Origin of the sequence: Clostridium frigidicarnis, from assembly GCF_900111985.1 — a bacterium.
Classification (GTDB): Bacteria; Bacillota; Clostridia; order Clostridiales; family Clostridiaceae; genus Clostridium_Z; species Clostridium_Z frigidicarnis.
This window is the reverse complement of the sequence record NZ_FOKI01000018.1, coordinates 1-57,671: the sequence shown is the minus strand read 5'-3', so window position 1 is coordinate 57,671 and position 57,671 is coordinate 1. Positions and strand designations below refer to the sequence as shown.

The following is a 57,671-nucleotide window of genomic DNA, read 5'->3' as shown; positions in this document are numbered from 1 at the left end:
AATCATCCCTTTTTGATAATATTTGTTGTACAACTCATCTTTTATAGTGCTAGACGTATTCTTTATTTTATCTTTGTTTCCATCAGTTACCGCTTTAAATAAATCATTATAAAAATCCTTATATATACCCTCTAAGTGCATTCTTAAATTATCAGTTAATGGATTTAAATCAAGCTTTATCACACCTGAATCCCCTATAGTCTTTTCATCGCTTTTTACAATCCCCCACGGGAATTGTCTCTCTACATAAACATTACAACTACCATCAGATGGTATAGGCCCTATTTCTTTAAACTCATCCACTGTCTTTCCGCTATTATCTCCATTTATAAAAACATTGCTATCTCTATAGTTGCTATCAATAGTAAGTTTTACCCCTTTAAGTTTTACATCAATATTATTTTCGTATAATAGAACAGATATATTTCTTGATTCACTGATCTGCCCATACTCATTCTTATAAATACTCTTCAAATTATAGGTTCCAGGAAATATTGGTCCCACTTTAAAATATGAATCTTCTTCCTTTGTATCATAAACTTCTTTTTCATTTAAATATATTTTTGTATTTTCTAAATTAACATTAATATTTAAATTAACTGAAGATAATTCTATGTAATATTTTAATCCTAGAAACCCTTCCTCACTTTTTAACTTTAGTAAATCCTTAGATGAATCTTCATATCTTAATATATTCACAAATTCTCTTTTTCTATCCGGATTTTCATTTAAGTAATCCACAAAAGGTTTTATTGTTTCTTCATTAACTTCTAATTGTGGATCACCAGATTTCATATATTTGTATATTCTATATGGATTTTTACTATTTAAAGTTTTTTCAAATCCACTAATTACTCTACTTTTAGAACTTTTTGCTATTACATATGAAAAACTACCAAAGCCAACTAATAAAACAATTCCTACAATTATAATTATCTTTTGTTTGTTTGTAAGTTTTTTTAATTTTTCATTTACAAACCACTTTAACCATTTTGATATTTTATCTTTTAAGCCATAAAAATATTCTTTATTCATACGTTAAACAGAAATGATCATAGTCATTCCTATATTTGCTCCTCTCATCTCTGATTTTATTCCCTTTCTACTTTCTATCAATACTTAAATTTTTTAACTATTATTCTACCCATTATTAAATGCCTTAATAAAATAACGTCATTCTAATTAATAAACTTCATTTCAAATTATACTTTTTCATTACTTTTTAAATATACATAATATATATTTTAATATATATTATACCTAAGTATACACATTATATTACATATTATTATTATAACTATTTAATGATTATCCTAATAATTTTACTTATGTTTTAAATAACCACCACATATATCACTTATCAAAACTTATTTCACTTTCCAATCACTAACTTTCAATTTATAATTTATAGCTCATGATTAATCCAGTATTTGTAGTTTTAAAAATAAATTCTTCTTCTAATTATTAACACTAAAAATGTGTATGTTAAATTAAAAAGGATAAGCATAAATATCAATGCTTATCCTTTCTATATTATATAAAATAATGAGTAACGATACTTTATATACAATTTCATATTTTCTATAATTAGACTGCCTTAAAGAATACTTTATCTTACTCCAACTTCATACAAAACATATGAGTAAGCTATTATAATAATACATATTTCGAAACAATATATAAAAATTCTATATCCTTGAGAAACGGTATCCTTTCCTTTTGAAAGCTTTTCTCTTAAAGATGTCTTTTCAACGTCACTTTCTTCTCCATTTTTTCTTAAAGTCTTTCTAGGACTTAAGAATGCTATCAATCCTACTATTATATATAGAGCCATAGAATAAAATAATCCATTTGCTATATTAATTAAACCAAATTTAAATATAAACCCCAATATAGCAAAGATGATACAATATATGTTTCCAATTATAAAGGCTTTAAATATATTGTTTTTCATTTAGATACCCCCACCCTTAAACTTTTTTAATTATATCTTAAAACCAATTTAGTATTTTGTCAAAATATTCATTATTATTTGTTTCTTTGGATTTCAAAGAATTTATAGGTTATATTACCTTCACATCCACTCTTCTCTGAAATAACATTCCAGTCTTTAAAATCTATATTAGGGAAAAACGTATCACCTATAAAGTCTTCATAAATTCTTGTTAAATAAATTTTTTTTGTGTATGGAAGCAATAACGAATATATTTCTCCTCCACCTATAACAAATACCTCTTCATCACTTTCTACAAGGCTATGTAATTTATCTATAGAGTTTACAACTTTAACTCTCTCATCTAAAACTCTATAATCTCTATCTCTGGTTAAAATCACATGAAATCTATTTGGTAATATTTTAGGTAAAGATTCAAATGTCTTTCTTCCCATTATTATTACATTACCTTCTGTTATTTCCTTAAATCTTTTAAGGTCTCCTGGCAAATGCCACAATAATTTATTATTGCCTCCTATAACATTATTGTTACCAACAGCAACTATTGCACTTAACATAAGTACACCCCCTAAAATAATCTTATTGTGTTAATAAATTAAGGTTGTTCAACTTTTTTGTGGATGATGTGGACAAGTTGTGGATAACTTTCTGTGAAAAAAGTAGAATTATGTCGCACCATTGAATTTCTTAGATTTTACGGGGTTAGACAAATTATTTTCAACTTATTAAAATCTAATTTTTATATAAGTTTTCCACATTATTGAAAAGTTATGCACATTTCCTGTGGACAAGTTGTGATTAAGTCACCTTTTTTTGTGGTTATCTTGTTGATTATTAGCCTTAATCTGTTGAAAACCTCTTAATTTAACTATATCTTATCCACCAATAAATTTAAAGTATATTTTTTTACAATTTATATTGCTCTAAAATTCATCATAAATTATAAATTTTATCAAAATCTTACAAAATATACTATACCTTATATCCTTTAGTCTTAATATAGTTTTTCTTTAAAAGTCTATATATTTTTAAGTTCATTGATTTAATATCATATATGACATTAGCTGTGAATATATTTAATTAAAATTGATTAGGAGGCTTTATATGTTAACTTTTAATAATAAAACATTAAAAATTTGGTTTTTTATAGGAATATTATTTATTTTTACTATGGGTAGTTTACTTCACTTTACCTATACCTTATCTGGTAACAATAAAATTGTAGCTTTATTTAGTGCCACAAATGAAAGTGTTTGGGAGCATTTAAAATTAGCTTTATTTGGGACTATATTTTTTTCATTTATAGAATATTGGATGATTCTCGGAAATGTAAGAAATTATTTTTTTGGTAGGCTTATTGGCATTTTATCTATGATGTTTTTTATAACTATTATGTTTTATACTTATACAGGAATACTTGGTCATTCTATACTCCCAATAGATATATCACTCTTTTTAATTGGAGCTATAATTAACCAATTTGTATCTTACAAATTAATGATGAATGAAAATCTTAAAAATTATAATCTATACTCCTTTTGGGGACTACTCGGATTAATTTTCTTATTTTTTATATTTACATTTTATCCTCCAAATTTGCCATTATTCATGCCTTCTAATGAATAACAAGTTATGAGTGGCAAGTGACAAGTTAATGTTAAAAGTCACAGATTTTCTTAAAAATATTTTTACTTGCAACTTATCACTAATTAAAAACATCTTTAATCCTAGGTTTTATCAGTATTTTAGGATGAAAATTTTTTATACTTTCCTGACATTAAAAGAGGAGCCCATACATGGGCTCCTAATTTTTTTATTTAACTACAGTTAGTACTATTTCATTAACATTTTTAAGTTGATCTTCTACTTTTAATGTGATTTTATCTCCATTTTTTACGTTATCATATTTTAATTCAAACTCATATGTGTTAACACTTGGATCAGCAGGTCCATTAAATGTATTATCCTTTATAAGAGTTCCATTAGAATAGAACATATATCCAGATATATTGTCTGAAATTTTACCCTTTAATACAATTGTAGATTGTCCATAAGCATAAATCTTTCCATCTTCTATTTTAGGACTTTCTATTTGTATTTCTGGTTTAGTTGCATCACAATTTACCTTTGTTCCTTGATTAATAATTACAGTTCCATCTAAATCAACAGCTTTAATATTTACTGTATTCACACCCTCTTCTAAGTCTAAATAGCTTACAAATGATACATTTCCATTAACATCAGGTGCTCCAAATTCTGCTTCTTTACCATTTATCTCTAATGATTTAATTCTTCTTGATACCTTGCCTGTTACAGTTAAATTTTTGCTATTTATTTCTTTTGATCCTTTTTCAAAATCTTTGTCATCAAATGCTATAACCGCAGGATCTACTTCACCTAATTTTATAACTGTTGTACTACCACCTAAATTCATTGCATTATCAAATGCTGCTATAGTAATTTCATTTAAGCAATTATCTTTTAATCCTTTTACAACCTTATAATAAGATTTCTTTTGCTCATCATATTTAGGTACTTCATTTGTTGCATCTAAATTTATTTCTCCATTTATTAAAACTGGAAATTTTCCATTTGGATCTATTCCTGAAAGTTCATCTTTAGCATTAAAATAAACTTTATATTCGTCATCTCCAATCTTCTCATAACTTGATATTTTAACTTCTGGAGCCTTTAAATCAATCTTAACAGGTATTTCTATAGTTTGGGCTTTAGCATCATCGTAATCAACATACATACTTACCTTATAAGTGTATTGTCCTTCTGGTACAACTTCAGTTTTCCCAGTAGAACTGTTGTATATTGTTCCATCCCAAGCTAAATCTTTAAGCACATCTACCATCTTACCTGATCCACTAGATGCATTAAATATTTTCTTGTTATAATCCTTTACTTCTCCTAAGTTTCTTATAATCTCTCCTTTTTCATTTAAGATTTCGCCCTGAACCTTTTTAACGTTTCTCATTAGATATATCCCTGGCATTAAATTATCACATGAATTATCCTCATTAGGGCTTATGGCTATTGTGTTAGGATCTAATTCTACTCTTCCATTTTCTTCTTTACCTTGACCTATTATAGTTTGTTTATTTTTATTAACACTTACAGCTAAATTTTGTAATGTTGTAATATCTTCACCTTTATTTTTTAGAACCTCTAGGAATGGATGTAATTCCTTATCCCATATTGAATTAGTTGTAACACTTTCTTTAGCCCAATCTCCGTAGAATCCCATAAATGGAACAACTAAAGATGGTATATTTTTATCATCTGACTTAAGATTTACATAACCTTCTAAGAATCTATCTTTTGAAAGTTTTGAACCTACATTAAGTGTTACATTAACACTCTCAGTTCCATTAGGTGCTATAGTAACTGTGTTTTTATCAAATCCTATTGATGCTTCATCTTTACTAAGCTTAACATCAGTTATCATGTTTTTCGGAGTATTTTTGCTATCTTGTGATAGAACACCGCCTATATTTTCTAATGTATATTTAACTTCTTTATCTCCAAAATTCTTAAGATCTAATTTAAATGTTACTGTATTATCAAATTGTTTAAGTGCTACAGACGCTTCTCCATTATAAGTTGCAGTAACCCTATTTTTAACAGCATCTTCTATTTGTATTAATCCCGAACCTTGTCTTCTTGGTGATACTGGTACTCCCTCATTATTCTTATCTTCTTTTACTGAAGATGTATTCATAAATATATTTCTTGCAAGCTCTACTTTATCTCTTCCTTTTACCTCTGGTGCAAATTTATTTAATCCCTCTAATAATAACGCACTAGCTCCAGAAGCATGAGGTGCTGCCATAGATGTTCCACTCATATCTCCATACTCATTGTTATTTAATGTTGAATATATATGTCCACCAGGAGCTGCAATTTGAGGTTTGAATTCTAATCCTGGCCCCGGTCCCCATGATGTAAAATCTGAGTAATCACTTGTGTTAGCATTTTCTATACTGTCTGATGAAAAATCACCATTTAATAGTACTTTATTGCCTTTATCTATACTATCCTTTATAACTATACCTGAACTATTTGGAATAAAGATTGCTGGTATAGTTATATTTGGATCTGTTGCCATATTCATAATGGTTTCATCACCATCTTTATTGTATACAATAACACCTAAAGCCCCTGCTTCTTGAGCATTCATTATTTTTTCTATAAATGTATTGTTTCCTCTTTTTATTAATGCAATTTTATCCTTTAAATCTTTTCCTTCAAAATCTGATTTTTGGCCAACTCCACATTCTACTATTTCATAATCTTTATTCATTAAATTATCTATCTCAACTTGATGAGCAGCATATTGGGAATTTATAATTTTATTTCCATTTGAATCTCTTAATTCAATTTTGTTTATCATTGAATTTGTATTTTCAAAACTACTTATCATGAATGCATCTTTTCCCATTGCAGGACTACCTACTGTAGCTATATCATTTAATTCTGCAACTGGTTCCGGTGCTGTTGAGAAAGAACTGTTTCCTGCTGAAACAACAACCATAACTCCAGCATCTGCCGCTCTTTTTATTGCCACTTGCTCTGGATCATCGCTTCTTTGAAAACCTGCTGAAGATCCTAAACTCATGTTTATAACATCTGCTCCTAATGCAACGGAATCGTCTATTGCCGCTATAATAGAGTCTGCAAAAGCTCCTCCACCACTAGGTCCATTTGAAAAGACCTTCATAGCTAAAAGTTGTGCCTCAGGTGCAACTCCTTTTATAGACTTATTTTCTTTAACCTCATTTTCATCTCCATCTGCTGCGACTATACCTGCAACGTGACATCCATGAGGTGATTTACTATCTCTTTTATCTACAATTTCAGTATTGTTATCTGCATAGTTAAATCCAAAAGGTACTTTTTCTGAAAAATAAGTTTCAGCATCTTTATTTGCACGTAGCGCACCTTTAGACTTTATTTCATTAACTGAGTCTTTATTTAATTTTAATTTAGATTTATCTTCAGGTGCCTTAAAGGCTTTATTATTAAAATCTACACCTGTATCTATAATTGAAACAACTTGACCTTCACCTTTTAAGCTATAGTCCTTCCATACATCCTCAGCTTGAGTAAGTTTTTTAGCTGTATTCATATTTTCTGTATATTTTTTTGCCTCAACAACCTTAACAACTCCAGTCATTGATTCTATTTTAGGTATCTCTCCCCTTTTAATATCTACGCTAAATCCATTCATTACATTTGTATAAGAATGTAGTATTTTAGCCTCATCTAATCCCCTAACATTTTCTTTAATTGGCTGTTGAGATTCTTCTACTTCCCTTATCTCTTCTTCACCTGGAGCTACTCCCTTTGCAACCATCTGAGTTGCACATTGTCCATCCACCTCAACAATTGCCCTAACAACTTCATTTTGATCCTTAGTGTCATCAACCTTAAGTTTCGACTCATTAATCATTGGTAATATTTGATTTAATATTTGTTCTTTTGCTTGAACTGATAATGGAGCATTTAACAAATCATTGAGATTTTCTTCTGCATACACACTCTTTGGACTAAACCCTAATGCCATAGTTGATAGCATTGTCAATGAAACAACCTTTGCTAGCCCTGTCTTAAAACCTTTTTTCATGCCTTTTCCCCCTCATAATAGATCATAATTAATGCAATCCTTTAGGCACATGAAAGAAAATACCAAGTCAAAGATGCCATGTATATTTTGTGTCAGACAAGGAAGTGATATTAGTTCATAGCATAGACTATGGGCTAATATCGCTGACGCAGTATAGCACAAAATAAACTAGCATACTGACTTGTTATTTTTTTGAATGAGCCTTATATAAAAAGCCTATGCTTTTTATTTCTACTTATATTCTTTTACATTACTTTGTTGATAAGTAAGAAGAACTTCCCCATCTAATGGAGATTGTAAGCTATCTTTTAATGCAACTATTTTGCTACTAGTATTATCTCCTGTTTTAACTATTTTTTCGTAAGTTTCAGTTTTATCTTCTTTAAATTTTTTTTCATTATCTACATTAAAATAAGTTATTTTTATACTTTCTTCATCAAAATCCAACTTCATTAAACTTGAGACTTTAAGTATCTTACCTTTTTTCATATACTCTATAATAGATAAATTATCTTTATTTTTTTTGCTTACATTTTTTATGAAATCTTCAATTTGACTTAAATTAACAACTTCACTTTCATACCCTTCAGTTGTTTTAACAACAAATTTTTCATTAACAACTTTTGAGTACTCATATTCAGGTGGAACACAGCCTCTATTTTTGCTATACATCATATAGCCTCCACCCCCTAATATAATTAAAATAACTACTGTTATTAATATTATTTTATTTTTCTTATCCAATATTATTCCCCCTTAACTAGTCAAAAAATCATATAATATTTTTGTTAATTTTTTAATACAAAATGTCATTTTTTAGAATATTCCATCTTTTGTTCATGTGATTGTTTTTCTTTATTAAATAGAACGAATCTTAATTTAGTGGTATTCTTTTCACCATTTAAATGTTAAATGAATTTATTTATTTCACTTTAAACTGTGATTTAAGTAATTCATAACTATGAACTTTATTAATTAGAATTTATATATTAACTATATTCTTATTACTTTTAAATTATTTGTCAAAATAACCCGTATATTATTAAACATATATAAACCTCAATAAGGTATTGATATATGAACACGTAAAAATTCAATAATTCTGTAAATATAGTAATTCTATATATAATATCTATTTCCTTCCACAATTTAAAAGTTTTATAATATTTAAGATTGATTTAATATAAATTATATATTATTTATATAGAATTATTAACAAATACATACTTCAATTTACAATACAAAAATAAGGCATACTCATAATAATATATGAATATGCCCCTATAGATTATTATTATTTTAAAATCAGTAATCTATTTAACAACAGTTAAATTAACTTCAGTTTTATTTTCTACATCATCTATAACCTTTAAGTTTATATTTTGTCCATTTTTAACATTATCATATCTTAATTCAAAATTATATCTATTTATTTCTGTATTATTATAGCCACCTATAATTTCTTTCTTTATAAGTTCCCCATCTGCGTAAAATTCATAGTTATTTAAATTATCATAAACTATTCCTTTTAATATGATTTGAGATTTTCCATTTGTATATATTTTACCACCTTTTACTTCAGGATTAGTTATTGATATTGTTGGGTTAATTGTATCACAAATAAATTTTCCACCATAATCAATTATAACCTTTCCATCGAAATCTTCTGCCCTAATATTAACTGTATTAAACCCCTGTTTTAATTTTAAATCATAGCTAAATTTTACAATTCCATTTTCATCTGATTTTGAAAACTCTACTTCATTTCCACCTATTTTAAGTGATTTTATTTTTCTTGATACTTTTCCTGTTACAGCTATCTCATTTTTATCTACAATCATAGGTTCAACTTCAGTTGATATTTCTAACCCATCAACTTCAACCTTGGCTGGAGCTACATCTCCAATTTTAATAGCTATTGATGATGCTCCAAAATTTTTAGCATTATCAAATGCACCTACTGTTATTTCATTAAATGTATTGTCTTCTAGTCCTTTAAGAATTTTATAAAAAGCTCCTTTATCTTTATCATATACAGCTTCTTGTTTTGTAGCTTCTTCATTTAACTCTCCATTTATTAAAATAGGTATTGTATTCTTATTATCAAATTTTGACATGTTATCATTTACATTAAAATAAATTTTAAATTCATTATCCCCTAGTTTTTCATATTTTAAAATATTAACTTCTGGTGCCGTAATATCTATTTTTATTGGTACTTCCAATGTTTGCTCCTTAGCACCTTCAAAACCAATTGTAATTGTTAATTTATACGTATATTGTCCTTCTTTTGCTATTTCAAGTTGTTTAGTTTCTTCATTATATACTTGTCCATCCCATCTTATCTCTCTCATAGCTGATATCTGTTTTTTAATAGCTTCTATAGTTCCTATTTTTCTAACTACTTCACCCTTATCATTCAAAATTTCAGCTTTTATTTCTTTAGCATTTCTCATTAAATATATTGCTGGAATTAAAGAACCTCCAAACTTATCACTAAAATAATTTTCTGTGTTTTTATCAATATGCATTATTCCACTTTGTTTTATCTTTTCAAGTAATTGCTTATTTAATCTTTCCTTACTTTTATTCTCTTGATTCATAAAACCTTTGTGATCATATCCTACCCCTGAATCTATTATAGCTGCAGCCGTTCCTTCTCCTTTAAGACTATAATTTTCCCAAGCTTCCTCAACTTTAATTTCTTTTCTTTTATTATTCATTTCTGGATTATATTCTGTAGCCTCTATAACTCTAAAAACCTCATCAATAGACTCTATTTTATTTATTTTAGATTTTTTTATATCAAGACTTAACTCATTTATAACATTTTTATAAGAATGCCTTATATCTTTATTTTCTAAAGCTTCAATGCTTTCTTTAATAGTTTTGTGACTTTTCTCTACTGTATTTATCTCTTCTTGACCTGGTTTTTCTCCCTTATCCATTAATTTTATTCCTAATTTACCTTCAAGCTCATCTATGACTCTAAGAATTTCATCAGGATCTTTATTTTCATTAAGTTTATTTTCAATTCCAATTATGTTAGGTGATATCTTATTTAAAACTTGCTCCTTTGCCTCAATTGACAAAGGAACATTTACAACACCTTTTATTTCTTCTGCTCCTACATTTTGTGGTATAAATCCAAATGACATTGCAGATAACATTGTTAACGCCATTATTTTTAATAACCCTGTTTTAAAACTTTTATACATTAAATATCCTCCATAAAGATTGTTGTCAATAAATAAAAAATGTTCAAATATTTTTTACCCTCTTAAGGCTCTAATTTATATATATTACATTTTACTTAAAATTGGTATTGTTTCCCTAATCTTTAAGGTTGATTTAATAATATTAAGATTAATTTAAGGATACTACTCTATAGACAATACAGCAATTTTAATATTAGGCACATGAAAGAAAATAACAATTCAAATATACTAGAATACTAACTTGTTATTTTTTTGAATGTGCCTTATCCTAAATAATTTTATTATCATAATAATTTTGATAGCTTTGCTAAAAATAAAAGCTATGAAATATAGGGTATATCTTAAAACACCCTATATTCATAGCTTTGTAAATTTATATTTAGTTAATTTTTAAAACTTGTTTATATACTACTTAAGTTCAAAACTCATGTTATCAAACTCATTAGCTATTATGTCACTATTAGGTCTTTCTATATAATTAATCTTAACTTTATCTCCTTCTTTTGTTAATGGAACTTTCTTAGAAACACTTGTTGGAACAAGAATCAATTCCTTTGGATTTTCAGATAAAGTTATATAACATGTGCTTTCATCATTGTTTATTGACATTCCTATTCTTTGCACTGTACCTTCTATTGTTTTTGAGATACCAGTATTATCAACATCTCCTGAAACACTTGAGTTTTGTAATGATTTTATATACCCAGCCACAGCCTCTTCTGGAGTTTCTCCCGTTGAAACTATATTATAATGCTCAACATTTACTATGGCATACATCTTAGCCAATCCACCTTTATCTTTCAAAGTCATAAAATATGAAGGCTGTCCTTGTATATTAACCAAAACTGGAAAAGTTGCAGTATATCCTAAATTTTGAACCTTACCTTCTGCTGATGACATTGCTGCCTTTTCAGTAGAACCTGCCACATTATATATTGTAGCTTCATTTGTTTTTGAATTCATTAAAGCAAACCCAACTAAAGATTCATCCTTGCCAACAGAAGTTATACCTGTATAGTAATAACATTCATCACCGTAATAAACAGTTTTTACTCCATCTGTAGTTTTTAATTTATCTCTATTTGAAAAATTAAAGAATCCATGAACATATTTACCCCAATAATTAAAATTATTAACTGATATATCTATAGGTTGTATTCTATCTACCCATTTTGGTGTATCCTCTATAGAATATCTTGTTGTACCACCTGTTTGAGCATCTACAATATAAACTCCTTTAGCCTTCTCCCCTGAGAAACCAATTGCCCTACTATATTCTGTTACAACCCAATATGGATTTCCCTCATCATCTAATTCAAACGAATAATCTGTATATAATCCTGTTGGATTTTTAAAATACAAGTGTCTCTTCAAATTATCATTTAAATATGAGCTATTTAAATATTTTAAATTAAGATCTTTTCCATTAACTTTTGTAACTAGTTGTACATCGTTAGTTTTTGTTGCATTTACCATTATATATCCTTGAGTTCCTTGTTTATTCCTAGACCATTGAAAAAATCCTGAATGTTCTAATGGAGCAACATAATATAATTCTCCTTTTACTGATTGAATAGTCATATTTCCTATTACAACCTCACTACCTAAAGCTGGAATCTCGCCTAGCTTTTTATCTGCTAAAAGTTTAGCTAATTCATCATCTATAATAGGTACCTTTTTTAAATCAATAGGTGATACACTAGAATTAAACTCCTTGTATTCTACATTATTTATTAAACTTCTATAAGCTTTACTTCTAAATACAGGAAGTGATGATATTATAGTTATAATAAAAATCGTTATAACTAACATCAACAATTTAGATGCTAAACTTTGTATTTTTTTATTTTTAGATAATCTTAATATAACATTTATAACTGCTAACCCAATTATTATATATATCCATAATGATGGATTTTGGATATTAAGTGGGAACAATATTATATAATTTGCAGCAATCAAAATTAGTAATAATACCATAATAGTTATAATAACTGACTTCTTCCCCATTTTTACTTTTGGAATATTACGATTCATAAAATATCTCTCCTCTTATATTATTATGCCTCACGAAAACAAAGTATATTGTAATATATTATATAGTATTATATACCGTATATCAAGTTATTTTTTCTTAACTTTATGTATAAAGTTCAAGATTTATATAATATTGTACTATTTCTGTAAATTTTTTAACTTTTTAAATTTATACTAAGGTACATGAAAGAAAATATCAAGTCAAAGATGCCATATATACTTTGTGTCAGACAAGGAGGTGGTATTAGTTCATAGTATAGGCTATGAGTTAATATTGCTGATGCAGTATGGCACAAAATAGACTAGCATACTAAATTGTCATTTTTTTGAATGTGCCTAAAGGTTAAGTATTACATTTCAAGTGCAATTTTTACAATTAATATTTATATTTTCTTCCATTTTATATACAATGTAAGTGACTACATAGTAGTAATACATGATAGTAATACAAACTTGGTCCTTAAGAATTATAGAAAGGTACTTGAAATAAAGTACATAATGATCACTCTTCCTAATCCTCTACTTAAATGTAGAGGTATTTTTTTTACATACATAACTTTTCTCTCTATCCCACATACTACAAAATTCAAGCTTTTTAATTGTTACTAATATATTTAATTTATACTAAAAATAATTTATTTTTATTCTATTTATTTTAGTTATCAAAAAAATTACACATATGCTTATTACAACCATTGTATAAAAACTTTTTACACATCTATAAATATTATTTAATCATACCGTTGAAAAGTACACTTTTTTGGTGTAGAATCTAATTAATAAATTACTTATGAAAAGGTGATGAGAATGAAAATTTATACTAAAACTGGGGATAAAGGAACTACTGGAAATTTATTAGGTGAAAGAATAAGCAAAGATAGCACTTTTATAAATCTTCAAGGTGATATAGATGAGCTTAATTCTTCACTAGGATATTTAAATGCATTATTAAAGATTAACTCTACATTTAAATATACAGACAAAAAAGAACTTATGGATTTTATTGTCCATATTGAAAATGCCCTTTATAATATGGGTGTTGAAATTTCTCTAGGATTTTCTGAAATAAAAATAAAATCATGTCATGTTACTGAGCTAGAAGAAATGATTGATATTATTTATTCTAAAACGCCTCCACAAAAACACTTCATATTATATAGTGGTAGTGAAGAAGCTACATACTGTCAAGTTTGTAGATCTATAGCAAGAAGATGTGAGAGAGTTTTTGTAAAATATTTAAATGAGATAAATGCCGAAACTTACCCTGAAAGCTACATGTATATAAATAGACTTTCTGATTATTTATTTGCTGTATCTCGTTTTATAAATTATAGTCTTAATGAAGACGAAACCATAATGAAACCTTGGATTTAATGAGTTACAAATTGATTTTAAGTTATACATATTCTTAAATTAATAGTACCAAGAAACGGTAGGTAAACTTGTTTTAGAACAAATTTACCTACTATTTTTTATTAAGGCACATGAAAGAAAATAGACTAGCATACTGACTTGTTATTTTTTTGAATGTGCCTAAATATATAATTTTATTCCTTATAGTACACGGTTCATTTTTCATAGATACATATACCAATAAAATACATCTATGAATTTAAGATTATATCTTTCACTAATTTAATAGAGTTTTCTACATCAGTCATGCTAACCATTTCTTCATTTGTATTCATATATTTACAAGGTATCGTAACTACTCCAACCTTTGCTCCTAATCCATTAAGTTGAATAGATCCTCCATCACTTTGAGTTTTTGATGTTATTCCTTTTAATTTGATATTATTTCTTTTTGCTGCATCTTCTACCATATCTCTTATTTCATCATGTATTATTAGGCTTTTATCCATTATCTTAAGTCCTATTTCTTCTCCAAGCTTTAATCCTTCCTCAACATCTATAACCAATGCCTTTTGAGGATTTACTGAGTGAGTAGTTGCTCTAGCTCCTCTTGAATTTAAATTATGTTGAGCTGTAAACACTACATAAATATTATTTTCTAATTTGTTTAGTCTTTCTTTTACTTCATTATCTTCGGCTATCTCCTTAAGAGTTTTCAATAATACATAACACCCAACTCTATTATTAAGATTTGGTGATAGCAATAATGTATCTTGACTTAATGTTTCTCCTTTAAAGAAAGCTACATCACCTTCTTTAATTGACTTAAGTACTTCTTCTCTATTATCTGCCCCTATATCAATAAACATATCTTCTATTTTTTCACCATCTTTATCTATTGAAGTTCTTCCTAATATGCCCTTTTCAAAAACAACTATAGTATTACACATTTCTTTTACATGAAAGTCTCCTATTGATCCAATTCTTATCTTTCCGTTTTCTTCTATATAAGTAGAAATAACTCCTATTGTATCCATATGTGCTGAAATCATAAAATTGTTTTTATTTTTATCTTCTTTATTTATTCTTACTATTAAATTTCCCATTTTATCTTCTAATATATCATAGCCCAAATCTTTTATTTCATTAGACAAAAATCTTCTTATCTTTCCCTCTCTACCACTAACCCCATAAACATCTATTATATCCTTAAATAGTTTTTCCACTTTTACTTCCCCCTAATTTAAAGTTTTTATATACTCTATTAATAATTTTTTTGTATTTTCTATATCCTCTAAAGATGCTACTGATATGGCTGAATGTATATATCTACATGGAACAGATATAGTTGCAACTTTAGCTCCTTCTCCTGACATTATTATGGCTCCAGCATCATTTCCTCCAGCAATAGCTCGTCTTCTTTGATACATTATTCTATTTTTATTGGCAATATCAATTATTTCCTGAGCAATATCGTCATTAAATATGCTTGTTTTGTCCATTATTGATACAGCTGGTCCTTTTCCTATTTCTGTTGCACTTAAATGTTTTGGCACAGATGGCATGTCTGCACATATTGTTCCCTCTAAAGCTATACCTATGTCTGGCATAATATTGTATGCTGAAACATATGCTCCCCTGTCTCCTATTTCTTCTTGTACTGTAAATACCCCATATAAATCACAATTATAATTTTCTTTTAAGGCTTCTATTAATACATAGCAACCCATCCTATCATCAAATGCCTTACCACTTATAAGTCCTTGTCCAAATTCTTCAAATTTCGTATCAAATACAACATATTCACCTAGTTCAATTAAACTCTCTGATTCTTTTCTATTATTTGCCCCTATATCTATAAAACAATCCTTATACCCAAGTCCTTTTTTCCTTTCTTCTTTACTTTGAAGATGTATTGGCTTTACCCCAATTACCCCATTTATTTTTTTATCCCCTATTAAAACTACTTTCGATGGTATTATCTTTGAATTCACTCCACCTAATGGTGAAAATCTTAAGGTTCCATCCTGGTTAAACCCTGTAATTATAAAACCTACTTCATCCATATGTGCATCTATAAGCACTTTTTTTCCTTTACCCTTTTTATGCACAATTATATTCCCCATAACATCAACTTTTATATCATCAGCATAGTTTTCTATTTCTTTTAATATTAAACTCCTAACTTCACCTTCAAATCCTGATGGTCCAGAAGCTTCACAAAGTCTTTTTAAAAGCATAATAATTCCTCCAATTCACTATCCTTGAGCTTTTCTATAAATTTTGCAATAAGTCTACCAGTATTTTTAATATCATCTATATTTATAAGTTCAACTGATGTATGCATATGCTTAATAGGAATAGATATTAATAAGGTAGGAACCCCCTCTTTTACTGTTTGAATATTCCATGCATCTGTTCCTGTATGTCCTGGTTCAACCTCTAATTGAAAAGGTATGTTATATTCCTTAGCTATTGACATAATTTTTTTTCTAACCTTTGGATGTATATTAGGACCAATACATATAACTGGTCCTTGTCCTATTTTATTTTCTCTACCTTGGTCTCCAAGTAAACCAGAATCAAAAGTTGTATCTATAGCAATTCCTATATCGGGCATAACATTTGCAGTAGCAACTCTTGCTCCTCTTATTCCAGTCTCCTCTTGGCAAGATGCAACAAAACAAACATCTAATTCATGGTTTATATTTTTTATTTCATCTAAACAACACTTCATGGCAACAATTCCAGCTCTATCATCAGCACATTTGCAAGCCACATTATTATTTAGTAACTCTACCATTTCTCTTTTTATTGTTATATAATCTCCAACTCTAACTATCTTTTCTAATTCTTCCTTAGAATATCCTGTATCAACTAATATTTCATCTATTGTAATAGCTTTTTCTCTTTCATCACTATTCATTAAATGAGGTGGTTTAATGCCTATTATTCCTTCAATTTTTTTATACCCATGAATTAAAACTTTTTGTGATACTAAAGTTTTCGGATCTATCCCAGTACCTTTAACTTTCAGATATCCTTTATCAATGATTTCTGAAACCATCAAAAATACTTCATCACAATGAGCCATAATCATAATCTTACCTTTGCCCGTTCCTTCCTTTGTTAAATATAGATTATTTACATTATCCTTTTTTATGTTACAACAATCTTGAAAAGCCTTTTCAATTAACGGATGTACCCATTTTTCTTTACCACTTGGTCCATGTGCTTCACTTAACTGCTTTAAAAATATCTTCTCATCCATATTATTCATAAGCTTAATGCTTATTTCACCATCCCTCTTTATTTTTTAAACATTCTTACAATTAATTATACCAATGTCATTTTTACCTTTCAAATAAGTGTCCATTCTTTTTTCAAAATTATCTGTATATTACAAGCTCATATCTTAAAAATAATTAGTTTTTCCCAATTACAAATCATTATTTTTGTATGAATATAAAACCTAATCTTTTGATAAACTAACAATTAGTTTTATTTTTTTTTAAATAAAGATTATTTTTGTAGTCTAGACTACTGAAATTTAATATTATTATCATTATAATTTACATTAATGAAATAATATGAATAGTATTAAATTTTCTAAAAAATAATTAAAGAGGGGTGCAATTATTCATGATTAAATTAATCGGTGTGCTAATTGTAGTTTTAGGATTTGCTTTAAAACTAGATATTATAGCAGTTGTTTTAGTTTCTGGACTTGCAACTGGTCTTGTATCTGGACTAAGTTTTACTGAAATCCTAAACATTCTTGGTACTTCATTCGTTGATACTAGATATATGACATTATTCGTACTTACACTTCCAGTTATAGGTATATGTGAAAGGTATGGTTTACGTGAAATGGCTACTGAACTTATATCTAGAGCTAAAAATGTAACTACTGGTAAATTATTAAGTTTTTATACTTTTATAAGAGAAGTTGCTGCTGCAATGTCATTAAGACTTGGCGGTCATCCTCAATTTATAAGACCCTTAATAAATCCAATGGCTCAGGGAGCTGCAATTAGCAAATATGGACCTTTAGATGAAGATGATGAAGAAAGCATAAAGGCTCATGCTGCAGCTGTTGAAAACTATGGTAACTTCTTTGCTCAAAACATATTCATAGCTAACAGTGGAGTTCTTCTTATAGTTTCAACTCTAGAAAAACTTAACTATAATGTTGACCCATCTGATGTTGCCAAGGCCTCTGTGCCAATAGCAATATGTACATTTGTTGTAGTTTTCATATTCAATTACTTATTGGATAGAAAACTTGCTAGAAAATATGCAAAGAGAAATAAGTAAGGAGGTATATCATGGACATAAAAGCTATAAGTAATATTCTTTTAGAAGGTTTTTACATATTAACTGGTATCTTAATGTTAGTTACTGCAGGATTTGTTCTAAAGGATGATAAACATACATCAAAAATAGGAACGGCTCTATTTTGGTTTATATTAGGATTAATATTTATATTCGGAAAATACATACCTGCTACATTTATAGGTGGATTACTTTTAGTACTTGGAGTTTTAACTGTTACAAAGCAAGTTAAGATTGGTACTATCGTTAACCCTGAAGAAGGTTTTAGAAAACAACAAGCTAAAAAGATAGGTGGAAAAATATTTGTTCCATCAATTATACTGGCTGCTTTAGCATTCGGAATAGCCCAATATACTAAATTAGGTGGTCAGGTTGCCATAGGTATATCTGTAATTGGTGGTTTAATATTGACATTTATAATAACTAAAGCACCTACTAAATATGTAGCTGTTGATAGTAATAGAATGATTCAACAAGTTGGTCCATCAAGTATACTACCGCAATTACTAGGAGCACTTGGAACTGTATTTACAGCAGCTGGAGTTGGTGATGTAATATCTTTAGGTATATCATCAGTAATTCCTGAAGGAAATATACTACTTGGAGTTATTGCATACTGTGTTGGTATGGCTATATTTACTATGATAATGGGAAATGCATATGCTGCTTTTGCTGTAATAACAGCTGGTATAGGTATACCTTTTGTTTTCAGTCAAGGTGCTAACCCAGCTCTTACAGGAGCATTAGCATTAACAGCTGGATATTGTGGAACATTGCTTACTCCTATGGCGGCAAACTTTAACGTTGTTCCATCAGCATTACTTGAAATGAAAGATAAAAATGGAGTTATAAAAGCACAAGCTCCAGTTGCAATAACATTATTAATAATTCACATAATCATAATGTACTTCTTTGCATTTTAAGTAAAATAAACCAATATTAAAATAGCATAAATCAATTAAAAATGTTTAAAATATTAAGGGTAGCTAAAAGCTATCCTTCTAATTGAAGTAGGGGGTAATTTATAATGAAAAAAGTTTTAATTACAGGTTTTGATCCATTTGGTGGAGAAAAAATAAATCCAGCTTTAGAGGCTGTAAAAAAAATAAACTCCAATATAGCTGGTGCTGAAGTTATAAAAGTAGAAATACCTACAGTTTTCAGAAAATCCTTAGAAAAATTAGAAGAGGCTATTGTTACTCATAAACCTGATATTGTTATATGTATCGGACAGGCTGGTGGAAGATTTGATATAACACCTGAAAGAGTGGCTATAAACGTAGATGATGCTAGGATAAAAGATAATGATGGTAACCAACCACTTGATATATCAATATTTGAAGATGGAGAAAATGCTTATTTCTCTAATCTTCCAATAAAAGCCATGGTTGAGGAAATGCGTTCAAATGGAATACCATCTTCAGTTTCTAATACCGCAGGTACATTTGTATGTAATCACGTTATGTACGGACTACTTTACATGTTAGACAAAAAATTTGATAACATAAAGGGTGGTTTTATACATGTTCCATTTATACCATCTCAGGCTGTTACAAAAGGAAATGTTCCATCCATGTCCTTAGAACATATAACAAAAGGCCTAGAATGCGCAATTAAGGCTGCAGTAGAAAATAACGCTGATATAAAAGCAATTGGAGGGACTATTTGCTAATGAAAAATTATTTATTTGTTTACGGAAGCTTAAGAGATGGCTTTTTCAACTTTGATAAATATCTTGCTGGAAAAGTAATTTCAAGAGAACTTGGAAAAGTATCAGAAGGAAAACTATATCATATGCCTAATAAAGGCTATCCTGCATTACTTAAAGGTGATACTGATATAGTTGGGGAAGTTATTGAAGTTAAAAATTTCGATGCTTTAATTAAAGACCTTGACCAAATGGAAGGCTTTATTTCAGAAGGTGATCCTAACAATGAGTATAACAGAGAATTATTAGAGGTTACTTTGGTAGATTCAAATAAAAAGGTTAATGCTTATACTTATGTTTATAATATGAATGATAAACATGAATTTGATAAACATGCAGTTCATGTTCACCATGGTGATTGGAAAAAATTCATGCTACATGATAAAAAATAACTAAAAATTACTTTTAATATAAAAGTTCATCTAAAAATGAAAATAGAATGATAAGCACCATAAACAAGCAGATTTCACCTAGTATTCTAAAATGAAAAAAGCATTACTTCCTAAAATTCAATAACTCACTACGTTCAAACAATTGAAATTTTTTAACGGAAGCAACACTTTTTTCACTAAGAATACTAACGGTTTATCTGATAGTTTATTAACGCTTATCATTCTATTTTCATTTGATAATTTTATTGTTATAGATCCACACTTCAAAATAGTCATTCATGTAAAGTAATGTCTAAATAGCTCAAACTAGCTGGCTACACATATCATTCTAATCTATAAAAAAGTATTGATTAATGTTCGCCAGATAGTTTGCTAATACTTATTCACACACACTTTTAAAGTATATCTATTTAAAAAATCAAAATCATAGTTATCAATTCATCTAAATAATGTAAAAAGCTTCACATGGCTAAATCCCACTAACTCACGGAGTTCAAACAATCGGATTTCTTAACGCCATATAAAGTTTTTTATACCAACAATACTAACTGTTCATCAGATAGTTTGTTAATGCTTAGACCTCACTTTTCTTTAGAAAATTTTATTTAGTTTGTAGTTTTTTCTGAACAACGTGAAAAAAACATCATTAACTTATCACTTGTCACTAATCCAATTTGTCACTTAGATAAATTAGTTTATTAACGCTTATCATTCTATTTTCATTTGATAATTTTATTGTTATAGATTCACACTTCAAACTAGTCATTCATGTAAAGTAATGTCTACGTAACTCAAACTAGCTGGCTGCACATATCATTTTATCTATGTAGTTTTTATTTTATAATTTATACGTTTTAACAAGTAGCTAGATACAAATCCCCCTCCAATAGATAGCATTACACCGATTGTCCTAGGATACTTAACTGTAGTCATAAGGTTTAATAACAAACCAACACCAAACATACATATTCCTAAAACAAAGACTATAATGTTTTGTTTATAATAAAGTTCTATTTCATTTTTATTCACATCTGAAATTCCTATAATTATTAGTGATGCTAAGACCGTGTATGAATTTTGTATATTTTTATCCATTAACGATATTATTATACCCCAAATTAATAAACTACTGTATTTTTTCATAATACACCTCCATTGGATGATCCTTTAGCTTTATCTATATATTTTTTAATTTTTTTGCACCCTTTGCTTAAGTTCCTTACGTTAACAATACTAAATTTACCATTTTCAAATTTAGTATATACACCTTGTGCTACTATTGAATTTTGCATCTTGTTTTCTCAATCACTAGCCTGCAAAACATTTAAAGTTGTATTTGTATTTGTCATATCATTAACTAAAACTATAGAAATAATTTTTAAATTTTTATTGGATTTACTCACTTTTTTAATATATACTATATAATCATTTATTATATAACTTATAATTTTTTCTAATTTCACTTAATGATCTCTACTTAAAAACTAGATTTCTATACAAAATATTGTTGATCAAATAGTTTGATACTTCTTATCCTTAATCAGCTTCACCACCTTTTAATTAATATATATGTATAACAAGTTTTTGTGATATACTTTTATTTAAATAAAAATAATAACGAATATAATTAAAAATGAAAGATGGTAATCACATGAAATCTCCAACAATAATAGGCCATTTAATATTAATCATAAAGAGGTATTTTTATGTATGAAAAATTATTTAATAAAAAACGACAAGAGGATATGAGAAGTTTTTTTCTTAATGAATTAGCTCCATTAGGATTAATAAGAAATTGTTGTAAAAATGAAGTTATAGATATTGATTCTAGTAATTATATATGTATTGTAACGGAAGGTAAATTTAAACAAATACTTTGTGATGCTAGTGGAAATGAAAAAGTTATGTTTTTTTTAATACCAGGAGAGATTTTTGGTGAAACATGCTATTTCGTAAATGGAGATATGCCTGTGTTATTAAAAAGCTGTTGTGTATCTAAAGTCTCTTTATTGGAAAGATCTATATTAGATGATTTTATATCAAAAAATCCTGGGGCATATGAATTTTTTATACATAGTTTAGTTAGAAAGTATAGAATTTCAGTAACACAAATGCATGATATGTTATTTACATCAGCCAAACAAAAGATTGCTAATACGCTTTATAGACTCTCTATTCAATCTGGAATTGAAATGAGTGGATATATAGTTATAGATATTAAACTTACTCATCAAGAATTGGCAAATTTAATAGGTTCATCAAGAATAACTGTTACCCGAATTTTAAAAGAATTAAAAGAAGATAATATAGTAGATGCCACCCCGGATAAAAAATTTATAATTAAAAATATAGGTAGATTAAAAGAATTTATACAAATTTAATACGCTTCATACCATCTATAACACATTCACTTTTTAAAAACTCTAATCGAAGCTACCAATCACTTGATTATATAACTTTTAAGGCACATATAATTCTATAAAAAAATCCCGTATTAAGGGGAACTTAATACGGGATAGTGATGTAATGGGTTGGGTATTGTTTACCTCTCTATATTTAAATGTATCTTTTGATTCCGTCATACATTCTTTATCTAGTCGTTACAACACCATTATACATCTCCGACAATTTTTTTTCTACATTTTATGCGAAATTTTCTTAAAATTTTTGTTAATTAACAATATCTACATAAGTTTTTTCATTTTAGAAACTATTGGATCTGCTAAAGTTCCAACTACTACTTGAACATTATTGGCACCTAATTTCATTATGCCTGATGCTCCTAATCTTTTAAGTTCGGCATCATTAACCATAAGGTCATCTTTAAGAGTTAATCTTATTCTTGTTACACATGCATCTATTGATTCAATATTTTCTGATCCACCAATTGCTTCAAGTATACCTTTTGCTTTCTCATCTAAAGAACTATTTCCTGAAGATTTTTTATTAGATTTTACAACTGATACATCGTCATCATCATCTTCTCTACCAGGAGTTTTTAAATCAAATTTCTTTATTGCAAATAAGAATATAAAGTAATATAAAACTCCAAATCCTAATCCTATCAATAATAATAGTACAGGTTTAGTTGCTATATTAAAGTTTAGTAAATAATCTATTAATCCTGCTGAAAACGAAAACCCTGATTTAACTCCTAATGCTGTAGTGAGCGCCAGTGATAATCCTGTTAAAACTGCATGTATTCCATATAATACTGGAGCTAAAAACATAAATGAGAATTCTATTGGCTCTGTTATTCCTGTTAAAAAAGCTGTTAATGCAAGACTTACAAACATTCCTGTGATTGCTTTTCTTTTTTCTTTCTTTGCTGCTGTTATCATAGCAAAGCATGCTGCTGGTAATGCAAACATCATTATTGGGAAGAATCCAGTCATAAAATTTCCTGCTGTTGGATCTTGAGCTAAAAACCTTGCTATATCTCCCTTTACAACTTCTCCAGCAGAATTTGTAAATGATCCAAATTCAAACCAGAACATTGTATTTAAAACATGATGTAATCCTACTGGTATTAATAGTCTATTAGCTATTCCAAATATTAGTGATCCTGTAGCACCTAATCCAACAATCCACATACCAAAATTATTTAGTCCATTTTGAATTAATGGCCATCCGTATCCAGATATTACACCAAGTACTAAACATGCTATTGAAGTTATAATAGGAACAAACCTTTTTCCTCCAAAGAAACCTAAAAACTGAGGTACTTTTATATCTTTAAACTTGTTATATAAAACTCCGGCAACAATACCGACTATAATTCCTGCAAGTACACCCATATTTATTGTATCATCAAAAGTTACTGCTACTTTAGTTAATACAAAATATCCAACTGTGGCTGCTATTCCAGCAACTCCATTATTTTCTTCAGCAAAACCTACTGCTATACCAATTGCAAAGATAAGCGGTAAATTTCCTAATATAGCATCTCCTGCTTGAGCCATCCATGGCCAATTAAGTACATCAGGCTGTCCTAATCTTAATAAAAGTCCAGCTGCTGGTAATACAGCTATAGGAGTCATAAGAGACTTTCCTAATTTTTGAAATGCACCCAAAACCTTATTTCCTTTTGCCATAACTATCCCTCCTACTTTAATTCCATTATTATTTTAAGTATTCTTAATGTTAGTAAAAACATTTAAATTTATTCTTATTTATCCATTTTCTTGTTTAGATTAATTTGGTACCTATTAATCTGAAATAATATAAGATAACCTGTCTACTATTAATAAAAATAAAAAAAGCTGAAAAGGATATAGTTATAACACTATCCTTTTCAGCTATTGCCCACTTTTAATTAGTAGTTGCACGCCTATCTTAATCATTTATTAACTTTATATAAATTAATGTAAACCATTTACTGATAAATGTCAACATGTTTTTTTATATTTTTACTTTTTTATTTCTTATTTTATTGACAACTTTTTCTTCAAGTAATATAATCATTTTAGACGTGTTACTGTTTGACCAGGCATAAGTTTTCATTAAGAGGACTTATGCTTTTTTGTTTATATAAGTCACATTCAAAAAATAATAGGTCAGTATGCTAATATATTTCACTTATTATTTTCTTTCATGTTGCTAATAAAGTTTTTTAATATTTTTATTATATTTTGTAAATCTTATATATAGGTTTAACTTCTACTTTAAATGCAAGAACAGCTTATATATGAATTCACATTATGCACATTCAAAAAACAGTATTTTATTTGAAAGATAGAAAGGAAGTTTTTATATGTTTGGTTTTTTTAAAAAAGGTCTTGAATTAGTAGCTCCAGTATCAGGAAACGCAGTTGATTTATCTCAAGTTCCAGATCCTGTATTTTCACAAAAAATGGCTGGCGATGGTTTAGCTATAGAAGCAACTGGGGATACTGCTGTAGCTCCTTGTGATGGAACTATAACTCTAATTTTCAAAACAAATCATGCTTTTGGTATGCAATTAGACAATGGAGTTGAACTTCTTATTCACATAGGTATAGATACAGTTGAATTAAATGGAGAAGGTTTTGAAAGATTAATTGAAGAAGGTTCAAAAGTTAAAGCTGGAACTCCTATAATAAAATTCAATAGAGAATTTATAAAAGAGAAAGGGTTATCTTTATCAACACCAGTTCTTGTAACTAATGTTGATGTAGTTAAAGAATTAACTCCTTCTATAGGTAAACAAGTTTCTGCTGGAAAAGATATTGTTTTAACTATAAAAAAATAATATCTAAGGCACATGAAATAGCTAGAGGGTTTTATAAGTTTTTAACCCTCTAGCTATTTGTATTTTTAAGTCTTTCTATATGCATAGCTAAATATGATATTTCATTTTCATCTACAGTCTTATCTATTTCATCTTCGAGAATTTTTCCTATGCTCTCAGCCAACTTAAAAGATTCTTTAAAAGTATCTTTTATAACCTCTATCAAATCATTTTTAACTGTAGTTCCCTCTAAAATACGTTCTATACTAAATCTTATATGAGTTATAAATCTAGCATAATCTAAACTTTGCCTATCAACATAGATGTCTAAATTGTCCTCTATATATTCTATTACAGTATTACTTAAAAAAGCATATTTTATTGTATTAGAGAGTTTACCAGAATTTCTAGCTGTATGTATATGAAGTGTTATAAATCCTATTTCCCCATCAGGAATTTCAATTCCCATAGTCTTTTCTATAAATCTTGCTACTTTTGTTGCTATTTTAAATTCTTTATTATACAAAGTCTCTGTTTCTACTAAAAATGGATTTTGTATTTCTTCATTTGATTGTAATCTTTTTAATGTAAAAGCTATGTGGTCAGTTAGTGAAATGTGTATTTTCTCATCTAATTCTTCATCTAATTCTTGCTGTATCATATAAATTGCTTCTTCACACATTCCTATAACATTACTATCTGTATAATTTATAAGATTTTCGAAATTTTTACTATTCTCATCATTATCCAGTGTAAATATTTTTTCTATATTATCTTTAGCGTCTATTTTATCACCATGTTTTTTACCAAACCCTATTCCTTTTCCAAATAGTATCTTCTCTTTTCCATCATAATCTACTAAAACAACATTGTTGTTAAATACTTTTTTTGTACGAAAACTCACATAATCACCTCCTTATCCATAACATAATTTTAAGCATTACACGTCAGTTAAGCAACCATAATTTATTGTAATTTTTTTCAATTGTATATTTAAACGGTTTTTCATTAAATTTCTTGTTATAGTAAACCGCTTTCTACATAAAATAATCTTAAGAAAGGAGTTGACTCATATGGCAAGTAGTAAAGATGATTTAAAAGCTAGAGCTCGACAAATGCTTATAAACGGAGACGAATTTGAAAAAATAGAAAAAGACACTGGACTTAGGCAAAAGGATTTAAAAAGGATACAAAAAGAAATATCCTCTCACTTTTAAAATTATATAAAGTACCTCCTGAAAATTCAAATATATTTTATGCTATATGACCTCTCTTTTTAATTTAAATATAAAAATAATGGAATGTCTTAGCTCTTAGACATTCCATTATTCTTTAATCTATTTGGACTTCTACCCCAAAATGATCTGATATTATTTTTTTATTTTTATCATTAAATATAACTCTTGAATACTTAACTTCTAGTTGCTCATTTACTAAAATTAAATCTAACCTTAAGTCCTTAGAATTTTCTTCCCAGCCTGCAATATTCCCTTTAACTGTAGCACCATTATCCTTAACTTCTGCTAGAGTATAGGTATCGTAAAACTCCCTAGATATAATATAATCATACCCATGATTTCTCATAAAAGCATCATTGTTAAAGTCCCCTAAGATTATAGATGTTTTATCTTTATTTATTTGTTTCATTAACTTATCAACTTGGTTCTTAAAGGGTTCTTCTTTATCTTCCCACCAACCTAAGTGACAAGAATAAACAGAATATATTTTATCTTTGTATTCTATATCTACATTAACTATTTTTCTTGTTTTCCAAAATTCTAAGTTAGTGCTATTAGATATAAAAAATGACCTAAAGTCTTTTATCTTATGCTTAGTTAATATTCCTATTCCCTCTTCATAAATATCATATCCTATATGAGAATAATCCCATTTAAAATCATATTCATAACATCCTAAATTTTTAAGTTCCTCTACTAACATAAACATAAGGTTATCTTCTTTTACGTTTTCAAAAATTATATTACTTTTAATGAGTTGACTAACTTCCTGTAACCCCACAATATCATAATCATTTTTCTTTATAATCTTAGCTAAATACTTTAGTTTATCTATTTGATTTTCTTCCTGCCAAGAATGACAATTCAAAGTAAGTATTTTCACCTTTTTACACTCCTAAAACGTCTTGTATATCAGATTTTAGTACATCTGCCTTAGGTCCATATATAGCTTGGACTCCTTTATCTTTAACTATTAAACCTATAGCCCCACATTCTTTCCATGCTTTTTCATCTGCAACAAGACCCTTATCCTTTACAGTAACACGTAATCTTGTCATACAAGCATCCACATCTACTATATTCTCTTTTTCACCTAATAATTTTATTATTCTTAATGGTAAATCACCATTTGATGTAGTTTTACATTTGTTTTGTTCTGCATTTCCTTCTTCTTCAACTTCTGAATCAATATAATTTCCATTACGTCCTGGAGTAGGTATATTGAACTTCTTTATTAAAAATGAGAATACTCCATAGTTTAAGAAGAAGAATACAACACAAGTTATAAAGAAATTAATTAAATCTAATATAAGACCTGCATTAACCATCATAGGTGTACGAGTTAAAAATTCTATAAATCCAAAAGCATGAACTCTTAAATGTATAATATCTGCTAGTGCAAATCCTATTCCTGTAATAATTGCATATACAACATATAAAATTGGTGATATAAACATAAACATGAATTCTATTGGTTCTGTAACTCCTGTTAAAAATACAGCTATTGCAGCTGAGAAGAATACAGTCTTGTATTTACTTCTTTTATCTTTGTCAACATTTTTATACATTGCAAAGGCTACACCTATTAGTGATGCCGATGATAATATAACCTGACCTGCTTTAAAACGAGCTGGAGTTATTGATGTTAATAATGCGTTATAGTCAGACATATTTCCTGCTGCCTTTAAGTTAACTAAATCACTAATCCAAGCTAGCCATAATGGGTCTTGACCTGCAACAGCTGTTCCTGCAGCTGCTCCTGTAACTATATGATAAACTCCTCCAAGTTCTGTATAATTTATCGGTACTGTTAACATATGATGCAATCCAAAAGGTAATAATAAACGTTCTAGCGAACCAAACACAAATGGTGCAAATATGGGTGCAGTATCCTTAGACGTTGCTATCCATTGACCGAAAGCATTTAATGCTCCTTGTATAAATGGCCAAACTAAAGAAAGTATCATTGCCATTACTGTTGATCCTACTATTACAACAAACGGTACAAAACGTTTACCATTGAAAAATGCTAGTGCTTGTGGTAATTTATTAAAGTTATAATATTTGTTATATAAGTATGCTCCTAAGAAACCTGATATTATTCCTATAAATACACCCATATTTAATGCTGGCGCACCAAGTATGCTTGTAAAATAATTTTTAACTTCAAGTTCTCTACCAATAAGCGAATGTACTACAGCTTCTGGTTCGCTAAGCATAGCTCCTGAAACTCCAAATATAGCCCCAGTAATACGATTAGTTAATATAAAAGCTATAAGAGCTGCAAATGCTCCACCTGCACGTTCCTTAGCCCAAGACCCACCTATTGCTACTGCAAATAGTATGTGTAAATTACCTATGATTCCCCAACCTATATCTTCCATAACCCTTGCTATAGCTTGAATTAAACTAATATCACAAGACATGCCTATTAATTTTCCAATAGAGATCATAAGTCCTGCTGCAGGCATAACTGCTACAACAACCAATAAAGCTTTTCCAAACTTCTGCCAGAAATCAAAAGAGAAAAATTTATTTTTTTCTTTAACCTTCATACTACCACCCCTAATATTTTATTATAATATTCTATAAATTCTAGCTTCCCAAGGATTTAATTTAAATTCTTTTAAGTTTCCATGTTTCTTCACAGCATAATTGCTTAATAATAAATTATCATAGCATAATGTATAATTATCATATGAATATACTGTTTCATTATCAGTTAAATTTGCTATAATAATGAATTTTTCATTATTATAACTTCTAGTGTAAGCATAAATCTCATCGTGTTCTTCTAATATTAAATTGTATTTACCGTATATTAAAGTTTCATTTGTCTTTTTAATTTTTATCATATTTTTATAAAAATTAAATATAGAATTGTTATCTAAAATTTGCTTCTCTACGTTTATTTCTTTATAATTTGGATTTACTTGAATCCATGGTTTTCCTGAAGTAAACCCAGCATTAGCTTCACCATTCCATTGCATTGGAGTACGTGCATTATCCCTTGATATAGCCCATATAAATTTCATAGCTTCATCTTCTGAAAGACCTTGTTTTATTTTTTCTTTATAAATATTTATACCTTTTACATCATCATAATCTCCTATAGAATCAAATTTTACATTTGTCATTCCTATTTCTTGTCCTTGGTATATGAAAGGTGTTCCTTCTTGCATAAAATAAATAAGACCAAAGGCTTTTGCGCTTTCACTTAAATACTTCTTGTCATTGCCCCATGTGGATGCAACCCTTGGGATATCATGATTTTCTATAAATAATGCATTCCACCCCTTATTGTGCAAAGCATTTTGCCATTTACTTAAAACCTTCTTGAAACCATTTACATCAAATTTCTTATTATTCTCATAATCCCAAAGCTCTAAATGTTCGAACTGAAATACCATATTGAACTTACCCTTTTCTTCTCCAACCCATAAATCTGCATCATCTGCTTTTACTCCATTTGCTTCACCAACAGTCATAATGTCATACTTATTAAAGGTTTCCTTTTTAAGTTCATCAAGATATTCATGAATTCCATTAACATTCATATGTTTGTCAAAGGACGAAACATATTTTAAGTTTTCTGGATTTGGCATATCTTCTAATCCTTCTTCTTTCTTTATATGACTTATCGCATCTACCCTAAACCCATCTATACCTTTATCTAGCCACCAGTTAATTGTTTTATATATTTCTTTACGAACATCTTTATTTTTCCAGTTTAAATCTGGTTGCTTTTTAGTAAACAAATGCAAGAAATATTCCTGAGTTTTCTCATCATATTCCCATGCAGAACCTTTAAAAATGCTCTCCCAATTGTTTGGCTCTTTACCGTCTTTATCTTGTCTCCATATATACCAATCTCTTTTAGGGCTACTCTTTGACTCTCTAGATTCTATAAACCACTTATGTTCATCACTGGTATGGTTTACTACTAAATCTATTATTAGCTTCATTTTTCTTTCATGAACTTCTTTTAAAAGTTCATCAAAATCATTCATATCTCCAAAATTATCCATTATATCTTTATAATCACTTATATCATAGCCATTATCATCATTTGGAGACTTATACATTGGGCATATCCAAATAACATCTATACCTAAATCTTTTAAATAATCTAATTTGCTTATTATTCCTTGTATATCTCCTATACCATCCCCATTAGAGTCCTTAAAACTCCTAGTATATATTTGATATGCTACTGCTTCTTTCCACCATAGTTTCTTCATTTCCAACCTCCTCTTTAAAGGCAACCGTTTGCATAATTCATTAAAAAATTTTCTCTGTATTCAGTTTTTTATAGTATATCACCCAAAGTAAAAGTTTACAATATGTGATTTTTTCCAAAAAACCTATTCTATTTTATTTATCTTTAAAATAATTACTTATTCTTTCATTTCCTTTCATGCAACCGATTGTTTTTTACCCAAATCATACTTTTATATTCTTAAAAATAACCTTACTTAATAACAAAATTCTCTTAGTGATAGTTTACAGCTTATATTATAAGCATCATTAATACTCCAACTCAAGAAGTTCGAGTATTAATACTAGTTAATGATTGTGTCATATAACCTAACCCATTAACTTTAACTTATATAAAGCACTAACTATCTCATAGATTCCCTTTCTATAAGATGCGTTTCCACTATATAATGTTTTTTTTCACTTTCATTATTCTCTAATTTATCTATCAATAACTTAGTTGCATAATACCCTAAATTAGTTGGATTTATATCTACAGATGCAAGTCTAGGCGTTCTCAGTTCATCTAAGGGAATATTATTAAATCCAACAATAGCTATATCATTTATGCCCTTCTCTTCCATAACTTTCATTGCTCCGAATGCCAACAAATCATCTGTCGCTATGATTGCAGATACTTTATTTCCTTTTAATATAGTTTGCATAGCTTCATATCCAGATTTTTCTGAAAAGGCTTCACCACCTACCATTATATTTTTATTTATATTAATTCCATTCATTTCACAGGCAACTTCATATCCCTTAAGTCTATCTTTAGATACATTCCAATGCTCTTTTGCATATATTAAACCAATATCTTTATGTCCTTTATGTACAAGTTTATTAACTAAGCTATACATAGCTTGAAAGTTATCGTTATCAACCCATAAAACACCATCAGTATCCTCCGGTCTTCCTATAACAACAAACGGAAAGTTTATTTCCTTTAAATAAGCTATCATTTCATCATTATCCTTTGCCCTTAAAAGACACACACCATCTACTAACTTACTGTTAGTAAAGTCCATTATATATTTTTTTTCACTTTCATCATCTTTGCTAAATGCATAAGTTATATAATAATCCTTACTTTGTGCATACAAGCTCATGCCCTTCATTGCTTGTAAGAAAAATGGATTACCAAATAAATCTTGAGCTTCATTAGGCAAAACAACTCCAAGAATACGTGTCTTATTATTTGCTAATCCCCTTGCTATGGCATTAGGTTTATAATTCAATTTATCTATTGCTTCTTGAACCCTGTTTTTTGTTTCATCGCTTATTTTAGGATTATTAGATAAAACTCTAGATACTGTAGAAGTAGCTACATTAGCTTCTCTTGCTACATCTCTTATTGTAACTGCCATTTCAACCCGCCTCCTAAATATTTATATTCTATTGTATTTAGCTTTTTAATACTTTTGTTCAATGAATATAGTAACAGTTAACTTAAAGTTTAACAAGGTTTTATATGTTTTTTTAATAAATTACTAATATTTACTTGCTTCTACTTATTATTTGGTATCTATAGCTACACTTTACTTGTGTAACATTGTTTATTTTAGCATACCTTTTTTATCATTATTACTCTTTAAATCCCGTTATATTATTACTAATACTTATATATGTATATTATAATGCCAAATTTAATATATTAATTATTTTTGAAATAAAAAATATAATATTTATAACTATTAATATTATAATTATTATTTTAACATTTCTTTTAGTTATAATAACTTCATTACTATTTTTATGTTTATTTTTTCTATATATACAATAAAGATATATAAAAACAATTCCTTCTATTAACAAGCAAATCCAATCTATATTTCCTTTTAGTATTATTAACATTAATTCTACTCCTTTATAAAAGTCATAATAGCACTAGCTAAAATATGATTCTTAAAATTTTTCCTTCAGTGTTATAAAAAAGTTGAAATGAATTCAAAAATAATCTTAAACTAAATAAAATAAGATATATATTAATGTAAATATTATATAATAAAATTTCTGTATTATGTCCAAATGCAGAAATTAAATAGTATTTAGAATAAAAATAACCAATATATTTATTTTAAAATGTATTACTATAAACCATTTTAAAATAAGCATATTGGTTATAAACATCTAAATATAGATTAACATCAATTGCTTTATATCCTATTGTACTTAGCTTTTCAAATCCTTCTATTAAATAAACATAGAAACAGTTACCTTAAATTTCAACAAGATTTTATATATTTTTATGCATTTTTTAAGAATAATTTTCTAATATTCACTTCTATCTCACCATTTTTATCCATCTTTATGTAGACACTTATTTTCCCTGTTGTGTTTTTTTCAACTTCGTCTAGTATTACAATATCCTTACCCTGATTATAATTTGGTATATTCATCTTTAATACAGTTGTTTTAAAGTTACCCTTTGGCTTTATATTTACAAGTTTTTTATCTCTTTTACCTATTTCATCAATAACAACTGGTCCATCAGATAAATTATAATTAACCAGTATATTACTTATATCTTCTTTTGTATCATTGTATATGGTAATATCTAATCCTGAATCACCAGATTTAGCCATATCATATACTATAAATCCTAAAGCAAACATTAATATTGCTAAAGTTATAAGAAGCTTTTTGTTTTTCAAAATATTAACCCCCTAAATAATTTAAATATCTATTATTTAGCACATAAATACATTTTATCAGAAAATTCAAACTTGTAAAACTAAAAGATTATCAATAACTATTTGTTCTATGCCTATTATTGATAATACTCCCATCTCTTAAATAGAAACTCTATACCCATTAAGGTATAATCCTTCTACCATTCATCTAGAGCAACACTATACTTTTAAGTAAATTCCATATAGATATTACAGTTGGTAGCCATCAGATAAAATTAAGGACAACTTAATAAACCTCTCTTATATATTACCATTATTTTCAATTTTATAACATAAGTGAATTTATTAATTCTTTTGTCCAATGTAACTTTTATAAGCAACCACTATTTTGTTGTTATCTGAAATAACTATACCAATAAGTGCTATTATCCAATTTTTTTAGCACCATATGAATTACAAAAAAAGTTAACACACATATACCTGATACAAGATGCCCATTAACATGTACAGCATCTTGCTTTATTATAAACCAATTTAAAGGCAATAAAATTATAATAGATGATGAAAAACTCAATAATGAACATTTTATTTTACCTTTTGTTCCCTTATACTTTAAACTTAAATTTTTCATTAAAAACCTTATTTCATATTGTAATACAAACCAATTTAAAAACAGTATCATAACACTGTTTAATGAAATATTAACTCTTAATAACTGGGATATAAAAAATATAAATGTACATATAACTAAATACATGTTAAAGTTTTTTAAAAATATTATTGTCTTTAAGTTTTTAGGCTCATATGATTGTATTACATTTTTACAAAAGGTTCCTATATCTTCTCCTACTATACTTTTCACACATAGGTTGTTATTCTGAGCTGATAAAAGCATATCCTTTATATCCTCTTCTACTTCATGTAAAAAACTAGTGTCAATATTACAATTTTGCAAATAAACAAATATATCAAGATATGCTAACTCGTATTCTCCTACTAATCCTGTATTACCAATATACGCTCTCAAGACTATCCCTCCTCTAAAATTTTATTTACATCTACATATAACTTATTCCAATACCTTTTAAAATAGTCTAATTCTTTTTTTCCTATTTCCGTTAAATAAAAATATTTTCTTGTTACTCCATTGTCCTGCCTTAGTTTTTCTGATGTTATTAGTCCATTTTTTTCAAGTCTTAATAAAAGTGGATACAAGGTACCCTCTACCATATCTGAAAAACCTCTATCCTTTAATTTAATTAATAGCTCATATCCATAAGTTACTTCCTTAGATATAATGCTTAAAATACATCCTTCTAAAATACCTTTTAAAATTTGAGTGTTATTCACTATTTTCTCACCACCTTAAATACTATGTAATACAAAGTATATTTTATATTATACATAAGTTTACCTTGTAATGCAAAGTATGTAATTAAAATTTAAAATTTAATTATTAGTTTTTCTGAGCAACGTGAAGAAAAACATCCCTCACTCTCAACTCTCCCCCTTCAATTTTCAACTCAAAAAACTTGCTACTTGTTACTCACAACTTGTCATTAAGAGAAATATATTCTTTGAAAAATTTCAAAATAATTCCTAAATGCTATATTGTTAATCCAAATTTTCTGATGTATAATTATTTCATCTGATAAGGCACATTCAAAAATAACAATTCAGTATGCTAGTCTATTTTGCGTCATACTGCGTCAGCTATATTAGCCTATAGTCTATGCTATGAACTAATATAACTTCCTTGTCTGACACAAAACATACATAGCATCTTTGACTTGTTATTTTCTTTCATCTGCCTAAGATTAATTATTTCTTTTTCATAGGACACTTACTCTTATTAAAAGGATTTATCTACTTAAAAACTCTATCTAATTGCAAGGATACAGTACTCTAAGCAAAAGGATGAAGGAAAAATAGAATTTTAAGACCTAATATATGTAGGTTTATTTTTGATTAAAAAATTCTGCCCTTCTACACTTTTGTAGAAGGGCTTTTTAGTTTTAAAGATAGGAGATATAAGTTTTATGGAAACAAGAGTCGGGGTTGTTGGAATAGTGGTTGAAGATTTAACTTCCGTTCCTATGGTTAATGATATTCTTCATAATTTTTCACATATTATAGTTGGAAGAATGGGGATACCCTATAGGGAAAAGGAAATTTCGGTTATCTCTTTAATTGTAGATGGTACTACAGATGAAATAAGTTCCCTTACTGGAAAACTCGGAAAGCTAAATGGCATTAATGTAAAATCAGCAATAACTAAAAAATAGGAGTGTTGTTATGGATATTAGAAACCTTATAAATAACATAGCGTTTAACAATTATGAACCAAGTATTGATGAGCTTGAACGAATTATATCTGTTAATGGTGATGATATGCACTACTTATTTTCTGTAGCAGATAAAGTTCGTGAAGAGTATTGCTCAGATGAAGTTCAAATTAGAGCAATAATAGAGTTCTCAAATTACTGTAGGTGTCAATGTAAATACTGTGGTTTGAATTGCCATAATACAGAAGTTAAGCGGTATAGAATGTCTCCAGAAGAAATTGTATCCACAGCAAAAGAGGCAGTTGATGCAGGTTATAAAACCTTGGTATTACAATCTGGAGAAGATATGTTCTATACAAAGGATATGGTCTGTAACATAGTAAAAGATATTAAAGCAATAGATGATATAGCTATTACTTTAAGCATTGGGGAAAGGAGCTGCGATGAATTTAAAGCATTTAAGGAAGCTGGAGCTGATAGATTTTTAATCAAACATGAAACGGCAGACGAAGATCTTTATAATTCGCTTCATCCTCATTCAACATTTAAAAGAAGAATACAATGTTTAAAAGATTTAAAATCCTTAGGATTTCAAACTGGTAGCGGATTCATGATAGGTCTTCCACATCAAACCAACAGAATAATAGCTAAAGATATTATGCTTCTTAAAGAAATTGGAGTTCATATGGCTGGAATAGGACCTTTTATATCTCATCCAAAAACAGATCTTAAAGATTGTAATAATGGTGATGCAATGATGACATTAAAAGCCGTTGCAACTACTAGAATACTTCTTAAAGATCCAATGTTACCTGTTACTACTTCCTTAGGGGTCTTAGAGGAAAAAAATAAATCCTTAGCCTTTGGTAGTGGTGCTAATGTAATAATGCAAAAAGTTCAACCTATACAATATAGAAAAATGTATGAAATATATCCAAAAGACACTAAAGATGAACCTTCAGTTTTAGCTAAAAGACTAGAACTAGAAGATTTTATTAAAAGTTGTGGTAGAAAAATAAGTAAATCCAGAGGAGACTTTGGATTATTAAAATAATTTATTAGGAGTGTATTATTATGAAAGATTTTAAAGCTGAAGACTTTATAATTGATGAAGAAATTTTATCATCAATGGAAGAAGGAAAAAAACTTAGTCCAAATAAAGACTATGTAAGAGAAATATTAAATAAAGCTAAAACTTGTGAAGGATTGAATCATAGAGAAGCTGCTGTTTTACTTAATATAGAGGATGCAGAAACTCTTGAAGAAATGTATAAAGTTGCTGGAGAATTAAAACAAAAAATCTATGGTAAAAGAATAGTTTTATTTGCTCCATTATACGTATCAGATTATTGTGTAAATGAATGCGAATACTGTGGATACAAACATTCAAATTGCTCATTTAAGAGAAAAAAACTTACAATGGATGAACTTAAACAGGAAATTAAAATACTTGAATCTATGGGTCATAAAAGACTTGCTTTTGAAGCTGGTGAAGATCCTGTAAATTGTGACCTGGATTATGTACTTGAATGCATAAAGACTATATACTCATTAAAATTTAATAATGGAAGTATAAGAAGAATAAATGTAAATATAGCTGCAACTACAATTGAAAACTATAAAAAACTTAAAGACGCTGATATTGGCACATATATATTATTCCAAGAAACTTATCATAAAGAAACCTATGAAAAATTTCATAAAAAAGGTCCAAAACATAATTATAATTATCATACAACAGCTATGCACAGGGCTAGAACTGCTGGAATTGATGATGTAGGAATTGGTGTATTATACGGACTTTATGATTATAAATATGAAACTATAGCAATGCTTATGCATGCTGAAAGTCTTGAAAAAGATACAGGAGTAGGTCCTCACACAATATCTGTTCCAAGACTTCGTCCTGCTGAAAATGTATCATTAAAGAACTTCCCTCATCTCGTTGATGATAAAAACTTCAAAAAACTTGTTGCTGTAATAAGACTTACAGTTCCATATGTTGGAATGATACTTTCTACTAGAGAAGATACAGAATTTAGGAAAGAAGTTATGGCTGTTGGAATTTCTCAAATAAGTTCTGGTTCATGTACCGGTGTTGGAGGTTACGCTGACTCTGAAAGAACTGCCCCTGAACAAAAACCCCAATTTGAAGTTGGTGACCATAGAAGTCCTCTAAGAATTATAAAAGATTTGTGCAAAGATGGATATATTCCAAGCTATTGTACTGCATGCTATAGGGAAGGTAGAACTGGTGATAGATTTATGAGACTAGCTAAGACTGGCCAAATATGTAATGTCTGTCAACCTAATGCTTTGTTAACTCTTAAAGAATTCCTTTTAGATTATGGTGATGACGAAGCAAAAGAAATGGGTAATAAATTAATTGAAAAAGAAATTGAAGAAATAAAGAATCCTACTGCAAAAGAAGTAGCTATAGAAAGACTTAAAAAAATAGAAAACGGTGAAAGAGATTTAAGATTCTAAGAAAGGATATATATTTATGTTAAATACGCCTAAAGCAAATAGACTACACATTGCTATATTTGGGAAAAGGAATGCTGGTAAATCTAGCTTGTTAAATGCTATTACAAACCAAAACCTCTCATTAGTATCCGATGTTGCTGGTACTACTACTGATCCAGTTTTTAAAGCTATGGAACTTCTACCTATAGGACCTGTAATGCTTGTTGATACAGCTGGCCTTGATGATGAAGGTACCCTTGGAGAACTTAGAATTGAAAAAACTCTTGATGTTATGAATAAAACTGATTTGGCTCTACTAGTTTTTACTGGAGAAAATAATAATTTTTCTATGGAATTAGATTGGTTTAAAAACCTTAAAGATAAAAACATCCCTGTTATTGGTGTAATAAATAAAATAGATGAATTTAATCTTACTGAAGATAATCTTAAAGAATCTTTCCCTATACCATTTGTATCAGTAAGTGCAATTCAAAACTTAAATATAGGTGCTTTAAAGGAAGCTATAATAAAATATGCTCCTTCAGATTTTGAAAACCCTACAATCGTTGGTGATATTCTTAATCCAAAAGACATGGTAATCGTTGTTGCTCCTCAAGATATCCAAGCACCTAAAGGAAGACTTATACTTCCTCAGGTTCAAATAATAAGAGATATTTTAGATCACGATGCCATGGCTTTAACTGTTAAGGACTCAGAACTTAAAGATATATTATCATCATTAAATAGAAAACCTGATTTTGTGATTACGGATTCTCAAATATTTAAAAAAGTTAATGAAATAGTACCGAAAGATATACCTTTAACCTCTTTTTCAGTTCTTATGGCTAGATATAAAGGTGATTTAGATATATTTAAAGCTGGTGCTAAGGCAATTAATAATTTGAAACCTAATGATAAAATTCTTATTGCAGAAGCCTGTACTCATCATTCTTTAAAAAACGACATAGCAAGAGAAAAAATACCTATGTGGCTTGAAAATAAGGTAAATGGCAAATTATTATTTGATGTGAAATCTGGGTCAGATTTTCCTAAAGATTTAACTGAATATAAGCTAATAGTTCACTGTGGAAGTTGTATGTTTACTAGAAAAGAACTCTTATCAAGATTAAGTAGATGTGTTGAGCAAAATGTACCTATAACAAACTTCGGTGTTGCAATTGCAGAGATTAATGGAATACTTGATAGAGTAACAACTATGTTCTAATTGAGAATTATGGTTGAAAGTCACAGGATTCCTAAATAAAAGTTGAAGGTTGAGAGTTGAAAGTTGTGGTTAAAAATCAAAGATTTACTTAAAAATATTTTTTATTTTAGAAATCTTCCTTAGAAGATTTCATCCTTCACTCTCAACTCTCCACATTCAACTTTCAACTAACATCAAGCTCTAGACTCTCAACTCTAAACTTTAATATATCAAAATTTTATATGATACTCACAATTTATGTATTTCTTAATATTATAAATATATAGTGTTATTATTACGGAGGTACTTATTGTGAACGGAATGGATATGAGTTTACTATTTCAAAAGATGAATGATCCAGTTTTCGCAAATGAATTTACTAATATAATGAATGAAATTCAATCTATACCTGGAATAAATGAAAAAATGGCTAGAATAAATCAAATGCAAGATCAGGAACAACAAGTTAGGGCTATGCAACAAATACCTGGTTTAGCAGATAAAGTAGCTAGACTTCAAAACCTAATGAATAGATAAGTTAATACTACTAAAAATGACTATGAAGATTATTTCTTCATAGTCATTTTTGTATACTATTTTTCCACTTCTTAAATTGAATTCAATAACTACATATATATTTCATTAATTTATTCCAAGCAAAAACTCCACGCACAACTTGTACCCTTAATTTGAAATTCATTACTTAACATTTTGAAATAGCATATCCTCAACCGTTTTCAATGCATGGTTAGGATCACATAGAACATTAGGTACAAATATTCCTTTTTCACATTTTTCATTTAATATATCATAAAAAGATTTAACTTTTATTGTCAATATTATATTAGAATTAGGTAATTTATAAAACTCAAAAATTCCTCTTTCATTCATAGAGGCAGTATTAACACCAACTGTAAATACATTTTTAATATGTTTACTAATAAATATTAATGCTTCTCCTAGTCCCTTAGTATTATTATCAATAAGCATAAAAACCTTATTGTCCTTTATTGAGTATAAACAATCCAATATATAATAAAATTTATTATCCATTATATATTTTCCATATCCTCTTAAGTCCACTATAATTATTGGATTACTAAGTAGCTCTGTAATATTTTTTGTTTCATCAATATTGTTTCTCATATTTATTATAGGTATATTAATGTTTTCTTTTATGTCATAACAAATATTTTCATCATGTCCTCTAAGATCGTTTAATTTTATACTTTCATCATCTATAAATCTAAATTGTCTATTTATTAATTGTTCTAAATCCCAGCATGTTATTGTTTCTATATTCTCAAACTCATATAATAAATTTTTCTTTATACACTCAAAAACTTGCTCTCCTCCAAATTTATTATTCTCTCTATATGTCTTATCTAATATATTAAAAAATATGTTTAAATCTTCTAGTGCTTCACTTTTACTTATGAATTTTTTATAATCTAACTCATTTTCCTCTAAATCATCTAAACATAGATTTTCATTTATACTACTCACTAAATTGCAATAATTAAAATACTCATTAATTGAGCTCTTAATATCTATTAATTTTAGATTTTCCTCATTTAAATCAACAAATATGTTCACCCTATACTCCCCCCACTATTATAAAATTTTAAATTAACCAAACCTTCATTTTCAATTCTCATAATATAATCTATGCTTAAAATTCAACTATTAAAACTATTTTTACAAAAAAGGCTCCAACCTTTTTTATTGACAAGTTATGAGTGATAAGTTAGTGTTGAAAATCACAGATTTTCTTTAATAATGTCTTTTTATTTTAAAAATCTTCTTAAGAAGTTTCCTGTTAAAAAGCTAAAACTAATTTTTTCTCTAAAAAATCTAAAATAAAAAATTTAAAATCTAAGTTTTTGAGAACAAAGTAAACAAAAACATCCCTAACTTATCACTCCATTAAGTTTTTTTGATTTATCCACAGATTCAACTTGATTATATATTCCTTAGGTTTATAAATATATTATTTTATAGTAGTATATACTTAATAACTTTAAATTTTTTAAGGGGGATTTAATATGAAAATAGACTTGCTTTACACAGTAGAAATGATGAAAAAGTATTTAGATATCCCTAGTCCTACTGGCTACACAAAAATTGCTTTAGATGAAGCAAAAAAAGACTTTGAAAAATTAGGTCTCAGTATAACTTACACAAAAAAAGGTGCACTAATAGCTACAATGATTGGAGCAAATACTAATGAAGAAGTAACTATATCCGCTCACATAGATACCTTAGGTGGAATGGTTAAAGAAATTCTACCTGATGGTAAAATAAAAATGGTTAAAGTCGGCGGTGGGCTTTTTAATTCCATAGAAGGTGCTAACTGTAATATTATAACTAGAAAAGGATCATTTTTAAGAGGTTCTATAGTTCCTATAAAAGGATCAACTCATATATTTGGAAGAGAGGCTATATCTAATATACCTAGAAATGAAGATACGATGGTAATAAGACTTGATGAAAGAATATGTAATAAAAATGATGTTCTTAATCTTGGCATAAATATTGGAGATTTTGTTGATATAGATACTAATTTCGAAGTTAGTGAGAGTGGATTTATTAAATCTCGTTATATTGATAATAAAGCTGCCGTAGCTATAGTTTTTGAAATCTGTAGATACTTTAAAGAAAATAAAATTGTTCCTAAATATACAACTAATTTTATAATAAGTAATTACGAAGAAATTGGTCACGGAGTTTCCTTTATTCCTTGTAAAACTAAAGATTTTATAGCAATGGATATAGCCCCAGTTGGACAAGGTCAAGCATCTAGCGAGTATTCTGTAACCATAATAGCAAAAGATAATAAAACAGTTTATGATTATGACTTAAGAAATAGTTTGATCAATATATGTGAAGATTACGGAATTGACTATACAGTTGATATATTTAAAAGCTATAGCTCTGATTCATCACAAGCTATAGCAAGAGGATTTGATTGTGCTTGTGCTTGCATAGGACCTGGAGTTGATAGTTCTCATCACTATGAAAGAACTCATATATCATCTTTAGAAAACACGTTGAAGCTTCTTATAAACTATCTTCAAACTGAACATAAATAAAATATTAATTTTTATTCTAAATCAATAAAACAGTTTAAAACTTGAATTAGTACTATGGAAAAATGTAAGTAGGTTTGTGTAAAACAAATCTACTTACATTTTTTGCATGTGTAACTGGTATTTATGATGACAATACTCTATAACAATATTTTTTTATCCCTTCTTCTAGTTATCTAGTCTTTACAGTATAGTTAGTTATCTAATACATTCTATTATATTCTCTAGCCTGTATTTCATACTAATACTAGTATTTCTATTAGTTATACTTTTGATTTTCTCCTTTATTCCCCTCTAGGACTTTTTATATATTCTTATATGTTATTGTAATCTGCATATCTAAAAAATTCATAACCTCTTTTTAAATTCCATATTGTTTTTATTCAAGTGTATTTGAAGGCACATCCATAGAGTTGCCAATGCTGCGCATACTTAAAACTGAACCACTCTCTTCATCTATTACTACTATAGCACCACGTACTATAGCACCACGCTCCATAGCATCACGGTCTTTTTGCATTTGTAGTTCTAACTCTCTCATTTTTGAGTTATATGATGGATCAATACTTTCTACTCTTTCCCTATTTACATTTTTATCCATATCTAAAAGATAATTTTCTGAAATCTCCGCAAATGCCTTTGCTGAAAACAGCGAAGCTCCAACAATAACAAGAAGTACTGCACCTGCAATTATTCCTTTTTTCTTTGTCTTTAAATTTAACATACTTTCAACTCTCCTTTTTATTTTATTTAATTCCTTATTATTAAATTGTGATGCAAAAATATTAGAGGATAATTCGTTACCATGTTTTATGCTGTCTAGTAGTGTAATAGCATATTCCTTTTTTTCACTAAAAGTAGAATATCTTAAAACAGATTCATCGCAAGACAATTCACATTGTTCTTCAAAGTATTTTCTTAAAAGATATACTAATGGATTAAACCAATAAATTGATAAATCTATAGCCATTAATAATCTTAATATGTTATCTTTTCTTTTATAATGAATTAATTCATGTCGAATTACCCATCTTAGTTGCCTATTATCATAATCAACATTAGGCAAAATAATTGTAGCTTTAAAAAAGCCTATTAAAGCTGGAGATGATATTCCCTTAAGTTTTTTAATTTCAATGTTTTTATTAATACCTAAAGCCCTCTTTTCTTCATGAAAAACACCTAATATATTGTTATCTTCAACATCCTTTATGAGGTATTTAGCCTTATAATTAAATGACAGATACCTATAAAAATAATAAATTAATACACATATAGACATAATTAACCAAATCATTAAAATTAAAGATGGATAATTGACTTTATTGGAAACCATATGTTTAAAGTCTATATTATTAACCACATTGGTTGTCGTAATCTTTTTATAAATGTGTATAGGTATATTTACCGAGATGCTTTTTATTAATAGCATCCTACTCATTAGAATTATTGAAAGTATATAATTGAATTTATGAGAATATTTTTCTAGCTGTCTATTTTTAAGTAGTAATATAATCAATATAAAAATACTTGATAAAATACTTGTTCTAACCAATTCTTTTAACATATATCCATACCTCTAATTACTTTTTTTCTATCCATTCTTTTAATTCTTTTATATCTTCATCAGATATATTTTTAGTCTTTTGTAGTGTTGAAATAAGTCCTGTTAAAGATTTTCCATGTAAAAACTTAAAAAAATCATCTGTTTCAAACTCTAAATACTCCTCTTCTTTTACTAAAGGGCTATAAAAATTTAGTCTTCCAATTTTTTTTGCTTCAATAAATCCTTTATCAACAAGCCTTAATGTTGTTTTAGATGTTGAACCAAAAGTCCAGCTACAGTTTTCATTCATAAATTTTGCTATATCTTTAGCTGATACCTCATTAGAACTACTCCAAATAAATTTCATAATCTGTAATTCTGTTCTAGGTAACTTTTTCAATTCCAAATTAACATCTCCTCTCTACATTAATATAAACATTATCTCTATTTATATATTTTAAAACCTACTAGACAAATGTCTTGTTGTTATGTTACTAGACATTTGTCTATTTGTCAACATGTAGTTAAGCTATTATTTATATAAACCTAATACCAAATTACTCCTTTATACCAGGCAATAATAAAACCTATAACTTTCTACTTTCAAAGTTATAGGTTATCTATATATAAATTATAATACTACGGGGGAAGTGTAAGTATTATATATTGTTAGATTATTTATTATTTATTATTTAAAGACCAGGATTTAATGCCTTATATATCTTCATTGATTTTTCTATTTTAGGAACATAATACTCTTTAGCATAATCTTTCATTCTGTCCTTATTCTCATCCTTTTCATATCTTATACTCCATTGTTGTACTATTTCACTTATATCATCTTTATCAAATTGTGACATAAATACAGCTCCTAATTTTATAGATACTTCTGGTTTTGCTAAATCAGAAGGGTTAAAGTCCTCTATACCTGCTTTCTTTGCTAAATCTATTGCAAATTCATCTCTCATATTTAAGATTCCATTACTCTTTCCTTTTTCATAATCTCTATTATCAAAATTTGTTTCAAACTTTATAAGGGATGCTAATGCATATTGATTAACATCATATTCCTTAGAATATTTTTTTATGTCTTCTTTATAATTTATTGGATATAAAACAGATTTTGCTGCTAATACCCCTCCTGTCAGTATAATCACTAGTACTATAATAATTGATATTATTTTTTTCATTTATATTTCCTCCTAGCTGAAGCTTATAGTAATATTTTAATAAATTAAGACAAATGTAACCATTGAACCATATTACATTTAAATATGTTTACCTTACACTTTTGTAATATTATTTTAAATATATGTAAATTATTTATTTTTCTTACATTTAATTTAAAAAAATATTATAATTATTATATAGGAGTTATATTTATCTCATTTGGATAATTAATATATGACGAAACAGTAAAAAACTTGGGCCTTGTATGATTAATAAAATTCTGAATATTCTTTATAATTTGTTATCCTTCACAACTTTATATATAAAAAGGCATTTGAAATTAGTATTAAACTAAAATCAAATGCCTTTTTTATACTTATACTATTTTTTAATATTCTTCAGGTTTGTTTTCTATGCCTGTAAAATTATTGTTGTTTTTTTCATTTGTTAATGAGTCTATTTCATCTTTAACAATATCAGTTCTGTATGCAGATATTGCCCCTGAATTTATAAATGCTTGGTTTTTCATTAAATCCTTTAAAAAACTATTTTTTTCTTTATCCTTCATAAAAATCACCTCTAAAATCTTTCATTACTTATATTGTTTCCTTAATCAGTGATTTATATAGATTATTTATAGTTTTTTCTATAAATCAAAATAAAGCTATAAGAATGTACGTCTACACTCTTATAGCCTTATTTTTATGTTAAAACATTAGTTTTTCTTTTTACTATTTGCAACTTCTATTCTTACTTTTCTTCCGCCTTGGAATTTTTGACCCATACATCCATCCATTATATCATCAACAGTGTTTTGAGTTGCATCTATAAATGCGAATTTTTCCATTATATCTATATCCCCAATATCACTGTTTCTAACATTAGCGTTAGCTGATAAGAACTCAAGTAATGCCTTTGGATTAACATTATCCATTCTTCCTACGTTAAAGAATAATCTTACGTAGTTTCCACCACGGTTTCCACCTCTATTATTACTTCTACGTCCTCTGTCTCTATCTCTATCTTGATAATTATCATCACTTTGAACATCTAATGATTGCTCTGTATAATCAGATGATACCTCTTTACTATATATCATATGAGTAAGTGCTGCTGCAACATCTACTAAGCTATATTCATCATCAAGCTCTGAAACTAAAGGAACAAACTTCTTGTATTCTTCTGCTTCTAAAGTTTCTTTTATTCTGTTGCATATATTTTGATATTTAGCATTAAATATATCATCTATAGTAGGAACTTCTTTTCTTTTTATCTTACCCTTTGTAGCTCTCTCTATTTGCTTTAAAGCCATGTATTCTCTTGGAGTAACTAATGTGTAAGCTAAACCTTCTCTATTTGCTCTTCCTGTTCTTCCTATTCTATGAACATAAGACTCGTTATCTTGTGGAAGATCATAGTTTATAACGTGAGATACATTCTCAACATCTATTCCTCTAGCAGCCACATCTGTAGCAACTAAGAATTCTAGATTTCCTTCTTTAAACTTTCTTAAAGTATTTACTCTATGGTTCTGAGTCATGTCACCGTGCATACCTTCAACACTGTATCCTCTAGCTTGCATAGATTCAACAACTTCATCTACGCCTCTCTTAGTCTTACAGAATATTATAGCAGCTGTTGGCTCATCAACATCTAATACTCTACATAAAGTTTCAAATCTATCTTTATGCTTTATTTCAAAATAATATTGGCTTACAGTATTACAAGTTATAGTATTTTTTACTACTGATATCTGTTGAGCTTCTTCCTTCATGTAATTTTTAGCAAGCTTTCTAATTTCATTTGGCATAGTAGCTGAGAATAATAAAGTTTGTCTATCGTGATTAGCATCTTTTAATATTGCTTCTATATCATCAATAAATCCCATATTAAGCATTTCATCAGCTTCATCTAGAACTAAGAATTCTATTTCACTTAAATCTAAGATACCTCTTCTTATTAAGTCTAATACTCTTCCTGGTGTTCCAACTATAATGTCTATGCCTCTTCTTATAGATCTTATTTGTCTATCTATTGGTTGACCACCATATACTGGTAATATACTAGTTCTTGAATGTTTCGCAATTCTAACTAATTCATCATTAACTTGTATTGCTAATTCTCTTGTTGGTGCTAAAACTAAGCACTTAACATTTTTTCCCTCATGTGATATTGAACTTAAAACAGGTGCTCCAAATGCTAGAGTTTTTCCTGTACCTGTTTGAGCCTGACCTATAACGTCACTTCCTTCTAATAATACTGGTATTACTTTTGCCTGTATCTTTGAAGGCTCCTCAAATCCCATGTCATTTATTGCCTTAAGTACATCATCATTTAATCCTAAATCGCTAAATTTTATGTTTTCCATTTAAAAACCATCCTTATATAAAATAATATATAGGTTAGCTAATTACAATTTGTTGATTTACATTACATAGTAAAATAATGTTTTTACATGTGTAATGTAAACCAACAAATTACCTTAACAAAACCTATACTCAAAACGCACTTGTTTATTATGCCATTAATATACGATTTTTGCAACACCTATTAATAATTTTTCTCAATTTAATGATAAATATACATGAAATTTCTTTAATTTTGTATTAAATTAAAAATACTACCAATTCGTTTTCATTTTTCAGAAAATTCTATATACAGATATTATTTTCCAAACAAAATACAAACTTATGATTATATATATTATTGTAAACATTTTTATATATATTATTAGATTTTTTTCAACAAAACGCCTCCATTATATATATGGAGGCATTCTCTATATTACTTATTTTTCAATTTTCTTTTATTTTTTATTTGTTCATATATTTCTAATATAAGATTTATAAGTGGCCATGAAACAACCACAAAAAATATAGCTATAAAAATATATATTAAATCAGTTATTGAAAATGAAAATAATCTTCTTGTAATTGGAAAAATAAATGTAATTGAAAATATTCCTATCATTGCTGATACCATACCTAGTTTCCAACCATTTAACGGATATGATACCCTTGTTAAAATAACTAAACTTATTCCTCCAACTATTATTACAGCTAATGTTCTACTTTGACCTACTGGTATTCTATGTATAAATCCTATAATACTCATAGCAACTACAGCTAAAGTTATAACACATCCATTTACAATAGAAACACTTAAAACTCTCTCTAAAAATCCACTTTTAACTCTATCCTTATTAGGTCCTAAAGCTAAAAAGAATGAAGGCAGACCTATGGCTATAGCTCCTATTAAGCTTAGCTGTATAGGTTGCATAGGATATGGTAACGCTATTATACCAAAAATTAAAGATAATAAAATTGAGTACACTGTTTTAGTAAGATATAAGTTAGAAACATTCTCTAAATTATTTATCATACGTCTTCCTTCTAATACAATCTCAGGCAATGCACTAAAATTAGAATCTAATAATACTAATTGTGACACTGCTTTTGCTGCATCACTTCCTGAAGCCATAGCTATCCCACAATCAGATTCTTTTAATGCTAGTACATCATTTACACCATCTCCAGTCATACCAACTGTATGTCCTTTAGATTTTAGTGCATTTACTAAAGCTTTCTTTTGATGAGGGGTAACTCTTCCAAACACAGTATTATTTTCAATAATTTCAGCCAATTCTTCTTGGCTCTCTGGTAAAGTTCTTGCATCTATATAACTTTCTGCGTTAAAAACGCCTGCTCTCTTTGCCACGGCTGCAACAGTTACTGGATTATCACCTGATATTATCTTTATTTCAACACCTTCTCTTCTGAAATACTCTAATGTACCTGGTGCCTCTTTCCTTATAATATCTTCAATTAATAGTAGTGCTGCCTTATCTATATTTTCTGGAAGATCTTCTGTTAAACTTTCATTATTTAAACTAGCAAGTAATAAAACTCTTCTTCCCTTTTGAGCCTCTTTCTCAACATCATCTCTTATTTCTTCATATCTATCTTTTAAAATCATTTCAGGTGCCCCTAAAACCCAAGCACCTTCGTTTTCAAATTCTACTCCACTCCATTTTCTTGCTGAGGAAAATGGTATATTAGATTTCAATTTATAATTTGGACATTTAGGATACTTATCTAAAATTGCTTGCTGAGTAGGATTTGTACTTGGAAAAGCACCAGATAAAGCAGCTAGTATATCTTCAATATCTTCAATTGAATGTGTGCCCATTGGTACAATTTTTTCAAGGTTTAATTTTCCTTCAGTTATTGTTCCTGTCTTATCTAAACACAATACATCAACTCTAGCTAAAACTTCTGTCGCCGGCAATTCTTGTACCAACGTCTTCCATTTAGACAGCCTTACTATTCCAACTACAAAGGTTAAACTTGTTAAAAGGACAAGCCCCTCTGGAATCATTCCTACAATTCCAGCTGCTGCACTGATAACAGCATCTTGCCATGTTACTTTTGTAAATAGTATTTGAGTTGTTATAAGTAATGCAGATATTGGAAGTATAAGCCATATTACAATTTTTAATATCTTATTTACTGAAGTTTGAAGTTCTGATTTTATCTTTTTAAATTTCCTTGCTTCCTCTGCAAGTTTTGCAGCATAAGTATCTTTTCCAACTCTTATAACCTTTGCATATCCATTTCCTCCAACGATAAAGCTTCCAGATAAAAGCTCATCACCGCTCTTTTTAATTACAGAGTCTGATTCTCCTGTAAGCATAGATTCATCTGCCTCAAATTCGTTTTTATCAATAACTATACAGTCAGCTACAAGTTGCATTCCTGGAACAAGAATTATTAAATCATCTATAACAACATCTTCTAGATTAATTTCTTTTTCATGCTTATTTCTTAGTACTTTTACTTTAGACATATTTAATACTGAAAGTTTCTCTAAGGTAGCTTTTGCCCTTAACTCTTGTACAACTCCTACCAATGTATTAGTTATTATAACCCCTGCAAACAATGAATTCTTAGGTGAACCAGCTATAATTACGACTACTGCTAACACAAGGTTTATTGCATTAAATAATGTAAATAAATTAGCTCTAATTATTTGTGATATAGTCCTTGAAGGAGCTTTGGGTACTACATTACTTTTACCCTTTTGAACCCTTAATTTTATCTCTTCGTCGCTTAACCCTGTTAGACAATCACTATCTAATTCATCATTTACATCTATATCATTATTAACCATATATTTTCCTCCCACAAAAATCAAACTAAAATATTTAATCACACTATATTATTACCTAAACTACTAGTTTTAAGCATATTAGGCACATGAAAGAAAATAACAAGTCCAAGATGCCATGTGTATTTTGTATCAGGCAAGGAAGTGATATTAGTTCATAGCATAGACTATGGGCTAATATCGCTGACGAAGTATGCCACAAAATAGACTAGCATACTGACTTGTTATTTTTTTGAGTGTGCCTTATTTCGTTGATAACTATATTATACAGTACCTTCGTTTTTTTTATTGTTAAGTGTACCTTAAATTCGCCTTACAATAATGATATATTTAAATCATCATCTAAAATTTTTCATAAACCATTAAAACGCATAATATTCTTACTATTTAACATTATATTACATCATGTTTAAAGGCGTAGCTACTCTCATAACTACGCTTAAATTCTATCTATTTTGCTAAAATTTTTTATATTAATTTAAAAAGTTATTTTTTTAATGTGCCTTAATCACATCTTCAAATCTAGCACTTATAACTTTAATTAAATCACTTGGTAAAAGCTCTATCTGCATTCCTATCTTACCACCACTTACTATTATTTTTTCTAATTCTTTAGCTGTATTGTTTATAAATGTACTATAAAGCTTTTTCATTCCTACAGGAGAACACCCTCCTCTTATATATCCTGTATACTTATTTATATCCTTAACATTTATCATATCTATTTTCTTTTCACCTACAGCCTTTGCTGCCTTTTTAAAATCTATTTCTTCAGCTACTGGTATTACAAAAACATATATTTCTTTGCTCATTCCTTGTGTTACTAATGTTTTATAAACACTATTAACATCTCTTCCTATTTTCTTTGAAACAGAAATTCCGTCTATCTTTCCATCATTGTTTTCATAAGTTATTATATTGTAGATTATATTCTCACTATCTAATATTCTCATAGCATTTGTTTTGCTTATTTTCTTTGATCCCATTGATCTTCCCCCTATTTTCTTAACTGGTTTTTATATTATTTAATATTTAATTCTATTTTAAAGCTATTTAACTTTTTCTCTGAATTAAATGTTCTTTTGGGAATAACATACGCGTTATTGTTTGAAACATATATAAATATATGATCTTTTGTTTCCTGTATTTCATTTATATCTCTTATATTATTTTTTATGTACCCACTTGATGTTTTCTCTATTATCTCACCATTTTCTATGTTTATATTATGCATACCTATAAGCCCACTGTTTATACTCTTATCTAACATTCTATTTATTTTTTTTACTATGCTTCTGTCAAAAGCTTTATCATAAAATAAAATCCAAACTACCCAAAATAGTGGACAAATAATATATAAGATATTAAATGTTTCCTTTTTTAAAATCCATATTGCAATAGGTATTATCAAAAACATTAGTGATATAACATACCTTTGCATAAAAATAGTCTTTTTTATTCCCTTTGAATTTTTAACATGATACATATTAAAGTCAACATAATCTTCTTTTGTTAATTCATAATTTAATTCCATTCTTTTCTCTCCTTGCTTTTATCTTATGGTTACCACCTATAGATTAATTTCATCTAATATTTAGCTTGTGGAAAAAACACCTCTGAATTAATATTCTTTCTATATATACTAATTATTATTATAGTTAAAATCAATAAATATGTATAGGATTGCCTTTAGACATCTAAAAATATAATAAATTACACATTACAAAAGTGTAAGTTAAACCTTCAAATTTGTAATTTAGTTAAATGGTTTTACATCCTTCTTAAATATATAATGAATACATAAGATAGTTAATCAAACACAAAACAAATTTAAGGAGGAAAAAGTTATGTTAAAGAAGTTTTTAAATAAGATTTTCAATGGGGAGTTAACAAAAGAGGAGAAAGTTTCAGATAAATCAATATTTAATATGGACAAGGATTATGAAATTGAAGCTATAGAAGCCCTTCAATTTATGCAAATAAGCTCAATAGGATAATTATATGTAGGTGGTGACTTATGTTTAAAATATTAATTAAATTATTTAGTAACAAATCTAAAGATGCTTATATTGAAAAGAGTATTAATTCTAATGTTGAAATCATTGAATTAATAAATAGAATAGAAAAAAATCTTATGAAATAATTGGAGAAATTTATGGACACTATAAATTACTTAATAATGTAAACACTATTATATATGGTAAATATATGATAGTGTTTTTTGTTTTTATATAAATATAGTCCTATTTTAATTTTTTTTAACAGTATATAACTTTATGCTTCTAAAAATTTTTAACTAAAATTTATTTTAAATTCACATTAACTTTTGATTTTTTTGTCAAATTTCCAACTATTTATTTTAAAATTACTATATCATAAGGAAACCTTTTTTTTATTTTTTTACCACATATGGTAATATTATATATAAACATGAATTTTCTTAATTTTCAGTTTTGAGTAGGGGTGAAGTATAGTGCTTTTAAAAAATGCTACGTATCTAACTAAGGATATGAAATTTACAAAAGGAAATATCTTTATAGATGATGAAACCTTAAAAATTACAGATAACGATTTCAAGTATGATGACACAAATTCAATTAATTGCGATGATTTTATTATATTACCAGGTCTTTTTAATTCTCATTATCATACACCTTCAAATTGTTTTAGAGGTATATTCAAAGATATGACAATAAATGATTGGTGCAAAGATAATTATATCGGTAAAATACACACTAAATTTTTTGATGCTTTAAACGAAAAACTTCCATTAGCTGATTACAAAGTTCTCTGTATAAAAAGTTATGTTGAGTTAATAAAAAAAGGAGTTACTTTTATAGGAGATTCACCGGTATCAAACAGGCCATCTCATATTCTAGCTGATATAGTTAGAAATCTTGGAATAAAATCCTGTATAAATGCAGGTGACGATTATGAGAACCTGCGTTTTAAAAACGATACTCAAGTTAAATTTTTTGCGCATCTTCCTGAAGAAGCAAAGATTGATGATGACTCCTTGTATGATGCTACTAAATTAAAGTCTTCATTAAACCCACCATTATCTACGCATTGCCTAGAATCATTAGAATGCAAAAATAGTATTTTAGATAAATATAATTGCTCTACTATAAAATTATTTAATAAAAATAATCTTTTAGACAATAAGACCGTTCTATTTCACTGTGTTCACATTGATAATGAAGATATTGAAATATTAAAGGAATCTAAAACTAGTATTGTTAGCTGTCCTATTACAACATTAAAATCAGGTTCTGGAGTTGTAGATATGAAAGCTTGTTTGAAAAATAATATTAATATAGCTCTTGGTACCGACTGGGCATTCACTGATATTTGGGACGTAATGAGAGCTGCTTACTTACACCTTAAGGTTAATTCATCAATGGATGAATTCTCAGCTGAATCTGTACTTAGAATGGTTACCTTAAATGGTGCTAAATCTTTAGGTGTAGAAAATGAGACAGGCACTATAGATAATGGCTATAAAGCAGACTTGATATTCTTAAACAAAAATGATTCTAGATTATATCCAATCATTAATAATGAAAACTTTTCAAATTTAGCCCAAAATATACTAATGGAAGGCAATGAAGATATGGTTGTCCATGTAATGTGCAATGGTAAATGGATTGTACGTGACAGAAAGTTTCTTTTAATAGATGAGGAGGAACTTGATTTTAAATATGAAAATATACTAAATTCAATAGTATCATAGGTTTAATTATTTTAATTTAATACATTAAATTTCTTATCAAATAAAGTGCAGCTTTAATAGCTACACTTTATTTAAGTTCTATATTAACTTTCAATTTCGCATTCCTAAACTTGTCACTTAATAACACATTGAGTAACATATACATTGTTACCTAGCTTACCTTTACAAACTCCTTCTATAGATACATCATCACCTGCATTAATGTTAGACAATTTTTTATCTGATGAGCTAACCTCACAAACTATAAGTTCATTATTTAATGTTTTTATATTTATCTTAATTTGATAAAGGTTTTTGCTAACGCCATCTACAGTTCCATTAATTTTAACTGTTTTATCCTTAAATATTTCATTAGCTTTAGGTTCGTCTTCTTTATATAATTTCATTATTTCTTCAGGAGATATTGATATAAATCCATCATCACCATCATTTGCAAGTGCATAAATATTATTACTAAACATAACTAAAAACACTGATGTAATAATTAGCGTGAAATTTTTAATAAATATCTTCATAAAAAATCCTCCTTAGGCACATGAAGGAAAATAACAAGTCAAAGATGCTATGTATATTTTGGGTCAAACGAGGAGGTAATATTCGTTCATAGTAGAACTATGGGCTAATATTACTGACGCAGTATGACACGAAATAGACTATCATACTGACTTGTTATTTTTTTGAATGTGCCTTATACTATTTGAATATATTTTTACCAATCATATAATAATATATTCAAATTAATTGTATAAAGAGGTTTATTTTACTTCTTAGTATTTGATTAAGATACTTCCTTATCCTTAAATTGTGATTGATACAACTCATTATATATTCCATCTTTATTTAACAGTTCTTTATGACTTCCTCTTTCCTCTACCCCGTTACTTGATAATACTATTATTTCATCAGCATTTTTTATTGTTGATAATCTATGTGCCACAACAATCGTAGTTCTTCCTTTACTCAATTCTTCTAGGGATTTTTGAATTAAGTATTCAGTAGCATTATCAAGCGCTGATGTTGCTTCATCTAATATAAGTATTGGAGGATTCTTCAAAAACACCCTAGCTATGGAAAGCCTTTGTTTTTGTCCACCTGATAATTTAACCCCTCTTTCACCTATATAAGTATCATATTTTTCTGGTAATGACATTATAAAATCGTGAATACTTGCCCTTTGAGCTGCTTCTATTATTTCATCCTCTGTAGCTTGTATATTTCCATATAAAATATTTTCTTTTATGGATCCAGTAAACAAAAATACTTCTTGTTGTACTATTCCTATGTTTTTTCTTAAAGATTTTAATGTAACATCATAAATACTTTTTCCATCAATTAAAATATCACCACTTGTAGCTTCATAAAACCTAGGAATCAAACTGCATAAAGTTGTTTTTCCTCCACCTGATGGCCCTACTAAAGCAAGCATTTTTCCTTTATTTATAGTTAGTGATAATCCATTTAATACATTTTCATTATCTTCGTAATTAAATGTTAAATCTTTTAATTCTATCTCTCCTTTAACATCTTCAAGTTCTAATGAATCTTCCTTTTCCTTCTCAGGTTTTTCGTCCATTATTTCCATAAATCTTTGGAATCCTGTCATACCTGATTGATATTGTTCAGTAAAATTTATTAGCTTTTTAACTGGCTCTGTAAACATTCTTATATATAATAAATATGCTGCAAAATCTCCCATATTTATATATTGTTTAAATGTAAAATATCCTGCTGCTATTAAAACAACTAAATCTAATATATCCATTAAAAAGTTCATTCCTGAATAATATTGTCCCATAACTTTATAGGCAAATTCTCTAGCTTTTTTAAATTTAATATTATTATTATCAAACTTTTTAGCTTCATGATTATTATTTGTAAAAGCTTTAGTTACTCTTATTCCAGCAATACTATTTTCTATATTTGCATTTATTTCACCAGTTTTTACCCTTGTTTCCATGAAAGCATGTTTAAGTTTCAATCTCTGGTTTATTAAATACCAAACTAAAAAAGGTATTATTGAGAAAACTATTAAAGTTAACTTAACATTTATAGTACATAATATACTAAATGAACCTACTATCATTACTATAGATATAAATAAATCTTCTGGACCATGATGGGCAAGTTCAGATACCTCCATAAGGTCATTCATCATTCTAGACATTATTACCCCAGTTTTATTGTTATCAAAATAGTTATTAGGTAATAGCTGCAAATGATTAAATAAATCCCTTCTCATGTCTGCCTGCATTCTAACTCCAACTACATGTCCCCAATATTGTAAAAAATAATTCATTCCTGCCTTAGCTATATTTAATACTAGAAGAAATATAGCAAATGTAGCCAGCATCCTAAACTTTTGATTAGGTATTATGTCATTGATTATATTTCTTGTAAGCATTGGGTATATAAGATTACATACCGAAACAAGAAATGCACATATTAAATCCAATATAAATAATTTTTTATATGGCTTATAGTATTTACTAAAAGTCTTTATCATTTAGCTGTCCCTCCTTAAAATTAATCCATATATTATATATTAAAGCTTTTATAAAATATATTAAACTAGATTCACCACATTTAATTAAATTCTGTTATAGAACAGAATTTAATTAAATAATATTACTCTGCATAAACAAGAAAAAAGGCTACGCCCTTTTTTAATTAACAATTGAGAATTGACGATTGACGATTATTGTTGAAAGTCACGGACTTCATAAATATAAAGTTGAAGGTTGAGAGTGGAAAGTTGAAAGTTCAGGTTGAAAATCACAGATTTTCTCTAAATTATATTTTTTAAATTTTAAAATCTTCCTTAGAAGATGTATCCTTGAATTGTCAATCTTCAATCGTCAATTTCTTAAACTCTTGCAACTTGCCACTTGTAATTTTTCACTTATTAAAGTTTTCAATTAAAAAATCTATATATTTTAATAGTTATTAAAGTTATCCACAGATTCGAAATTTTATAATATCCTACTAAAGTAAAAAAATTCAACTTATATAAGTTGAATTTTTTATAATATATATCTTATAAATAATAAAA

51 protein-coding genes (1 of these 51 running past the window's edge) are annotated in these 57,671 nt (G+C 27.9%); 18 read left to right on the top strand and 33 right to left on the bottom strand.

Annotation, left to right across the window (positions count from 1 at the left end; all coding sequences use genetic code 11):
• The 3 genes from BM119_RS11805 to BM119_RS11795 all read right to left on the bottom strand — a co-directional run.
• Window positions 1-1,035: the 5' portion of a TcaA 3rd/4th domain-containing protein gene (locus tag BM119_RS11805; RefSeq protein ID WP_090041714.1), read on the bottom strand. Its footprint begins 240 nt before the window's first position; the window shows 1,035 of its 1,275 coding nt (coding positions 1-1,035); its start codon is at window positions 1,033-1,035; the stop codon falls past the left edge of the window.
• A gap of 574 nt (window positions 1,036-1,609) precedes the next feature.
• Window positions 1,610-1,954: a hypothetical protein gene (locus tag BM119_RS11800; protein WP_090041713.1), complete on the bottom strand. Its 345-nt coding sequence runs from the start codon at window positions 1,952-1,954 to the stop codon at window positions 1,610-1,612.
• A 74-nt stretch (window positions 1,955-2,028) separates the two neighbouring features.
• On the bottom strand, window positions 2,029-2,511 hold the full coding sequence (locus BM119_RS11795; protein ID WP_090041711.1) for a dihydrofolate reductase: 483 nt from the start codon (window positions 2,509-2,511) through the stop codon (window positions 2,029-2,031).
• Between the two features lie 547 nt (window positions 2,512-3,058).
• Here BM119_RS11795 and BM119_RS11790 point away from each other — a divergent pair.
• Entirely contained in the window at window positions 3,059-3,580 is a 522-nt protein-coding gene (locus tag BM119_RS11790) for a DUF6512 family protein (RefSeq protein WP_090041709.1), read from the top strand.
• Between the two features lie 187 nt (window positions 3,581-3,767).
• On the opposite strand, the gene BM119_RS20430 is transcribed toward BM119_RS11790, so the two are convergent.
• The 4 genes from BM119_RS20430 to BM119_RS11770 all read right to left on the bottom strand — a co-directional run bounded on the left by BM119_RS20430 (window position 3,768) and on the right by BM119_RS11770 (window position 12,841).
• Window positions 3,768-7,586 carry a S8 family serine peptidase gene (locus tag BM119_RS20430; RefSeq protein WP_090041708.1) on the bottom strand — a complete coding sequence of 1,273 codons (3,819 nt, stop codon included), beginning with the start codon at window positions 7,584-7,586 and terminating at the stop codon, window positions 3,768-3,770.
• A gap of 231 nt (window positions 7,587-7,817) precedes the next feature.
• Window positions 7,818-8,330 (bottom strand): hypothetical protein, encoded by a 513-nt coding sequence (locus BM119_RS11780; protein ID WP_090041707.1) that lies wholly within the window; start codon window positions 8,328-8,330, stop codon window positions 7,818-7,820.
• Between the two features lie 569 nt (window positions 8,331-8,899).
• Window positions 8,900-10,804, bottom strand: a complete 1,905-nt coding sequence (locus BM119_RS11775; protein WP_090041706.1) for a S8/S53 family peptidase — start codon at window positions 10,802-10,804, stop codon at window positions 8,900-8,902.
• A 408-nt stretch (window positions 10,805-11,212) separates the two neighbouring features.
• Entirely contained in the window at window positions 11,213-12,841 is a 1,629-nt protein-coding gene (locus BM119_RS11770; protein ID WP_090041705.1) for a hypothetical protein, read from the bottom strand.
• Window positions 12,842-13,642: 801 nt separating this feature from the next.
• Here BM119_RS11770 and BM119_RS11765 point away from each other — a divergent pair.
• Entirely contained in the window at window positions 13,643-14,215 is a 573-nt protein-coding gene (locus tag BM119_RS11765) for a cob(I)yrinic acid a,c-diamide adenosyltransferase (protein WP_090041704.1), read from the top strand.
• A gap of 230 nt (window positions 14,216-14,445) precedes the next feature.
• Here BM119_RS11765 and BM119_RS11760 read toward each other — a convergent pair whose 3' ends face one another.
• Genes BM119_RS11760 through BM119_RS11750 form a run of 3 tightly spaced genes read right to left on the bottom strand, consistent with a single transcriptional unit; the run spans window position 14,446 to window position 17,465 of the window.
• On the bottom strand, window positions 14,446-15,420 hold the full coding sequence (locus BM119_RS11760; RefSeq protein ID WP_090041702.1) for a M42 family metallopeptidase: 975 nt from the start codon (window positions 15,418-15,420) through the stop codon (window positions 14,446-14,448).
• Window positions 15,421-15,432: 12 nt separating this feature from the next.
• Entirely contained in the window at window positions 15,433-16,434 is a 1,002-nt protein-coding gene (locus tag BM119_RS11755) for a M42 family metallopeptidase (RefSeq protein WP_090041700.1), read from the bottom strand.
• On the bottom strand, window positions 16,425-17,465 hold the full coding sequence (locus tag BM119_RS11750; protein WP_090041699.1) for a M42 family metallopeptidase: 1,041 nt from the start codon (window positions 17,463-17,465) through the stop codon (window positions 16,425-16,427). The genes BM119_RS11755 and BM119_RS11750 overlap by 10 nt, the downstream gene beginning before the upstream one ends.
• A gap of 374 nt (window positions 17,466-17,839) precedes the next feature.
• On the opposite strand from BM119_RS11750, the gene BM119_RS11745 reads away from it, so the two are divergent.
• The 4 genes from BM119_RS11745 to BM119_RS11730 all read left to right on the top strand — a co-directional run bounded on the left by BM119_RS11745 (window position 17,840) and on the right by BM119_RS11730 (window position 20,629).
• Entirely contained in the window at window positions 17,840-18,511 is a 672-nt protein-coding gene (locus BM119_RS11745; protein ID WP_090041731.1) for a DUF969 domain-containing protein, read from the top strand.
• 11 nt (window positions 18,512-18,522) lie between these two features.
• Window positions 18,523-19,452, top strand: a complete 930-nt coding sequence (locus tag BM119_RS11740) for a DUF979 domain-containing protein (protein WP_090041697.1) — start codon at window positions 18,523-18,525, stop codon at window positions 19,450-19,452.
• 104 nt (window positions 19,453-19,556) lie between these two features.
• Window positions 19,557-20,201, top strand: a complete 645-nt coding sequence (gene pcp / locus BM119_RS11735; RefSeq protein ID WP_090041695.1) for a pyroglutamyl-peptidase I — start codon at window positions 19,557-19,559, stop codon at window positions 20,199-20,201.
• Window positions 20,201-20,629 (top strand): gamma-glutamylcyclotransferase family protein, encoded by a 429-nt coding sequence (locus BM119_RS11730; protein ID WP_090041694.1) that lies wholly within the window; start codon window positions 20,201-20,203, stop codon window positions 20,627-20,629. The genes pcp and BM119_RS11730 overlap by 1 nt, the downstream gene beginning before the upstream one ends.
• An 822-nt stretch (window positions 20,630-21,451) precedes the next feature.
• On the opposite strand, the gene BM119_RS11725 is transcribed toward BM119_RS11730, so the two are convergent.
• Together BM119_RS11725 and BM119_RS19915 are read right to left on the bottom strand one after the other, a co-directional pair.
• Entirely contained in the window at window positions 21,452-21,772 is a 321-nt protein-coding gene (locus BM119_RS11725) for a hypothetical protein (protein ID WP_090041692.1), read from the bottom strand.
• Window positions 21,769-21,921, bottom strand: coding sequence for a hypothetical protein (locus BM119_RS19915; protein ID WP_177199405.1), 153 nt, complete (start codon window positions 21,919-21,921; stop codon window positions 21,769-21,771). Before BM119_RS19915 ends, BM119_RS11725 begins: the two co-directional genes overlap by 4 nt.
• Window positions 21,922-22,335: 414 nt before the next feature.
• Between BM119_RS19915 and BM119_RS11720 the strand changes: the two genes are divergently transcribed.
• Window positions 22,336-23,010, top strand: coding sequence for a Crp/Fnr family transcriptional regulator (locus BM119_RS11720; protein WP_090041691.1), 675 nt, complete (start codon window positions 22,336-22,338; stop codon window positions 23,008-23,010).
• A gap of 303 nt (window positions 23,011-23,313) precedes the next feature.
• On the opposite strand, the gene nagE is transcribed toward BM119_RS11720, so the two are convergent.
• Window positions 23,314-24,723, bottom strand: a complete 1,410-nt coding sequence (nagE, locus tag BM119_RS11715; protein ID WP_090041689.1) for an N-acetylglucosamine-specific PTS transporter subunit IIBC — start codon at window positions 24,721-24,723, stop codon at window positions 23,314-23,316.
• Between the two features lie 659 nt (window positions 24,724-25,382).
• Between nagE and BM119_RS11710 the strand changes: the two genes are divergently transcribed.
• Window positions 25,383-25,859 carry a PTS sugar transporter subunit IIA gene (locus tag BM119_RS11710; RefSeq protein WP_090041687.1) on the top strand — a complete coding sequence of 159 codons (477 nt, stop codon included), beginning with the start codon at window positions 25,383-25,385 and terminating at the stop codon, window positions 25,857-25,859.
• A gap of 49 nt (window positions 25,860-25,908) precedes the next feature.
• On the opposite strand, the gene glcT is transcribed toward BM119_RS11710, so the two are convergent.
• Window positions 25,909-26,742 carry a glucose PTS transporter transcription antiterminator GlcT gene (gene glcT / locus BM119_RS11705; RefSeq protein WP_090041685.1) on the bottom strand — a complete coding sequence of 278 codons (834 nt, stop codon included), beginning with the start codon at window positions 26,740-26,742 and terminating at the stop codon, window positions 25,909-25,911.
• 169 nt (window positions 26,743-26,911) lie between these two features.
• On the opposite strand from glcT, the gene BM119_RS19910 reads away from it, so the two are divergent.
• On the top strand, window positions 26,912-27,055 hold the full coding sequence (locus tag BM119_RS19910; RefSeq protein WP_177199404.1) for a hypothetical protein: 144 nt from the start codon (window positions 26,912-26,914) through the stop codon (window positions 27,053-27,055).
• Between the two features lie 115 nt (window positions 27,056-27,170).
• Here BM119_RS19910 and BM119_RS11700 read toward each other — a convergent pair whose 3' ends face one another.
• From BM119_RS11700 to BM119_RS11665, 8 genes are all read right to left on the bottom strand, one after another.
• Window positions 27,171-27,959, bottom strand: coding sequence for an endonuclease/exonuclease/phosphatase family protein (locus BM119_RS11700; RefSeq protein WP_090041684.1), 789 nt, complete (start codon window positions 27,957-27,959; stop codon window positions 27,171-27,173).
• Between the two features lie 4 nt (window positions 27,960-27,963).
• Window positions 27,964-29,631, bottom strand: coding sequence for a PTS transporter subunit IIBC (locus BM119_RS11695; RefSeq protein ID WP_090041682.1), 1,668 nt, complete (start codon window positions 29,629-29,631; stop codon window positions 27,964-27,966).
• Between the two features lie 21 nt (window positions 29,632-29,652).
• Window positions 29,653-31,317: a glycoside hydrolase family 13 protein gene (locus BM119_RS11690; protein ID WP_090041681.1), complete on the bottom strand. Its 1,665-nt coding sequence runs from the start codon at window positions 31,315-31,317 to the stop codon at window positions 29,653-29,655.
• Between the two features lie 381 nt (window positions 31,318-31,698).
• A complete protein-coding gene (locus tag BM119_RS11685; protein WP_090041679.1) occupies window positions 31,699-32,700 on the bottom strand; it encodes a LacI family DNA-binding transcriptional regulator in 1,002 nt (333 codons plus the stop codon).
• Window positions 32,701-32,965: 265 nt separating this feature from the next.
• Entirely contained in the window at window positions 32,966-33,187 is a 222-nt protein-coding gene (locus BM119_RS11680) for a hypothetical protein (protein WP_090041677.1), read from the bottom strand.
• Between the two features lie 392 nt (window positions 33,188-33,579).
• The gene (locus BM119_RS11675) at window positions 33,580-33,987 is read right to left on the bottom strand and encodes a hypothetical protein (protein ID WP_090041675.1); all 408 of its coding nucleotides are present in this window, start codon (window positions 33,985-33,987) and stop codon (window positions 33,580-33,582) included.
• A 373-nt stretch (window positions 33,988-34,360) separates the two neighbouring features.
• Complete coding sequence (locus tag BM119_RS11670; protein ID WP_090041674.1) at window positions 34,361-34,993, bottom strand: hypothetical protein; 633 nt, start codon at window positions 34,991-34,993, stop codon at window positions 34,361-34,363.
• Window positions 34,994-34,995: 2 nt separating this feature from the next.
• Window positions 34,996-35,316, bottom strand: coding sequence for a PadR family transcriptional regulator (locus tag BM119_RS11665; RefSeq protein ID WP_341465756.1), 321 nt, complete (start codon window positions 35,314-35,316; stop codon window positions 34,996-34,998).
• Window positions 35,317-36,005: 689 nt separating this feature from the next.
• On the opposite strand from BM119_RS11665, the gene BM119_RS11660 reads away from it, so the two are divergent.
• The 5 genes from BM119_RS11660 to BM119_RS11640 all read left to right on the top strand — a co-directional run bounded on the left by BM119_RS11660 (window position 36,006) and on the right by BM119_RS11640 (window position 40,458).
• A complete protein-coding gene (locus BM119_RS11660) occupies window positions 36,006-36,251 on the top strand; it encodes a TM1266 family iron-only hydrogenase system putative regulator (protein WP_090041670.1) in 246 nt (81 codons plus the stop codon).
• A gap of 10 nt (window positions 36,252-36,261) precedes the next feature.
• A complete protein-coding gene (hydE, locus tag BM119_RS11655) occupies window positions 36,262-37,305 on the top strand; it encodes a [FeFe] hydrogenase H-cluster radical SAM maturase HydE (protein WP_090041669.1) in 1,044 nt (347 codons plus the stop codon).
• A gap of 17 nt (window positions 37,306-37,322) precedes the next feature.
• Window positions 37,323-38,738, top strand: a complete 1,416-nt coding sequence (gene hydG / locus BM119_RS11650; protein WP_177199408.1) for a [FeFe] hydrogenase H-cluster radical SAM maturase HydG — start codon at window positions 37,323-37,325, stop codon at window positions 38,736-38,738.
• A 16-nt stretch (window positions 38,739-38,754) separates the two neighbouring features.
• Window positions 38,755-39,942, top strand: a complete 1,188-nt coding sequence (gene hydF, locus BM119_RS11645; protein WP_090041666.1) for a [FeFe] hydrogenase H-cluster maturation GTPase HydF — start codon at window positions 38,755-38,757, stop codon at window positions 39,940-39,942.
• Between the two features lie 291 nt (window positions 39,943-40,233).
• The gene (locus tag BM119_RS11640) at window positions 40,234-40,458 is read left to right on the top strand and encodes a hypothetical protein (RefSeq protein WP_090041664.1); all 225 of its coding nucleotides are present in this window, start codon (window positions 40,234-40,236) and stop codon (window positions 40,456-40,458) included.
• A gap of 162 nt (window positions 40,459-40,620) precedes the next feature.
• Here the strand turns inward: BM119_RS11640 and BM119_RS11635 are convergent, their stop codons facing one another.
• Entirely contained in the window at window positions 40,621-41,517 is an 897-nt protein-coding gene (locus BM119_RS11635) for a hypothetical protein (RefSeq protein WP_090041663.1), read from the bottom strand.
• A gap of 449 nt (window positions 41,518-41,966) precedes the next feature.
• On the opposite strand from BM119_RS11635, the gene BM119_RS11630 reads away from it, so the two are divergent.
• On the top strand, window positions 41,967-43,013 hold the full coding sequence (locus tag BM119_RS11630; protein ID WP_090041662.1) for a M42 family metallopeptidase: 1,047 nt from the start codon (window positions 41,967-41,969) through the stop codon (window positions 43,011-43,013).
• A gap of 376 nt (window positions 43,014-43,389) precedes the next feature.
• Here the strand turns inward: BM119_RS11630 and BM119_RS11625 are convergent, their stop codons facing one another.
• The 8 genes from BM119_RS11625 to BM119_RS11590 form a co-directional block, all read right to left on the bottom strand.
• Window positions 43,390-44,574, bottom strand: coding sequence for a M56 family metallopeptidase (locus BM119_RS11625; protein WP_090041661.1), 1,185 nt, complete (start codon window positions 44,572-44,574; stop codon window positions 43,390-43,392).
• A 16-nt stretch (window positions 44,575-44,590) separates the two neighbouring features.
• Complete coding sequence (locus BM119_RS11620; RefSeq protein ID WP_242948420.1) at window positions 44,591-44,959, bottom strand: BlaI/MecI/CopY family transcriptional regulator; 369 nt, start codon at window positions 44,957-44,959, stop codon at window positions 44,591-44,593.
• A 286-nt stretch (window positions 44,960-45,245) separates the two neighbouring features.
• Complete coding sequence (locus BM119_RS11615) at window positions 45,246-45,743, bottom strand: lysozyme family protein (RefSeq protein WP_090041660.1); 498 nt, start codon at window positions 45,741-45,743, stop codon at window positions 45,246-45,248.
• A 368-nt stretch (window positions 45,744-46,111) separates the two neighbouring features.
• Window positions 46,112-46,291 (bottom strand): hypothetical protein, encoded by a 180-nt coding sequence (locus BM119_RS11610; RefSeq protein ID WP_090041659.1) that lies wholly within the window; start codon window positions 46,289-46,291, stop codon window positions 46,112-46,114.
• Between the two features lie 147 nt (window positions 46,292-46,438).
• Window positions 46,439-48,091, bottom strand: a complete 1,653-nt coding sequence (locus BM119_RS11605; protein WP_090041657.1) for a DEAD/DEAH box helicase — start codon at window positions 48,089-48,091, stop codon at window positions 46,439-46,441.
• A gap of 416 nt (window positions 48,092-48,507) precedes the next feature.
• The gene (locus BM119_RS11600) at window positions 48,508-50,892 is read right to left on the bottom strand and encodes a cation-translocating P-type ATPase (RefSeq protein ID WP_177199403.1); all 2,385 of its coding nucleotides are present in this window, start codon (window positions 50,890-50,892) and stop codon (window positions 48,508-48,510) included.
• A gap of 491 nt (window positions 50,893-51,383) precedes the next feature.
• The gene (ybaK, locus tag BM119_RS11595; protein ID WP_090041656.1) at window positions 51,384-51,875 is read right to left on the bottom strand and encodes a Cys-tRNA(Pro) deacylase; all 492 of its coding nucleotides are present in this window, start codon (window positions 51,873-51,875) and stop codon (window positions 51,384-51,386) included.
• A gap of 35 nt (window positions 51,876-51,910) precedes the next feature.
• A complete protein-coding gene (locus BM119_RS11590) occupies window positions 51,911-52,423 on the bottom strand; it encodes a YcxB family protein (protein WP_090041654.1) in 513 nt (170 codons plus the stop codon).
• 313 nt (window positions 52,424-52,736) lie between these two features.
• On the opposite strand from BM119_RS11590, the gene BM119_RS19905 reads away from it, so the two are divergent.
• The 3 genes from BM119_RS19905 (at window position 52,737) to BM119_RS11585 (ending at window position 54,622) form a co-directional block, all read left to right on the top strand.
• The gene (locus BM119_RS19905) at window positions 52,737-52,886 is read left to right on the top strand and encodes a hypothetical protein (protein ID WP_177199402.1); all 150 of its coding nucleotides are present in this window, start codon (window positions 52,737-52,739) and stop codon (window positions 52,884-52,886) included.
• Window positions 52,887-52,906: 20 nt separating this feature from the next.
• Entirely contained in the window at window positions 52,907-53,032 is a 126-nt protein-coding gene (locus tag BM119_RS20425; RefSeq protein ID WP_278336796.1) for a hypothetical protein, read from the top strand.
• Between the two features lie 330 nt (window positions 53,033-53,362).
• Window positions 53,363-54,622, top strand: a complete 1,260-nt coding sequence (locus tag BM119_RS11585) for an amidohydrolase family protein (RefSeq protein ID WP_090041650.1) — start codon at window positions 53,363-53,365, stop codon at window positions 54,620-54,622.
• Window positions 54,623-54,735: 113 nt separating this feature from the next.
• On the opposite strand, the gene BM119_RS11580 is transcribed toward BM119_RS11585, so the two are convergent.
• Together BM119_RS11580 and BM119_RS11575 are read right to left on the bottom strand one after the other, a co-directional pair.
• The gene (locus tag BM119_RS11580; protein ID WP_090041649.1) at window positions 54,736-55,137 is read right to left on the bottom strand and encodes an OB-fold protein; all 402 of its coding nucleotides are present in this window, start codon (window positions 55,135-55,137) and stop codon (window positions 54,736-54,738) included.
• Between the two features lie 263 nt (window positions 55,138-55,400).
• Window positions 55,401-57,125 (bottom strand): ABC transporter ATP-binding protein, encoded by a 1,725-nt coding sequence (locus tag BM119_RS11575; protein ID WP_090041644.1) that lies wholly within the window; start codon window positions 57,123-57,125, stop codon window positions 55,401-55,403.
• Between the last annotated feature and the right edge of the window lie 546 nt (window positions 57,126-57,671).

What these genes read in the sequence shown, in the direction of transcription:
- BM119_RS11800 (WP_090041713.1), bottom strand. Translation starts at nt 1,954, where the DNA reads ATGAAAAACAATATATTTAAAGCCTTTATAATTGGAAACATATATTGT.
- BM119_RS11795 (WP_090041711.1), bottom strand. Translation starts at nt 2,511, where the DNA reads ATGTTAAGTGCAATAGTTGCTGTTGGTAACAATAATGTTATAGGAGGC.
- BM119_RS11790 (WP_090041709.1), top strand. Translation starts at nt 3,059, where the DNA reads ATGTTAACTTTTAATAATAAAACATTAAAAATTTGGTTTTTTATAGGA.
- BM119_RS20430 (WP_090041708.1), bottom strand. Translation starts at nt 7,586, where the DNA reads ATGAAAAAAGGTTTTAAGACAGGGCTAGCAAAGGTTGTTTCATTGACA.
- BM119_RS11775 (WP_090041706.1), bottom strand. Translation starts at nt 10,804, where the DNA reads ATGTATAAAAGTTTTAAAACAGGGTTATTAAAAATAATGGCGTTAACA.
- BM119_RS11770 (WP_090041705.1), bottom strand. Translation starts at nt 12,841, where the DNA reads ATGAATCGTAATATTCCAAAAGTAAAAATGGGGAAGAAGTCAGTTATT.
- BM119_RS11765 (WP_090041704.1), top strand. Translation starts at nt 13,643, where the DNA reads ATGAGAATGAAAATTTATACTAAAACTGGGGATAAAGGAACTACTGGA.
- BM119_RS11755 (WP_090041700.1), bottom strand. Translation starts at nt 16,434, where the DNA reads ATGCTTTTAAAAAGACTTTGTGAAGCTTCTGGACCATCAGGATTTGAA.
- BM119_RS11750 (WP_090041699.1), bottom strand. Translation starts at nt 17,465, where the DNA reads ATGGATGAGAAGATATTTTTAAAGCAGTTAAGTGAAGCACATGGACCA.
- BM119_RS11740 (WP_090041697.1), top strand. Translation starts at nt 18,523, where the DNA reads ATGGACATAAAAGCTATAAGTAATATTCTTTTAGAAGGTTTTTACATA.
- pcp (WP_090041695.1), top strand. Translation starts at nt 19,557, where the DNA reads ATGAAAAAAGTTTTAATTACAGGTTTTGATCCATTTGGTGGAGAAAAA.
- BM119_RS11730 (WP_090041694.1), top strand. Translation starts at nt 20,201, where the DNA reads ATGAAAAATTATTTATTTGTTTACGGAAGCTTAAGAGATGGCTTTTTC.
- BM119_RS11725 (WP_090041692.1), bottom strand. Translation starts at nt 21,772, where the DNA reads ATGAAAAAATACAGTAGTTTATTAATTTGGGGTATAATAATATCGTTA.
- BM119_RS19915 (WP_177199405.1), bottom strand. Translation starts at nt 21,921, where the DNA reads ATGCAAAATTCAATAGTAGCACAAGGTGTATATACTAAATTTGAAAAT.
- BM119_RS11720 (WP_090041691.1), top strand. Translation starts at nt 22,336, where the DNA reads ATGTATGAAAAATTATTTAATAAAAAACGACAAGAGGATATGAGAAGT.
- nagE (WP_090041689.1), bottom strand. Translation starts at nt 24,723, where the DNA reads ATGGCAAAAGGAAATAAGGTTTTGGGTGCATTTCAAAAATTAGGAAAG.
- BM119_RS11710 (WP_090041687.1), top strand. Translation starts at nt 25,383, where the DNA reads ATGTTTGGTTTTTTTAAAAAAGGTCTTGAATTAGTAGCTCCAGTATCA.
- BM119_RS19910 (WP_177199404.1), top strand. Translation starts at nt 26,912, where the DNA reads ATGGCAAGTAGTAAAGATGATTTAAAAGCTAGAGCTCGACAAATGCTT.
- BM119_RS11695 (WP_090041682.1), bottom strand. Translation starts at nt 29,631, where the DNA reads ATGAAGGTTAAAGAAAAAAATAAATTTTTCTCTTTTGATTTCTGGCAG.
- BM119_RS11690 (WP_090041681.1), bottom strand. Translation starts at nt 31,317, where the DNA reads ATGAAGAAACTATGGTGGAAAGAAGCAGTAGCATATCAAATATATACT.
- BM119_RS11685 (WP_090041679.1), bottom strand. Translation starts at nt 32,700, where the DNA reads ATGGCAGTTACAATAAGAGATGTAGCAAGAGAAGCTAATGTAGCTACT.
- BM119_RS11680 (WP_090041677.1), bottom strand. Translation starts at nt 33,187, where the DNA reads ATGTTAATAATACTAAAAGGAAATATAGATTGGATTTGCTTGTTAATA.
- BM119_RS11660 (WP_090041670.1), top strand. Translation starts at nt 36,006, where the DNA reads ATGGAAACAAGAGTCGGGGTTGTTGGAATAGTGGTTGAAGATTTAACT.
- hydE (WP_090041669.1), top strand. Translation starts at nt 36,262, where the DNA reads ATGGATATTAGAAACCTTATAAATAACATAGCGTTTAACAATTATGAA.
- hydF (WP_090041666.1), top strand. Translation starts at nt 38,755, where the DNA reads ATGTTAAATACGCCTAAAGCAAATAGACTACACATTGCTATATTTGGG.
- BM119_RS11630 (WP_090041662.1), top strand. Translation starts at nt 41,967, where the DNA reads ATGAAAATAGACTTGCTTTACACAGTAGAAATGATGAAAAAGTATTTA.
- BM119_RS11625 (WP_090041661.1), bottom strand. Translation starts at nt 44,574, where the DNA reads ATGTTAAAAGAATTGGTTAGAACAAGTATTTTATCAAGTATTTTTATA.
- BM119_RS11615 (WP_090041660.1), bottom strand. Translation starts at nt 45,743, where the DNA reads ATGAAAAAAATAATATCAATTATTATAGTACTAGTGATTATACTGACA.
- BM119_RS11610 (WP_090041659.1), bottom strand. Translation starts at nt 46,291, where the DNA reads ATGAAGGATAAAGAAAAAAATAGTTTTTTAAAGGATTTAATGAAAAAC.
- BM119_RS11605 (WP_090041657.1), bottom strand. Translation starts at nt 48,091, where the DNA reads ATGGAAAACATAAAATTTAGCGATTTAGGATTAAATGATGATGTACTT.
- BM119_RS11600 (WP_177199403.1), bottom strand. Translation starts at nt 50,892, where the DNA reads ATGGTTAATAATGATATAGATGTAAATGATGAATTAGATAGTGATTGT.
- ybaK (WP_090041656.1), bottom strand. Translation starts at nt 51,875, where the DNA reads ATGGGATCAAAGAAAATAAGCAAAACAAATGCTATGAGAATATTAGAT.
- BM119_RS11590 (WP_090041654.1), bottom strand. Translation starts at nt 52,423, where the DNA reads ATGGAATTAAATTATGAATTAACAAAAGAAGATTATGTTGACTTTAAT.
- BM119_RS19905 (WP_177199402.1), top strand. Translation starts at nt 52,737, where the DNA reads ATGTTAAAGAAGTTTTTAAATAAGATTTTCAATGGGGAGTTAACAAAA.
- BM119_RS20425 (WP_278336796.1), top strand. Translation starts at nt 52,907, where the DNA reads ATGTTTAAAATATTAATTAAATTATTTAGTAACAAATCTAAAGATGCT.
- BM119_RS11580 (WP_090041649.1), bottom strand. Translation starts at nt 55,137, where the DNA reads ATGAAGATATTTATTAAAAATTTCACGCTAATTATTACATCAGTGTTT.
- BM119_RS11575 (WP_090041644.1), bottom strand. Translation starts at nt 57,125, where the DNA reads ATGATAAAGACTTTTAGTAAATACTATAAGCCATATAAAAAATTATTT.